Origin of the sequence: Paraburkholderia sp. SIMBA_054 (assembly GCF_046534875.1) — a bacterium.
Classification (GTDB): Bacteria; Pseudomonadota; Gammaproteobacteria; order Burkholderiales; family Burkholderiaceae; genus Paraburkholderia; species Paraburkholderia hospita.
Genome location: NZ_JAWRXV010000008.1, coordinates 1 through 56,250, shown reverse-complemented (window position 1 = coordinate 56,250; position 56,250 = coordinate 1). Strand labels below are relative to the sequence as shown.

Sequence of the window (56,250 nt, the reverse complement as noted above, 5' to 3'; positions counted from 1 at the left end):
CTGTGTGTAGGTTGTCGCACCGCACAGGTTAGTGTTCTTGCGAGAAACACCAACGTTGCTTCCCGGTCCGGAGTGATGCGTGTATGGCGCGAAAACCTACACACAGTTTGCCACCTGGGCGGCGGCGGACTGTCTGGCGCGGCGTGCTACGACGCGGGTATGTGAAACGGGTGAGGCATCGGTTCGAAGCGTTGGCAACGAACGCGAACAGGTGCGTTAGCGTATGAAGTACGGGGCCGTTGGGGGCCCTCAGGCAACGACTAGCACTGGCGGTGTGAGCCGCTTTCTTTTGCCTACTTTTCTTTGCGGCGGCAAAGAAAAGTAGGTGCCGCCCCGCACAGGGGCGACGCTTGAAGCACGCTAACAAAACGCGGATGCCAGCGCAAAGCCAAACCAAACCCGAGCAACGCTCCCGGCCAGCCACAGCCTTCACACCCTCAACGACGCCGACAACTTCGCGAAGGTGTTCTCGTCCGTACGATCGAAGAAAAGCGGCGTCACCGACACGCGCCCCGACGCGACCACAGCCGTTTCGCTATCGGGCGAGTTCTCCCGCGGGCCACGCTGAAATCGCAGCCAGTGATACTCGAGGCCACGCGGGTCGACCTGCGGCAGCACGTCGATACCTTCCACGAGACCCACGCCCTGCTTCGTCGGCGTCAACGGACCCGCCCCCGACGCATCGACATCAGGGAAATTGACATTCAGGCAAACGGGCGAGTCGTGCTCGATGGCCAGCAACTGGCGGATCGCGCCCGGCGCGAGCGCACGCGCCGTATCCCAGCGCACGTTCTCACGGTCCCGGAAGGTCTGGCTCAATGCAATCGACGGCAGCCCGAGCAGCAGCCCCGTCATCGCCGCGCCGACGGTGCCGGAGAACATCGTCTCGACGCCGAGATTGCCGCCGCGATTGATGCCGGACAGCACGAGCGTCGGCGGCGTGTCGCGCATCAGATGACGTACGGCCATCACAACGCAATCGCCAGGCGTGCCCACCACGCCGAAGCGGCGCTCGCCCTGGCGGCTCACGCGCAGCGGCGAATGCAGGCTGATCGAGTGCGACGTGCCGCTCTGATCATGCTCGGGCGCGACGATCCATACTTCGTCGGCTAGCTCGTTGGCTACGGCTTCGAGTACGGCGAGGCCGGGGGCGTCGATGCCGTCGTCGTTGGTGAGGAGAACGCGGGGGACCTTGCTGAAGGATGCAGACATGACGTGAGATACCGGTAACGGACAGATGCCGTTACGCTACCACAAGCCGAACCGGGTGCACCGGCTCGGCTTTTCGCTTCACATCAGAAGCGATGAATCACACCAAGGCCAAACGCAAACTGACTGGCCGTCGACGAAGGCGTCGAATTGAAGCCATCGCCGATACTCGCGGTCGCGTCGATGATCTGCCCCGCGCCGTTCGTGCCGAGCGTCTTGCCGTTCGCACGTTGATACGCTTCGAGCGCATAAAGGCCCGTACGCTTGGACAGCGAATAGTATTGGGACAGGTTGAACTGCTGATACGACGCGCTATCCGTAATGCCATTCGCGCGAGTCGCACGCGTATAGCTGTAGCCCGCGGCAAAGTCCCACGTCACAGCCGGTTTCCAATGCAGCACAGCGCCCGCCGTGTTGAAGATCGCCGTATCGGTGAACTTCGAATTGATGCCGGGAATGTACTGAACGTTCGAGTACGTCGCCGTCACGTCCCACGCGCTGTTGAACGTATAGCCGCCGCCGACGGCAAAGCGCTGCTGCGCACGCGCCGTCTGGTAGCCGTTCGTCAACGCGGATACGCCGATCTGCGAGCCGCCGTTCGTCGTGGTGGAATCCGCGCCCCACGCACCGCCACCCGAGGTCGAATTGTTGATCCGCGAGAAGCCGACCGCGAGACCGATCGGGCCCAGTGCGTACTGGATCGCGGTCGTCCACGTCGAGCCCTGATTCACGCTGCCCGCCACGCCGCCAAGCGAATACGAGCCGCTCACCGTCAAGCCGTACAGCTTCGGCGACGTGTACTCGAGCGTATTGTTCGCACGATAGATCGTGTCGAGCCCGTCGATATCGCCAGGATGCGCGCCGTAGAAGCCCGTGATCCATGTCGTCGGGCTATACGGCGACAGCAACTGGTAATACGAAGCGTACTGCCGGCCCGCCGTGAACGTACCGTAGGTCGGATTCGTCACGCCGACATACGCAAGACGCCCGAACATCGCATTCGTGTACTGCTGCGCGCCCGTTGCCGAATTAAAGCCCGACTCCAGTTGAAAGATCGCTTTAGTACCGCCGCCGAGATCTTCCCCGCCTTTCAATCCGAAGCGGCTGCCCGCCCACACGCCCGGCGTCATCTTGACGACCGAGTGCCCGCCGCTCGTCGACCCAAGCGATGTCGAACTGCTTTGATAAGCCAGTCCGTTATCGACAATGCCGTACAGTGTCACGCTGCTTTGCGCAAAAGCCGGCGCGCCGCCAACGATTGCCGCCCCAATGACAACCGCCTTGACGCTACTGGTACTCCTCTTCATTCTTGTGACCTCCATCTTCCTGGTTTTTGCTGCTGTTTGAATTCTTTAAACCGCTTCGCTGTTATGTTCTGTATTGGCTCAATTTCCGCTTCACCGTCAAAGCCAGCGGCACGGTAAAGAAGAGGTGAGACATAAATCCGCCAATCACGACATTCGGATTCGTGTAATCGGGGTGGTTATCCGAGACGACAATGATCGCGACGTGCATCACGATCCACGCAAGCACGGCGTAAAAGAGCGCGACAAAAGTCGCTTCGTATCCGCGGCGTTGAAAGTACGGCCAGATCAGTGCGAACAGCACGCCCCACGCAAGCGCAAAGACAAAGTGAATGCCCGTGCCGACGACATACGCCCACACGCCGATCGATTCCTGCACCACCTTGCCAAACACCAGCCCCGTCGCGTTGCGTGGAATGCCCGCGAGCGGCATCAGATGCTGGATGCCGACCCACACCACGGCCTCGTAGATCCAGATGATCACCGCGCCGAGCAAACCGGCCGCAAGTCCCGCGCGAATCATCGCGGCCAGGCTCGGCCAACCCGAAGCATTCAGCGCTGCATTGCCGCCGAGCTCTTTTCCGCTAATGCTGAAGTTGCCAGCCATCTCGTGTCTCCTCATCCCTGTTTAAACGTCGGGTGCTGCGAAAGCCGACGGCGCATCGCCATCGGCGAACTTCACGTATTGACTTCAGACATCGGCGACCGGACTCGTGATGAAGCGCAACGCAACGCGGTTCATCACGATCGCAATGGCGGCGATCACGGCGGGCACGGCGAGCACCGAGAACACGGTCGCAAAGCTGAAGCCCAGCGAGAGCAACGCACCGCCCACCAGCGAACCCAGAATCCCGCCAAGCCGGCCAAAGCCCAGCATCCAGCTGACGCCCGTCGCACGGGCACGTGTCGGGTAGCAGCTCGGCGCGAGCGCGTTGAGGCCCGTTTGCGCGCCGCTCATGAAGAAACCGGCACACGCAACGAGAGCGGGCAAGGTGCCGGATTGGAGCGTGCCCATACCGAGCGCGAAGATGAACACGCCGCCCAGCAGATACGAAAAACCGATGACGGCATTGCGGTCCATCCGATCCATTGCAAAGCCGACGGCCACCGCGCCGATCGTGCCGCCCAGCTGGAACATGCCCGTGATCGCTGCGGCGCGTTCGACAGGCAGGCCCGCGTCCTTGATCAGCGTCGGCAGCCAGCCCGTCAGCAGATAGATGATCAGCAGGCCCATGAAGTACGTGACCCACAGCATCAGCGTGCTCATCGCGTAGCCATCCGCGAACAGCATGCGCACGGGCGCTTTCTCTGCAACGACAGGTTCCGGCGCGGTAAAGCGAACGTCGTCAGCAAACCGGTGTCCGCATACACGTCCCAAGGTGTGCGCAATGCGCTCCGTGACAGCCTTGCGCACAAGCATCAGACGCGCGGACTCGGGAAGCAGCCATAGCAGCAACGGCAGGCTCACAACGGGCAGAATGCCGCCGAACATGAACACCGCGCGCCAGCCGAAATGCGGAATCAGCCACGCGGCGACGAAGCCGCCCGCGCCCGAGCCGAAGTTGAAACCGGTGAACATGATCGTCAGCAGCAGCGAACGGCTGCGCGACGGCACGTATTCGGACAGCAGCGTCGTCGAGTTCGGCATCGCGGCGCCGAGACCGAGTCCCGTCAGAAAGCGCAGGATAACGAGCGCAGTGGGTGTCTCCGCGAAAGCGCAAAGCAGGCTGAAAAACCCGAAGCAGAACACGGAGCCAATCAGTATTTTCTTTCGTCCGATGCGATCCGCCATCGGTCCGGCGACCAGCGCGCCAACCGCGAGGCCCACCATCGCGGCGCTCATCACGGGTCCGAAGGCGGCGCGGCTCACGCTCCAGTCGTGCATGATGACGGGCGCAACGAATCCCATCACGGCCGTATCGAGCCCGTCCATCGTGACGATCCAGAAGCACAGCACAAGCACGAGCCACTGGTACGCGGACATCTTGCGTGCGTCGATGAACGCCTTGATGTCGACTGATTCTGTTGGTTTCATAAATGTCTCCGAAAAAAGGTTCCCCGCCCCGGGCTTCTGTCGAACCTGGGGTCTTGTTGTATCGAAGGAGAAAAGCGACTACGGAAGAGCTAGAGGTGTCGTTCGCTATAACGCTTCAGGTACCCGGCGCGTCATAAGGAATGCTTCGCGTGTTTCGCCTCGCATGCCGGTACATGCCGGGATTTGTGTCGTCACAGTCGGCACGTTCGACGTTCCGATACCACCCATAATCCTTGCCATTTCGATGTCTTCCGTTACTTCACGCTGCGCAGCGCTCGCGCGCCAGTCGGATGGACCGCGGTCTTCGTACTTCTTGGACTTGCGGCTATCTTGGGATACAAAGATATAGAAACGGCATCCATTCCCGGTAGTGCGGGTAAACCACATGAAAGGCCAGTCAGATTCGGTAAGACAAGGCTGAACGCGATGTGCGAGCAAGTCGAACCCGGCTCGATTGCCCGACAGATCAAGCTCTGTGGTATCCCGAATCGTGAATGGCCCCGTTCGCTTCGCTACGGGCAGACGTACACGCCGATAAACAGAACAGATGGCAAGCGAATCAAGTCGCAATGCGTTGTGAAGGCGTTGTTGCGCGATCATGAGCGCCGTTATACTGACCAGCCGATGAGTAGAAACACATGAACGAGACAACCCAGCAAGCGATTGTTCAAACGCTGCGAGAAAAGATCCTCGCGGGCGAACTGGCGCCCGGCCAGCGTCTCGTCGAGGCGCAACTCGCGCAATGGCTCGGCGTATCCCGCACGCCGCTGCGCTATGCGTTGAGTGTATTGGCAAGCGAAGCGCTGCTCGAACGCTCGGGCGCACGTGGTTTCGTGGTGCGGCGCTTCAGCGTGCGCGACGTGCTGAATGCAATCGACGTGCGCGGCGTGCTCGAAGGTCTCGCTGCGCGGATGCTTGCGGAGAGTGGCGTATCGACGGCGCTGGCCGCGTCGCTGGATGCCTGTCTGCGCGAAGGCGATGAGATTTTCAATGCAGGCGCGTTGAAGCATGGCGACGACGTGCGCTATGCAGCGATGAACGGCCGCTTCCATGCGCTGATCGTCGACGCCGCGCAGAACGCCGCAGTCAGCGCCGCATTGAGCCTGAACGACAAGATTCCATTCGTCGCGCCATCAACCATTGCGTTCGACGAATCGGCGCGAGACCGCCAGTTCGCGATGCTCATGTATGCGCACCGGCAGCATCATGCGATCGTCAATGCGCTCGTCAACGGCGAAGGCGCGCGCGTCGACGCGCTCATGAAGGAACACACGCATATATCGAAGGAAAGCCTCAATCTGTCGTTGCCCACGCTGCATCTGATCGCGGGCGCGGCATGATGGCGATTGCGGCTTTTAGTACTTTTTTGTGGCCCATTCCGTGAGCAGCAACGATCTTCTCAACATCGCGCAATTGCGCGCCTTCAAACTCGTCGCGGATACGGGCAGTGCAACGCGCGCGGCTTCCGCGCTGTTTCGCGCGCAATCGGCCGTAACGCGCTCGGTGCAAGAACTCGAAGCAGCGCTTGGCGAACCGCTGTTCGACCGCAAGCCTTCGGGCATGCTGCCGACACCCGTCGGCCGCGCCGTGCTGCATCGCTGTGAGCGGCTTTTCACGGAACTCGAAGAACTCGCGCAATGGTGCGCCGCGCGTCAGGCGCGCCGCCGTCCTGCTGCGGAAGGTTCGTTGCCCGCTTATCTGCTCAATACGCGGCGGCTGCAACTGTTCGCTGCGCTCGCGCGTCATCGGCATATGCCGAGCGCGGCAAAGGCGTTCGGCATCAGTCAGCCGGCCGTGAGCACCGCAATCCGCGTGCTCGAAAGCGGCTCGGGACTGCAACTGTTCCATCGCAATCCGCGCGGTATCCTGTTGACCGATGAAGGCGAAACGTTCCTGCTGCACGTGCGCCGCGCGCTGAACGAGTTGCGCCACGTACCCGACGATATCGCCGCGTTGCACGGCTACATTCAGGGTGCGGTGACGGTGGGCGCGCTGCCGCTCGGACGCACGCTGATCCTGCCGAAAGCGATCGCAAGCATGAGCGCGAAGCATCCCGGCGTGCGCATCATCACCGACGAAAGCGCGTACGAAACGCTGGTCGCGGGACTACGTGCGGGCGACATCGATTTCATTCTCGGCGCGCTGCGCGAGAACGATGCATCGAGCGGGCTGTTGAACGAGCGTTTGATGTCGGATGAAATGGTCGTGCTGGCGCGTCGCGCGCATCCGCTAGCGAACGCGCGCGGCCTGACGCTCGCCGACCTGCAGAACGTGCAATGGATCGTGCCGCGCAGCCACGCGCCCGCACGCGGGCTGTTCGAAGCGCAATTCAAGCGGATCAAACTCAAGCCGCCAATGCCGTCCGTCGAAACGGCGGACCTCGCGGTGATTCGCGGCCTGCTGCTCGGCACGGACATGCTCGCGGCACTGTCCGCGCAGCAATTGCACTACGAGTGTCAATCGGGTGAACTGGTCGTGCTCGACGTGAAGCTGCACAACACACGGCGCGATATCGGCCTCACGATGCGCGGCGCGGGGACACCGTCCCCGGCCGCGCGCGCCTTGATCGACGCGATACGTCTTGCCGTCGTCGACGTCGCGCGCACAATCAGCATGGCAGAAGCGTAAGCCGCGCGATGCTCCGCGCGGCAGTTGCTGGAAGTCAGCGTCTCGCGCGCGAGAAGCGGCACCAGCTATGGTGATCGAGATTCTTCAGCAATTCCGCGCGCGATCGCTCGCGACGGTAGTGCTGCACCACCGACAGCAACGCAATCAACAGCACGGATCCTCCAAGAACAGTCACAATCCATGTTTCGTTCATTGCCATCCCCTGTGACAACTACGCCTGCAGCGTCGCACCATGTTTTCAGAGCGGGCATTGTCCGGCCTTCGGACAATTGCCTGCGTTGATGCACTGCTCGAAAACCAGTTCGCGGTATCGACCCGCATCGCGATCCGCAGGCGTACGCGGCCCAAAAGTCCGGTTCACGACGACGATCTGGTTCGTGCACCGGCATTGATAAAGCTGTTGTTTTGTCTCCACCACTTCTTCCTTGTCGGGCCCTTTCCGCTTTCTGGACTGCGTGGACCCTGTTTTTGTCGATACAGAATCAGTTCATATGCTGGCCGCCGTTCACGGCCAGGTTCGCGCCCGTAATGAAACCCGCATCGTCCGAGCAAAGGAACGCGACCAGCGCGGCCACTTCTTCGGGCTTGCCCAGGCGGCCGACGGGAATCTGCGGCAGGATCTTCGTATCGAGGATTTCCTGCGGGATCGCCGTGACCATCTTCGTGGCGAGATAACCAGGCGAAATCGTGTTGACGGTCACGCCCTTGCGCGCCACTTCGAGCGCGAGCGCCTTCGTGAAACCGTGCATGCCCGCCTTCGCCGCCGCATAGTTGGTCTGCCCAACCGATCCCTTCGAGCCATTCACCGACGAGATATTGATCACCCGTCCCCAACCGCGCTCCATCATCATTTCGCACACCGGCTTCGTCATGTTGAAGACGGAATCGAGATTCGTGCGCATGACGGCGTCCCAGTTCACCTTGTCGAGCTTGCGCAGCGTCATGTCGCGCGTGATGCCCGCATTGTTCACGAGGATGTCGACGGGACCGATCTCCGCCGTGATCTTCGCCACGCCTGCGTAACACGAGTCGTAGTCGGCGACGTCGACGGAATACGCGTAGAACACGCGGCCTGAGGCTTCCATCGCGGCAAGCCATTCGTCCGAGCACGTGTTGCCGGGCGAGCACGTCACGACCACGCGATAGCCGGCATCGTGCAAACGGACACTGATAGCCTCGCCCAGACCACCCATACCGCCCGTTACCACAGCAATTCGATTAGTCATCCTTTACACCTGTCAGTCGTTCATTGCGAAGCTTCCCGATCGTCAACCGGCTGGTTCGCAGATACAGCCGTTGACTGGTCTCCCCGACTGATCCTTTATGGCGCCGCTCACTGCGGCGCGCGCGTTTCGCGAGTCACTGCGACGTCGCGTGTCGGTAGATGGTTCGGCGTATGCCTGTACTTAGGTGATTAATCGACAACCGCTTTGTGGGGAGGCGTGTCGGCCTCAGTACGCGCGGCGCGCGCGATCGCCTCTTCGGCTTGCTGTTGCGCGAGCGCTTCGGGCGTCGGCGCAGTGGAAAGCGCCGTCGCGACAGCCGACGTCATGGCGGACGCTGCCGCTTGCGTGCGGCTCTGGAATGCATCGACGGCGCAGCGCAGATGGATGTCGTTCTTTTTCGCTTGTGTTTGTCCGACTTCCTGAAGCGCTACATTGAGCTGCGAAACGATACGGCCCAGTTCCTGGCCGTAGCCCGCGAATAGCGACATGCCGTTACTGACCGCACTCCATTGGATTGCGGTCCATGCGTCCAGCGTGCGAGCGTTGCTGACCATGCTCATGGTTTTCAGCGCCTCGCCGTTCAACTGGCTAATCGTCTGCAGATTCAGCGCGACGATGGATTGCACTTCGCGAACGAAGGGATTGGCCCAAGCGTGGAGAGCGGACATGCCGGGCTCCCACGCCGAAATGACACCTACGGAATTCCGTGTGTTCATGACGCGACTCCGTTAGTCTTACTAATGAGATCCATGCCACATGCACAGCGGGGCCGCGCTGTTTCATGCGAATAGCATGTGTGTTCGCAATAAACGTTTGTTTGTGCGAAGCACAATTTGAAGCGTCATTCTAAACACATCATTTGACAATCATTAAATGGTCTTTAGTAGGTAGTTACCCTAGTTTTTAACGTTAATTTCCCAAATGTTGATACAAATCATGGCTGATTACGTTTCAGCGGCGCGCTAAAGATGCAACCAGTACATGTCGGGAATCGCACGGTCTTCATCCGACAGGAACGGATTGTCCAGACGAATGATTTTCCGACTCGCCAGATTCGTGCGTTTCAATGCGTTCTGGATATACGGATGCGTGTTAAACAGCTTCAGATACGAGCCATCACGCCAGGCGGCCGTGAAGCCTCGCGCGATCGTCGCCGCGAGCCGCTCCTGATTCGGCGACACATAGAACAGAAAATCCGAGCGATACGCGAGCAGCAAACGGTTCTCGACGGCGAGACTCGGCTCGGTCTCCTTGCGCGACTCGACCTCCGGGTACGCTTCGATCACGCCGCGCGGAAAATAGTCGACGCGCCGGCCTTCGACCATCTTGAAGATCGTTTCGTAACTCGATGTCGTCTGCACGGAGAGACCCGCGTTGCGCATGATCTCGGTATCGATCCAGCCAAGCCCTTGAACACCCGTCATCGAACGCAGATCGTCGAGTGTTTCGATCCGGTCGAAATCGGGCTGCCTGTCCTGTCGGATCAGAAACACCCGATACCCGATCAGCCCGCGATGAATCGGAATATGTACGACGTTCAGGCCGCGCTCGGCCTGCGCGTCCATGCTGGTCCAGTGCAAATTGATGGTCGTGCCGTTTGCGAGTTCGGCGAGCGCACGGCCGCGCTCCATCACGAGTTCGATCTGCCGCGCCGAATAGGACGCATTGGCCGCTTTCATCGCGAGATCGAGCGTCGCGAGCGCAAACGCGGCATGCACATCCCTGCCCGGCCGGATCTGTGGATAGATGATTTCGAAGTGCTCGCCCGGTGCGGACCGTGCTGCGAGCGAGGCGCCCGCAGCACTTGCCGCGGCGAAAAGGAAACGCCTGCGATGCATAAGTACGAGTGACCGATACGGGAACGTGCGGGTCGCACGATATCGAGCCTGCTCAGATCGTGTCACGGAGCATAGCGGCATCGACATTCGGACAAACCCGCTGACATATTGCAAACGCAATACTTACTCGAAGCCTTCAATCGCTCCGAACATGCGAAACCGGCTTTTTAGCGGCTATTCGACGATCAGTCCGTGGCGGATCGCGTAACGGATCACCTCGGCGTTGTTCGCGAGGCCCAGTTTCTGCATCAGCCGCATCTTGTGTGTACTAATCGTCTTTGCGCTGAGCGCGCAGGTGTCGGCGATTTCGTTGATGCTCTTGCCCGCCGCCAGCATCTGCAGCACCTGAAATTCGCGGTCGGACAGGACTTCATGGGGCGGCATGTCGCCGCGATGCGTTTCGAAGACCATCGCATCGACGAGCTTCGGATCGATGAAGCGCCCGCCGTCTGCGAGCTTGCGGATCGCTGCGAGCAGAACATCGGGATCGCTGTCTTTCGTCAGATAACCGGTCGCGCCGGCGCGCAGGGCGCGCGACGCGACCTGCGCCTCGTCGTGGATGCTCAGCACCAGCACCGGTAACGCAGGCTGCTCGGCCCGCACGCGGCGAATCAGATCGACACCGCTGATGCCCGGCATCGTCATGTCGAGCAACAGCAGATCGACCGCGCAACTGCGCAGTTTGTCGACGACTTCGGCGCCGTGCGCCGCTTCCGCCGCGACGATCATGTCGCTCGTCGTCGCGATGATCTGCCTGAGTCCGCCGCGGACGATCGCGTGATCGTCTGCAATGAGTATCCTGATCATAGTTTGGGCCCGCCATCGAGCGGAATGTGAATCGAAACCGTCGTGCCGGCGCCCTGCGCGCTGTCGATCGACAGCGTTGCGCCGATCAGCCGCGCGCGCTCGTTCATGCCGAGCAGGCCATACGAATAGTCGCGGTGCGCCGCCTGCAGGTCGAAGCCGCAGCCGTTGTCGCGCACATGCAGTTCGAGTTTGTCCGCGGTCGAAATCAGCGACACGTGGACACGCGTCGCGTTCGCATGACGCGCCACGTTGGTCAGCGACGCCTGCACGATGCGGAACACGGCCGTTGCGTGTGCGTCCGACAGCGCGGGCTCACCACCTTCGATGCGCAGTTCGCAGGGAATCGCGTTGCGCCGGTTGAATTCGTCGACGAGCCATTCGAGCGCCGACACGATCCCGAAGTTGAGCGCGGCGGGCCGCAAGTGGCTCGCAACATTGCGCACCATCCAGATCGTGCCTTCGACCAGTTCGCGCATATCGTCGGCCTTTTTCAGCGATTCCGGGTCGTGCGCGAGACGCATCTTCAACAGCGAGACGTCCATCTTCAGCGCGGTCAACAACTGGCCGAGTTCGTCGTGAATCTCCATCGCGATGCGCTTTCTCTCCTCTTCGCGGATCGCCTCCATGTAGGCGGAAAGCTCGCGTTGCTGTTCGCGCGACTCGAGCAGTTCCTGTTCCATCTGCTTGCGCCCGGTAATGTCGTTCAGGCCAACATAGATGGCGGGCGAGTCGTCGTAGGTGGCGACGCGCGCGGTCACCATCGCCCAGAACTGCGTGCCGTCCGGACGGCGGAACCGGACCTCGGTATCGCGCAGACTCCCTTCCGTTCGCAGATGGCCGATCAGTCTCTCGCGTTCGACCGGGTCCGCGTAGAAGTCCGCGATGTTAGCGATGTTCAGGGCCATGCTCTCGCCCATGCCGAACAGCGCGCGCAGCGGCGCGTTCGTGTACAGGATGCGTCCATCCGGCATCGACGTGATGCACAAGGGCACTGGGCTCGTTTCGACGATCGCGCGAAAGCGCGCCTCGCTCGCCTGCAAGCGCGCGTCCGCGCGGCGGCGTTCGTCGATCTGCGCCTGCAGGTTCGCATTCGCGCGCGCCAGTTCTTCCGTGCGCAACGCGACGCGCCGTTCGAGATCGTCGCGTACCTGCTCGAGCGCCGCTTTCGTTTCCTTGCGCACGGCGACTTCGGCCAGCAGTTGCCGGTTCTGCGCGACGAGTTGCTTGTGCATCGCGCGCAGTTCGAGATGCACGCCGACGCGCGCGAGCATCTCGTCGACGCGCAGCGGCTTGGTCACATAATCGACACCGCCCGAAGAAAACCCTTCCACGCGATCTTCGTTGCCCGTCAGCGAGGTCATGAAGATCACAGCGATATCGCGCGTGCGTTCATCGCGCTTGAGCCGGCGACAGGTTTCAAAGCCGTCGATGCCGGGCATCTTCACGTCGAGCAGAATCAGATCGGGCTGCGCGAACGCCGCGCGTTCGAGCGCCTCGATGCCGTCGAGCGCAACCAGCACGCGGATGCCGCGCGCCTCGAGACTGTCGACGACCACGCCGACATTGGCGGGCGTATCGTCGACGATCAGGATCGTGCCCGACGGCACGGCGGACGCAGCGAGCTGGCTCATGATGCCGTGTTCCCTTCGAGATACCGCTCCACCAGTTGCAGGATCGCCTTCGACTGCCAGGCGCGCGCCAGTTGATGCAGCCGCGCGGCAAACGCCGCGTGCGACGGATCGCTCGCCGCAATCCGCTCCGCCCATTGCACGATGCCGCTCATGTTGCCGTCGCGCGCGAGCTGATGCAGCTCGCTCATCGCTTCGGCGGGAATGTTGGCGGGAAGGGTGGCCGGCATTGGCGGTCCGGCTTGCTGCTGGACCGCCTCGCGAATCCAGTCGATGCCGAGCAGCGCCGCGATCCGCGCGAGCAGCGCATCGAAATCGACCGGCTTGTTGACGAACGCGTTCGCGCCCGCTTCGAGGCTCCTCGCGCCGTCCACGCCGAACGGCGACGCCGAGATCGCGATGATCGGCGTGTGCGCAAACGCGGGCATCGCGCGGAAGCGGCGCGTCACAGTCAGACCGTCGATGCCGGGCATCACGATGTCCGTGAGTATCAGATCGGGATATTCCGTTTGCGCGAGCGCGATGCCGTCGGCGCCACTGGCGGACTCCACGGTGTCGAAGCCGATCCGCGTCAACAGCTCGACGATGACCGCGCGGTTGATCTGCACGTCGTCGATCACAAGCACCTTGCGGCGCGGACCTTCGTAGCCCGTGATGATCGTGGCGGCACCCATGACACCGCCGGCGCGCGCTGCGCCCGGCTCGATGAGCGCGGCCGGCAACTCGAACCAGAAGACGCTGCCGCCATCAGGTGCGCTTTCGACCTTCACTTCACCGCCCATCGCGCGCACGAATTGCCGGCTGATCGCAAGGCCAAGCCCCGTGCCGCCCGCGCGGCGTTCCGCGCCGCCTGCCTGTTCGAACGGCATGAAGATCTTCTCGTGATACTCGGCGGCAATGCCAATGCCCGTGTCGTGCACCTCGAAGCGGACCGCGTCGCTTTCGCCGCACCCGATGAACAGATGCACGCTGCCCGCGTCGGTGAACTTCACCGCGTTCGACAACAGATTGAGCAGCACCTGGCGCAAGCGGTGTTCGTCTGCTCGCACGCCGCCCGGCGCATCGTCGGCAACCGTGCATTCGAACGCGAGCTTGCGCTGCTCAGCCTTCACGCCGATGATCTCGCGAATCGTATCGACGAGGCCTGCCAGCGGCACGTCGCAAATCTCGATGCGCAGCTTGCCCGCTTCGACCTTCGCGAAATCGAGCGTTTCGTCGATCAGCGACAGCAGGTGCTCGCCGCTCTGCTGGATCACGGCGACGCCGTCGCGCTGACGCAGGCTGAGCGTACTGTCGCGCCGGAGAATCTGCGCATAGCCGAGAATGCCGTTGAGCGGCGTGCGCAATTCATGGCTCAGGTTCGCGAGGAACTCGCCTTTCGCGCGATTGGCCGCTTCCGCCATGTGCCGCGCTTCGCGCTCGACGGCCGCTTCGCGTTCGTCGAGATACGCGCGATGCAGCCGCATCCCCATTGCGTTGAACGCCGACACCACGCGGTCGAGTTCGTCCGGCTCGCGCGGCGGTTTGCGTTGCAGAACGAACGGGTGCTGCGGCTCGTGAAAGTCGTAGTCGCTGACGCTGCGCGCAATCGCCGCGAGGTGCCGCGTGAGAAGCCGCCACAGAATGTAAAACGTGAACAGCGCGACGAGAAACGTATTCGCGCCCTGGCTCACGAGTATCACGAGCGCCGTGCGCGTCAGGTCGTGATAGAGGTTGGCGAGCGTCGCCTCGACATACAGCGTCCCAATTTGTTCGACCTTGTCCTGCACGTGATACATGATCGGGAACTCGCGGGCGACCGTCATGCCGGACATGCGCTGGCCCACGCGCACGACCATCGCGGAGCTGACGGAAGGCAGCTCGCGCACTTCCGCCGCGCGGATATCGGCGAGCCGCAGCATGCCTTCGAGTTCGAGCTGGAGTTGCGGCTCGTCAAGGCGCCAGAGCGCTTCGCCAAGACTGTCGCGATAGCTGCGGTCGATATCGACGAGGCGGTTCTGGATCTGCTCGACGCCGCGCTGATAATCGCGATACAGCTGCACGGCCGTGAGGATCAGCGTGATCGCGCAGCTGAACGCGAGCACCGTCCCGAGCAGCCGCAGCACTACGCTGCGCCGCACATAACGGAGCCCGCTCCACCCTGCGTCGAACCTGTCGAGAGCCATATCCCCCCGCGAGTGCTGCCGTTCTGGTTGTCTTATTCTGCACTCGATGCCAAAGCCCGGTCCATCGGCCCGATCCAGCGGCCAGGCACCTGAAACGTCGGTCCTTCTACCCCGCCGGTTCCGGCAGTTCGCCAAACGCCTTCAGTCTGACCGTGCGCACCGGCCGCCCGACGAGTTCGTCGATCAGATCGGCCATTTCGCAGAGCGCCTGAAAACCGTCTGCGTCGAGCTGGTCCGCGTGATAGCGTCGCAAATCGCACATCGTTTCGCCGAGGCGTCTCAGCGCAGCGGGCGTGCTTTCGATCAAGGGCCAGCAGTGCATCAGATACGCAAGCGCCGTCACGCTGCGCGATTCGCACCATGTGTCGAATAGCTGCAGACAGAGCGAGTTGACCTGCTCCACGACATTCTCACGCTCGGACAGATAGGCAATCATGACGCGTTGGCCCGATGTTGCATTTCGATGGCTCATGATCCGCGACCACTATTTGTGTCACAGTCAGCACGCGCTGTAAAACCCGCGTGCGACATCCTGATTCGCGTGTCAGGAAATCCTTAACGCCGCGCGCGCCCGCAAGCCGGTGCCGATACGTAAAAACCCTTGTACGTCAGCGGCTCGCGTCGCACTTCCCAGGGAAATCCTGACGCTTCAAATCAGCATTTCCTGAATACACAATCCGCCGCTGCCGATTGGTCCTGCATCGCGTTAGCCCTAGCATTGGGTCATCGGGCATGGGGGAGACGCACATGTATGACGACGCTTCGAACGCACTGCCGCTGTATGTGATCGATTTGCGCGCGTGGATCAGCGACTGGTACGACCATGCGTTCAAGGTGGGACTCGTTCACCCGCCCTTTACGCTCGACGAATCGACAGCCGACCGGCTCGAAGGTTATTTCAAGGCGGGACTGACACCGGCCGAGGGCGCGATTGCGTTCTTCGGCGTCGTGCATTGAGGGCTGGGCATGAGATTCGACGAATTCGACGCGCGCCTGTCGCAGCTGCTACGGGCGCTGCCCGACGGGACCATTGCCGAACTGACGGACGGCATGATCGCGTGGTGGAGCGGCGCGCGGACCGTCTACGCGTGGATCGGCGACGGCGGACGCGACCAGCCGGGCGCGGGCGCGCGCGAACTCGACCTGGCCGACGACTGGGGCCAGTTTCACGACTGGCTCGCGGCATGGATCGACGAGCCGCGCTTCAGCACGCGGCCCGAGAAGCTCGGCCGCGATACTGCGCAGACGGACGCGTGACGCGCGTTCTTCACGCGCTTTACCCGCCGCGCCTGCCGCGCCTGCGTTTTCGACCTCACACGAACGGCGCTTCATCCGCCGCATGCTGCGCGGTCTTTGCGACGCGCGACTTCATAGACGCCGGATCGCGCACGATCGTCACCGCGCACGGCGCGTAAGCGAGCACCTGACGCGCGACGGAGCCGATCAGCCAGCGGTCGAACGGCGTATGCCCGCGATGCCCGACGACGAGATGATCGATGCCGTGCTGCTCCGCGTAGAGCACGATCTCTTTCGCCGGCTGGCCGATCACGAGATCGAACTCGGCGTGATCGTTCGATGACGTGAGCTTCGCCTTGATGTCGTCGAGCACTTCGTTCGCGTGACGCAACTCGTAGTCGACCATTTCCTTTCTTTCGAGCTCGATCGCGCCCCAGTCCGGCGCGCGCGCGACGACGAGCACATGCAGGCGCGCATCGAAGCGCTTCGCCAGATCGACTGCGAACGCGACGGCATGCCGCGCGGACGGCGAGCCGTCATAACCTGCCAGGATGTTCTCCATGATTCGCTCCCTTCCGGTTTGAACCGGTGCGAGCCTTGATTGAGCGGCGCCTTCGCTGTTGGTCAGTTGTCGTCGCTTCGGCTCGGAAGATGCTCGTGCGGGACGGGCTCGGCCGCGTCGGCGTCGGGAACGTCGTCTTTCGCGGGCTTGGCCGGCTGGTTGCCGGATGCGTTTTGCGCGGGGTCGAGAGGTTTGACGGTCGGCTCAGCGGACGGATCGGAGGGCATGGTGTGCTCCTGCGCTGATGAATGCTGTACTTTCCATGATAGACCGCATTGCGGCGGCTGTTTGCGCGAACCACTGCCCCGGCAAGATGCGCTTTGCGGCGCTGCGCAAAACGGCGCACACGGGCGTGGACATGAACGGCGTGTGCCTGTCGCAGCAGGATCGTCCTAGCCTTCGCGCCGACGAAATGCCACAGTGACGGGCGTATCCAGCCAGAGGAGCTTTCGTGTCCACGCCCGAACCGCTTTCCGCCCTTTCCAAACTTTCCACCCTTTCCACTGCTACCTTCCGGCCTTTCACGCCCGACGACATCGCCGCCGCGCACGCGCTGTCGCTCGAGGTCAAGTGGCCGCATCGCGCCGACGACTGGCGCCTGGTCGCCGATGCCGGTGGCGGCTTTGTCGCGCTGAGCGGGGATCGCATTGTCGGCACGGCGCTGTGCTGGAAGTACGGCGAGAACGGCGCGTCGCTCGGGATGGTGATCGTCTCGCCGGACCAGCAAGGTCGAGGCATCGGACGCGAGTTGATGGAGCGTCTGCTCGAAATGCTCGGCGGACGGACCACGGTGTTGCATGCAACGCCAGCCGGCCAGCCGCTGTACGAAAAGCTCGGCTTCCACGCAATCGGCACGATCAACCAGCACCAGGCCACCGACTTTCGCGTCCCGCAGATCGTGCTGAAACCGGGCGAGCAACTGCGCCCGCTGCAAGCTGCCGATACGCCCCGTCTGATCGACCTTGCTACGCGCGCGAGCGGCCTTGATCGCAGCGCGCTGCTGCCGGCGCTACTCGATGTTGCGCGCGGCGTTGCGCTGGAGCGGGATGGTGAAATGCTGGGCTTCGCGTTGCTGCGGCCGTTTGGCCGTGGACACGCGATCGGGCCTGTTGTCGTAGAGAACTCCGCCGACGAATCGACGCGCCGTGCGCAAGTGCTGATCGCGCAATGTCTCGCGGCGAACGCGGGCGCATTCACCCGCATCGACACGCCCGGCGACAGCGGCCTTACGCCCTGGCTCGAAGAACTGGGCCTCAAATGCGTCGACACTGTCATCAAGATGTCCCGCAACGGCACGCCCTCAAGCGATCCATCCGTCGTGCAGTTCGCTATCGTCAATCAGGCACTTGGTTAAATCATGACGCTTCTCTACAAGGCCGATCCCGAACGCGGCAAGTTATGGGCGCAGCACTTTGCGCAAAAGGCGCCTGAGATTCCTTTTCGCCTGTGGCCGGACGTCGGCGATCCGGCGGCCGTGCGTTATCTCGCCGCGTGGCAGCCACCTGACGACCCGGCGCGCACGTTGCCGAATCTCGAAGTGATCTTTTCGGTGGGGGCGGGCATCGATCAGTTCGATCTGTCGCGCGTGCCGCCGCATATTGCCGTGGTGCGGATGATCGAGCCGGGGATCGTGGAAGGCATGGTGGAGTATGTGACGCAGGCCGTGCTGACCATTCATCGCGATCTGTTCGACTATGCTTTGCAGCAGCGACAGCGGGTCTGGCGTGAGATGCCCGTGCGGGCGGCTTCGACGCGGCGCGTTGGCGTGCTGGGGCTTGGGATGTTGGGCACGGCCGTGCTGGAGCGTTTACGGGTGTTTGGGTTTCCGTGTGCAGGGTGGAGTCGTTCGGAGCATCGGCTAGAGGGTGTTGAGTGTTTTGCGGGTGTCGAGGCGCTCGATGCGTTTCTTGCTCGGACGGATGTTCTTGTCTGCCTGCTGCCGCTTACCGATGCGACGCGTGGGCTGCTCGATAAGCGTCTGTTCGGCAAGCTGCCCAAAGGGGCGTCGTTCGTTAATGTCGGGCGCGGCCCGCAGGTTAATCAGCAGGATCTGCTCGATGCGCTCGATAGCGGGCAGTTGCAGAATGCCATTCTTGATGTGACGGATCCTGAGCCATTGCCGGAGTCGCATCCGTTTTGGACGCATCCGCGGGTCAGGATTACGCCGCATATTGCTAGTGCTACTCGGCCTGAGAGCGCCGTCGACGTGGTCCTGGAGAATATTCGGCGGCGGCGCGATGGGTTGCCGATGGTCGGGGAGGTTGATCGGAGTCGAGGGTATTAGCGGTTTTTGTCTGCGACGCTGGGGTGGGGTTTTTGCCTTTGCGGCGCAGGCGGTGCCGTTTGGGCTTTTTGTTTTTTCGCTGGTATTCGCGAGGTGGTGTTTGCTGCGCGTGCCTCGCCAACGTGTTTTGGCCTTCGCGCTGGCATCCGTGTCGGCGCCTACGCGGCGCGGCCCGGTTCGCTTTTTTTGCCTTTGCGCTGGCATCCGCGCTATGCCTTCGTGCTTCATGCGTCGCCCCTGTGCGGGGCGGCACCTACTTTTCTTTGCCGCCGCAAAGAAAAGTAGGCAAAAGAAAGCGGCTCACACCGCCAGTTCTTGTGTTTGCCTGAGGGCCCCCAACCGGTCTTACGCTTCACACGGCAATCACGTGACCCATGTTCGTTGCCAACGCTTCGAATGTGCGCCTCACCCGCTTCAGGCACCCACGTTGCAGCATGCCGTGCCAGATATTCCACGGCCGCCCAGGTGGCAAACTGTGTGTAGGCCGTAGAGCGACACACGCCTCACTTCGGACCGATAGCGCACGCGTTCCACCATGTAAGAGCCCCAAGCTATACGACGCGACAACCTACACACAGTTTGCCACCTGGGCGGCACATACCATTCGCTGCCGCTTGCCCGAGTACGGGTATCCGAAGCTGGTGAGGCGTTCATTTCGAAGCGTTGGCAACGAGCACTAACCAGGGCACTGCCGTGTGAAGCATGGGGACGTTGGGGGCCCGTGGATAAGAACACGTGCTGGCGGTGTGAGCCGCTTTCTTTTGCCTACTTTTCTTTGCGGCGGCAAAGAAAAGTAGGTGCCGCCCCGCACAGGGGCGACGCTTGAAGCACGAAGGCATAACGCGGATGCCAGCGCAAAGGCAAACACACCAACCGGCAACGTCCGCGCCGCGAACGCCCAAACCGGATGCCATCGCAAAGTCCAAAGCACCGACCGGCAACGCATACATAGCCAAGTCACAACACGCATACCAGCGCGACCAAACCACTTGCACCGCAAAATCAAAACCCCCACCCCAGCGTCGCAGACAGAAAAAACCCCGATACAGCACAAAATGCTGCCCCCACCCCCAAAAAAACCACATCCACGTTATTCAAAGATTTATTTGGCGAATCACGCGCCAACCCCCTCTCTGTAGTATGAAACGGTCCGCCTCCCACCCGCGAAAGCGAAGAAACGAGACCCACCCCATGCCAAACCCGTCCCTCATCGAATCCGACCGCAAACACCTGATCCACCCTGTAGTCAGCTATCGCGCACACGAAGCGCGCGGCGTCACCGTGCTGGAATCCGCGCAAGGCGTCTACCTCCGCGACATCGATGGCAATGAACTGCTCGACGCCTTCTCAGGCCTCTGGTGCGTGAACACCGGCTACGGCCATCAAAGCATCGTCGACGCAGCGACAAAACAGATGGCCCGTCTGCCCTACGCGACAGGCTACTTCCACTTCGGCTCTGAGCCCGCCATCGAACTCGCCGCCAAGCTCGTCGAACTCGCGCCCGCGTCGCTGCAGCACGTGTACTTCACGCTCGGCGGGTCCGATGCCGTCGACTCCGCGCTGCGCTTCATCACGCACTACTTCAACGCGACAGGCCGTCCGTCGAAAAAGCACATCATCGCGCTGCAACGCGGCTATCACGGCTCGTCGTCGGTCGGCGCAGGCCTCACCGCGCTGCCCGCGTTCCATCGCAACTTCGATGTGCCCCTGCCCACGCAACACCACATCCCGTCGCCCTACGCGTACCGCAATGATTTCGCCGACGACGCCGCCCTGATCGCCGCCTCCGTCGCCGCGCTCGAAGCGAAAGTCGAAGCCCTCGGCGCGGACAACGTCGCCGCCTTCTTCTGCGAACCGATCCAGGGCTCGGGCGGCGTGATCGTGCCGCCCGTCGGCTGGCTGAAGGCGATGCGCGAAGCCTGCCGCAAGCTCGGCATCCTGTTCGTCGCCGATGAAGTCATTACGGGCTTCGGCCGCACCGGCCCGCTGTTCGCGTGCGAAGCGGAAGGCGTCGAGCCGGACCTGATGACGGTCGCCAAGGGCCTCACGGCCGGCTATGCGCCGATGGGCGCGGTGCTGATGTCCGATGCCATCTATCAGGGCATCGCCGACGGCGGCGACGTCGCGGCGGCGATCGGCCACGGGCACACGTACTCGGCGCACCCCGTGAGCGCCGCGATCGGCCTCGAAGTGATGCGCCTCTATCACGAAGGCGGCCTGCTCGCGAACGGCATCGCGCGTGCGCCGCGCTTCGCGCAAGGGCTCGATGCGCTGCTCGCGCATCCCCTCGTCGGCGATTCGCGACATCGCGGTTTGTTGGGCGCGCTCGAACTCGTCGCCGACAAGGACACGAAACAGGGTTTCGACGCGGCGCTGAAACTGCCGGACCGCATCGCCACGGCCGCGTATGCGAACGGCCTCGTGTTCCGCGCATTCGGCGACAACATCCTCGGTTTCGCGCCCGCGCTGTGCTACACGGAAAGCGAGTTCGACCTGCTGTTCGAGCGCCTCGAAAAGACGCTCGACGACGTGCTCGCGCAAGCCGACGTGCGCGCCGCACTGAAGGGTTCGATCGAATTTAAACGCCGCGCGGCTGCGTGATAACATCGACCGACCCTTCGACATGCGGGACCGACCGACTCACGATGAGCACCGACTGCAAGCTGGACCGAATCGATCTGCGCATCCTCTCGCAGTTGCAAAAGCGAGGGCGAATCACGAACGTCGAGCTGGCCGACGCAGTCGGGCTGTCGCCGAGTCCTTGTCTGATCCGCGTGAAGCGTCTGGAGAAGGCGGGTTACATCATCGGGTACGGTGCACAGATCCAGCTGGAAAAGCTCGGCGACGTGCAGATCGTGTTCACCGAGGTCACGCTCGCCGACCATCGCCGGGAAGACTTCATCAAGTTCGTCAACGCAATCAGGGATGTCGACGAGATCGTCGAATGCCATCTGGCGAGCGGCGGCTACGACTATCTGCTCAAGTTCATCACGCGCAGCGTCAGTCACTATCAGAGCATCATCGAAGGGCTGCTGGAGCGCAATATCGGCATCGAAAAGTACTTCAGCTACGTGATCATCAAGACGCCGTTCGTCAAGACACACTATCCGCTCGAAACACTCTTCTCACAGAACCATCACTGAGGTGCGTCCGGCGGGGCGAGACGGCCGAACTCGTCCGACAGAAAATCGACGCACACGCGCACCTTCGCCGACGACGCCAGCCGCGCCGGATACACCGCCCACACGTTAGCGGGCTGCGTGACGCCGGGCAGCACCTGCACGAGCACGCCGGAATCCAGCAGCGCGCGCACATCCCACATCGAACGCAAGACGATGCCGCGCGCCGCGAGCGCCCATTGCACGGCGACTTCGCCGTGATTGGTCGACAGCGGCCCCGTCACCTTGACGGAAACGGTCTCGCCGCGCTCCGTCAAACGCCAGATGCCGAACGGATGGTCGCGCTCCTTGATCGCGAGGCAATGATGCGTGCCGAGGTCCGCAAGCTGACGCGGCGTGCCGTGACGCTTCAGGTATTCCGGCGACGCGCACAGCACGCGATGGTTCTCCGCAAGGCGCTTCGCGATCAGATGCGGCGCGATGTCGTCGCCGATACGAATGTCGAGATCGAAGCCTTCGCCCGCCACATCGACGATGCGGTCGAACAGGTCGAGCCGCACGCTCAGTTGCGGATAGCGCTCGGTGAGCCGCGCCAGCGCCGGCGCCACGACATGGCGCCCGAAGCCGAAGCTGCTGGAGATGCGCAACGTGCCGCGCGGCACGCGGCGCGTGGTCGACACGTCTTCGACCAGCCGGTCGACGTCGTCGAGAATCTTTTCGGCCCACGCGTACACGCGCTCGCCCGCTTCCGTGATCGCGACGCGGCGCGTCGAGCGATGAAAGAGGCGCGTGCCCAGATCCGCTTCGAGCATGTTCACGCGCTTGCTGACATACGCCGCCGACACCGACAGCGCATCCGCCGCCGCGCTGAAGCTGGCTTTGCGGGCGACGGTGCAGAACACGCGCAGGTCGTCGAGGTTCGGCGATTTATTCACAGTTCGTGCATAGTGGCTTAACCGAAAGCGCGATTTTATGACGGTTAATCAGGAATAGACTAGTCGTTAGTGAACGCTGGGCCTGAATGACCCGAACCCTTTCCGACATTTTCCCGACGAGGAGACCCGTATGACCCGCAACTATCGCATCGCAGTGATTCCCGGCGACGGCATCGGCAAGGAAGTGATGCCCGAAGCGCTGCGTGCGCTCGACGCCGTCAGCAAGCGCTACGGCATCGGCATCGACTATCAGCACATCGAGTGGGCGAGCTGCGACTACTACGCGCAGCACGGCCAGATGATGCCCGACGACTGGAAGCAGCAGCTCGAAGGCGTCGATGCCGTGCTGTTCGGCGCGGTCGGCTGGCCCGACACCGTGCCCGATCACATCTCGCTGTGGGGTTCGCTGCTCAAGTTCCGCCGCGAGTTCGACCAGTACATCAACCTGCGTCCCGCGCGCCTGTTCGAAGGCGTGCCGTCGCCGCTCGCGGGCCGCAAGGCGGGCGATATCGACTTCATGATCGTGCGCGAGAACACTGAGGGCGAGTACTCGTCGGTGGGCGGCACGATGTTCGAAGGCACCGAGCGCGAGTTCGTGATGCAGCAATCGATCTTCACGCGCAAAGGCTCCGAGCGCGTGCTGAAGTTCGCGTTCGATCTCGCGCAGCGCCGCGAGAAGAAGATCACCGTTGCGACCAAGAGCAACGGCATTTCGATCAGCATGCCGTGGTGGGACGCACGCGCCGCAGAGATGGCCGCGCGCTATCCGGACGTTACGTGGGACAAGCAGCACATCGATATTCTTTGTGCACGCTTCGTGTTGAATCCGGACCGCTTCGACGTGGTAGTCGCGACCAATCTGTTCGGCGACATCCTCTCCGATCTCGGCCCGGCCTGCACGGGCACGATCGGCATTGCGCCGTCGGCGAACATGAACCCGGACCGCGTATTCCCGTCACTGTTCGAACCCGTTCACGGTTCCGCGCCGGACATCGCGGGCAAAGGCATCGCCAATCCGATCGCGATGATCTGGTCGGCGGCGATGATGCTTGATTTCCTCGGCAACGGCGCGGGCAAGGAACGCGAAGCGCACGACGCGATCCTCGCCGCGATCGAAGCCACGCTCAAGGAAGGCCCGCATACGGGTGACCTGGGCGGCAAGGCGAATACGGCGGAAGTGGGCGCGGCTATCGCGCATCGCCTCGCCTGAATCACAGGAGTCTTTAGATGACCAAGCGATACGAGTTGAGCGAACTGATCCGCAGCGACAATTTCATCGACGGTAAGTGGGTAGCGTCTGCTAAGGGCAAGCGCTTCGACGTGACGAACCCGGCGACGGGCGAAGTGATCGCGCAGATCGCCGACAGCGACGCCGCCGACGCGCGCGCCGCCACCGATGCCGCCGCCCGCGCCTTCCCCGCATGGCGCGACGCCTTGCCGAAAGATCGCGCCGCCGTGCTACACCGCTGGCATGCGCTGATGGTCGAGAACGCCGACGCGCTCGGCCGCCTGATCTCGCTCGAACAGGGCAAGCCGTTTGCCGAAGGACGCGGCGAGGTGATGTACGGCGCGTCGTATGTCGCGTGGTTCGCGGACGAAGCGACGCGCATCTATGGCGACATCATTCCGCAGCAGCAGCGCGGCAAGCGCATGAGCGCGGTGAAGGAGCCTGTCGGCATCGTCGCCGCGATCACACCGTGGAATTTCCCGCTCGCGATGATCGCGCGCAAGATCGCGCCCGCGCTCGCGGCAGGCTGCACGGTCGTCGGCAAGCCGGCTGAAGACACGCCCCTCACTGCCCTCGCGCTTGTAATGCTCGCGCATGAAGCGGGCGTGCCGGCAGGCGTGCTGAACCTGATTGCGTCGTCGCGCGAGAACGCTGTGGGCGCGGTCGCCGACTGGCTCGCCGACAGCCGCGTGCGCAAGATCACGTTCACGGGCTCGACGCCCGTCGGCAAATATCTGGCGCGTGAATCGGCGGGGACGCTGAAGAAGCTGTCGCTGGAACTGGGCGGCAATGCGCCCTTCATCGTGTTCGACGACGCCGATCTCGATGCCGCCGTCACGGGCCTGCTGGCCGCGAAATTCCGCAACGGCGGTCAGACCTGTGTGTGCCCGAACCGCGTGTACGTGCAGTCCGGCGTGTACGAGCGTTTCGCGGACCTGCTGGCGACGCGCGTCGCAGCGCTGAAGGTCGCGCCCGCCACCGATCCCGCTGCGCAGATCGGCCCGATGATCAACGCGCGCGCAATCGACAAGATCGCGCGTCACGTCGACGACGCCGTGGCTCGCGGTGCGCGCGTGCTGACGGGCGGCAAGCGCCTGCCGGAACTCGGTCCGAACTACTACGCGCCGACCGTGCTCGCCGATGCAACGCCCGACATGAACCTGAGTTGCGAAGAGACCTTCGGCCCAGTCGCGCCGCTGTTCCGTTTCGACGACGAAGCCGAGGCGATCCGCGCGTCCAACGACACGCCGTTCGGCCTCGCATCGTACTTCTATAGCCAGGACGTGCGGCGCATCGACCGCGTCGCGCGGCAACTGGAAGCGGGCATCGTCGGCATCAACGAAGGCGCGCTCGCGAGCGAAGCCGCGCCGTTCGGCGGCGTGAAGGAATCGGGCTACGGCCGCGAAGGCTCGAAATACGGCCTCGACGATTACCTGTCGATCAAATACCTCTGCCAGGGCGGACTCGAATGAACGCGCACGCCTATCCAATCGAAGTCGCATTCCCCGACATCGCCGTGCACGAGCACAGCGACACGGGCATCGCGTACGTGCATACCTTCGATTCGGGCGTCGCCGGTCCGCACGTGATGATCAACGCGCTCACGCACGGCAACGAGGTGTGCGGCGCGATCGTCGTCGATGCGCTGCTGCGCGCGAAGCTGCGCCCACGGCGCGGCAAGCTGACGCTCGCGTTCGCGAACGTCGACGCGTATGCGCGTTTCGATCCGTCGAAGCCGGACGCGGCGCGCTTCGTCGATCAGGACTTCAACCGCGTGTGGACGGCGCAAACGCTCGACAACAGCGCGCTCGATTCGAGCGAGTTGCGCCGCGCACGCGCGATGCGGCCCGTGATCGATACCGTCGATCTGCTGCTCGACCTGCATTCGATGCATGAGAAGAGCAAGCCGTTGATCGTCGCCGGGCCGCTCGACAAGGGTATCGCGCTGTCGGAAAAGCTCGGCACGCCCGCCACGGTGATCTGCGACGAAGGCCATCCAGAAGGCCGCCGCATGCGCGACTATGAAGGCTTTGGTAATCCGCAAAGTGCGAAGAACGCGTTACTGATCGAATGCGGACAGCATTGGGAAGCGGGCGCTGTAGCCGTTGCGCGCGATGTGACGGCGCGCTTTCTGGTGCTGTCCGGCGTGGTCGATGAAGCCGACTTGCCCGAAGGCTGGACCCTGCCGCTGCCCGACGAAATGCTGATCGTGCGCGTGACGGAGCCTGTCGTCGCGAAGAGCCTCGACTTTCGCTTCGCAGGCGACTACACGGGCTTAGAGGTGTTTCCCGAAGCGGGCAGCGTGATTGGCTGGTCGGACGGTGAAGCCGTGCCCACGCCCTATCCCGACTGCATGCTCGTGATGCCTTCGCTCAGGCAGTTGCGCGCGGGCGTGACGGTCGTGCGGCTCGGCAAGATCGAGAAGCGTATCGCAAGAACCCAATAGCTTTTGCCGTCATTCCAACCATCGTCAACGAAAACACGAGATGAAAGTCCAGCAGATCAAACAAAGCATTGCATTGCAGGGGCTGGAGGCCTGGGGCACGGCCGGGCTTCCAGGCACGCCGGAGATCCAGGTATCGGGCGTGCAGAAAGTGATTCGCGGCAGTGAGGCGATCGATACGGGCATCTTCGAATGCACGCCCGGCACGTATCGGCGCTCGGTCAAGCAGGCCGAAGTGATGCACTTCCTCAGCGGCCGTGGCCGCTTCACGCCCGACGGCGAAGACACGGTTCACTTCTCGGGCGGCGACACTCTGTTCTTCGAGGCCCACACGGAAGGCACATGGGAAGTCGAAGAGACGATGCGCAAGGTCTACGTGATCTTCTGACGGCATGCGATCGGTGAGAGCCCTGGTGACGTGCACATCAAGCGTCTGACATAACACTACGTCATGGGGACTCCAACAATTCCGGCGTTGCTCCGCCGAAATTGACTCACTATATTTTCAATCAATCCCGCGTTGTTCTGCTTCCTGCGTCACGCCGGAAGCGCGACAGCACGACCTGGAAGATGTCTTTCGCTTCAACCGTGTCGAGGAAAAAGTCGTGATCAATAAAACGAAGTTGCGCCCACTAGTTATGACGCTCGCGTTGAGCATCGCGGGTATGGCGCCCGCGTTCGCGGCGGGGAAAATCACTTTCGTCTCACAAGGCGGCACGTATCAGGAAGCGCAGACCAAGGCGATCCTCGATCCTGCTGCGAAGGAGCTGGGCATCACGATCGCCCAGGACAGCATTCCCGACGCCTGGCCACAGATCAAGGCGCAAGGCGCGACGGGCAAGCCAATCTGGGACGTGGTCGATACACCGACATCGAACTGTCTGCGCGGTGGCCGCGAAGGTCTGCTGGAAAAGCTGGACTTCTCGAAGATCCCGAACGCAGCGGCCGTGCCGGAAAAATATCGCACGCCGTATTCGGTTGCGTACGAGTTCTATTCGACCGTGATCGGCTACAACAAGAAGAACCTCAAGAAGGTGCCGCAAAGCTGGAAAGACTTCTGGGACGTGAAGAACTTCCCCGGCACGCGTGCGCTGCGCAACGATCCGCAGACGGTGCTCGAAGCGGCGCTGCTCGCCGACGGCGTGCCGCGCGACAAGCTCTATCCGCTGGATGTGGATCGCGCGTTTAAAAAGCTGCAGCAGATCAAGCCCGACATTACCGTGTGGTGGACTTCGGGCGGCCAGTCGGCGCAATTGCTGCACGACGGCGAAGTGGACATGACGATGATCTGGAACGGCCGCGCCAGCGCCGTGAAGAAGGATGATCCCGATGTCGACTTCACGTTCAATGACGGCATTCTGCAGAACACGCAGTTGTGTGTGCTGAAGAACGCGCCGAATCTGCCCGACGCGATCAAGTTCGTCAACGCTGCGTTGTCGCCGGATTTGCAGGCGAATCTGCCGCTCTATATCGACTACGGTCCGGGCAACCCCGCGGCGTTCAAGACGGGCAAGATCACCGCGAAGCGCGCGAGCGAACTGCCTAGCTCGCCGGATAACGCGTCGAAGCAGGCGCTGATGTCGGAAGAATGGTGGGCCTCCGACGCAGGGATTCAGGCCAAGGCGCGCTGGCTGAAGTTCATGCAATAACGTAGTCGCGCATTGCCAATCAGGCGCCCGCAGGAACGTCGTTCGTTGCGGGCGTTTTTCATTTGATCGCTTTTCACGCACTGTCGGCGACACGCGCCGCACAACATTCGACGTGATCGACTATCTGATTCTGGGCGGTGGATCGGCAGGTTGCGTGCTGGCTGCGCGGCTGTCCGAAGATACGGGCAAGAGCGTGTGTCTGATCGAAGCGGGCCGCGATATCTCGCAAGCGACTATGCCCGATGCGATCCGCAGCCGCTATCCGGGCCGCGCGTATCTCGACACGCGCAACATCTGGCAGCAACTGAAAGCGCGCATGAGCGCGCCAGCGGCGCTGCGCCGCTATGAACAGGCGAAGCTGCTGGGCGGCGGCTCGGCGATCAACGCGCTGATGGCCAACCGCGGCGCACCCGCCGATTACGACGAATGGGAAGCGCTCGGCGCGCGCGGATGGAACTGGCAAGCGTGTCTGCCCTATTTCCGCAAGCTCGAAACCGATTGCGACTTCGGCGGCGAGCTGCATGGCGCGGGCGGGCCTGTGCGCATTCAGCGCACCCGCTGGCCGCGTATCTCGCCGTTCGTACAGGCCGTGCTCGGCACGCTGCAACAGCGCGGACATGTGCTGCGCGACGATCAGAACGGTCCGTGGGAAGACGGCACGTTCGTCGGCTCGATCGCCGTGAGCGCAGCGGGCGAGCGCATTCCGACTTCCATCTGTTATCTCGACGATACCGTGCGTGCGCGCACGAATCTGTCGCTACGCACGGGTCTCGTCGTCGAGCGGATATTGTTCGACGGGCAGCGTGCAACGGGTGCGCGGGTTTTGCATGCGGACGGCACGCATGAAGACGTGCACGCGGGGCGTGTGATCGTCAGTGCTGGCGCGATTCATAGTCCTGCGCTGCTGCTCAGAAGCGGCATCGGTCCCGCCAGCGATCTCGCCGCGCTCGGCATCGAGGTGCGCGCAGACCGCGCGGGCGTGGGGCGCAATCTGATGGAGCATCCGTCGATTGCCGTGTCGGCCTTTCTGCCGAGCGCCGCGCGAACGCCGTTTCCCGACGAGCATCATGAACAGGCGATCGTGCGGTTTTCTTCTGGGTTGCCCGATACCGTGCCTGGCGACATGCACGGCGCGATCCTGTCGCGCTCGGGCTGGCATTCGGTCGGTTATCGGCTCGGGACGATTTTCTTCTGGGTCAACAAGTCGTATTCGCGCGGGTCTTTGAAGCTTGCATCGGCGAGTCCTTTCGACGAGCCGCTGGTCGATTTCGCGATGTTGTCGGACCTGCGCGATCTCGAACGGTTGAAGCTCGCGTTGCGCTTTGGTGCGCAGACGCTGGCAGCGCCTTCGATGGCGGCGCACCGCGATGCCATTTTTCCATCGAGCTATTCGCCACGCGTCGCGGCCGTGGCCGTGCCGGGCGTGTGGAATGCGTTTCAGCGTGGGGCGTTGAGCGCGCTGCTCGATATTGCCGGGCCGTTGCGTGGGTCGCTGATCCGGCGCGTGGTGACGCAGGGTGTTTCGATCGATGAACTGCTAGCCGATGACGCTGCGATGACTGAGTTTGTCACGCGATCGGTTGGTGGGACGTGGCATCCGTCGGGGACATGCAGGATGGGGGCGCCCGGCGATCCGTTGGCCGTGACCGACGCGGACGGCGCCGTGTATGGCGTGGAAGGACTGCATGTGTGCGATGCGTCGCTAATGCCGTCTATCCCGTGCGCGAATACCAATGTGCCGACGATTATGGTGGCGGAGAGGGTGGCGGAGATGATAAGAGCATCCGGAGGAGTCCGAGCCGGGTCCTATGCCCCAATTTGTCTCTGAGAAAAAATACAACAATTTTGTTGCAAATATCCACTTATAAATACAACATTTATGTTGTAAGTTTCTCCCTTCATAACAACATAGGGAGAACATGAAATACAGCGAGTTCAGGACGTGGCTGAAGCAGCAAGGCGCGACGTTCGAAAAGCGCCGAAGCGGCGCAAGTCACTACCGGGTGACGCTCAATGGCAGGACCACCATCTTCCCCGATCACGGTGCGAAGGAAATGGGTAAAGGACTGACTGGTGGAAGCCATCAGGAAGCAACTCGGTATCTGGTGAAGCAGAGAGCCCTACGCAGGCTCTCTCACTCGCGTATCACGTCCATGTTCTTTGAAAGAATGGCAAACCACGACACACGTATGCTCAGCTACCCGATCAGCCTGACACCCGACGACAACGGAACGTTGCTCGTCACGTTTCCGGATGTTCCCGAAGCCATCACCGTCGGCGACAACGAAGAAGACGCGAAAGTGCAAGCCCTGGATGCGCTTGAGGCCGCGTTCGAAATCTACTTCGCGGAGAAGCGAAGCATCCCGATGCCTTCGAAGGCCAAACGCGGGCAATCCGTCGTCACGTTGCCGGCGCTTGTGACCGCAAAAGTGCTGCTCGCCGACGAGATGCTGCGTCAGAACGTACGAAAGGCTGAACTCGCGCGGCGGCTCAGCGTCAATCAGGTGCAGGTGGATCGACTTCTGAACTTCGGCCATTCATCGAAGATCGAGATGGTCGAGTCGGCGTTTGCGGTATTAGGCAAGCGTCTTGATGTTCGGGCGGTCTAAGACGCGCCGCAATTCCCGGAATGGAAGCCCCGCGTCAACGGAGCTTTCCATTCCGCCTCTTATCCCCCAAACCCCACCACCCCCTTCACCTCCAGAAACGCCTCCAGCCCCCACTCGCCATACTCGCGGCCGTTCCCCGATTGCTTGTACCCGCCGAAAGGCGACCCCGCGTCCCACGCCGGATAGTTCAGATACACGCTGCCCGCGCGCATCCTGAACCCGACCCGCCGTGCCCGCTCGATGTCCGCCGATTGCACATAAGCCGCCAGCCCAAACGGCGTATCGTTGGCGATCGCGATCGCGTCTTCTTCATCGCGATACGGCATGATCGCCAGCACGGGACCGAATATCTCGTCGCGGGCGATCGTCATCGACGGGTCCACGTTCGCGAACACAGTCGGCTTCACGTAGTAGCCGCGCGTCAGCCCATCGGGACGTCCAGTGCCGCCCGCCACCAGTTGCGCGCCTTCGTCGATCCCGATACCGATCAAGCGCTGCACACGCCCGAACTGCACGTCGCTGACCACCGGGCCCATCGTCGTATCCGCGGCATCGGCCGGACCGACACGATGGGCATCGGCCGCGCGCCGCGCGATGTCGACCGCTTCGTCGTGCCGCGACGCGGGCACGAGCATGCGCGTCGGCGCGTTGCACGACTGGCCGCTATTGCCGAAGCACGAATTGACGCCAGCCGTCACAGCCGTTTCGAAATCGGCGTCGTCGAGCAGGATGTTCGCCGACTTGCCGCCCAGTTCCTGGTGAACGCGCTTGACGGTCGGCGCAGCGAGCTTCGCGATCTCGATGCCGGCGCGCGTGGAGCCCGTGAACGACACCATGTCGACATCGGGATGACTGCACAGCGCCGCGCCCACGGTCGGCCCATCGCCATTGATCAGATTGAAGACACCAGCGGGGACGCCAGCGGCATCGATGATCTCGGCGAACAGCACGGCATTGAGCGGCGACACCTCGCTGGGCTTCAACACCATCGTGCAGCCCGCGGCGATCGCCGGCGCGACCTTGCAGACGATCTGATTGATCGGCCAGTTCCAAGGCGTAATCAACGCGACGACACCGACGGGCTCATGATTGATCAGCGTCGTGCCCTTCTTGCGCTGCCATTCGAAGGTCTCGCACGTGCGCAGCACTTCTTCCAGATGCCGCTTGCCAAGACCCGCCTGCCACGCATGCGCGAGCTTAGCGGGCGCGCCGATCTCGCGCATGATCGTCTCGGCCATCTCGTCATAACGTTCGAGATACACATCGAGAATGCGCCGGATCAACGCAACGCGTTCTTCAGGCTGCGTCCTGGAAAACGACGCAAACGCGCGCTTCGCCGCCGCCACAGCGCGATCGACATCCTGCGCATTGCCGAGCGCCACTTCGGCAAACGGCTCTTCGGTGCAGGGATCGATGACTGGCAGACGCGCGGAGCTGGACGGCTCGACCCAATCGCCGTCGATATAGAACTTCAGTGAATTGGACATCCGGTTTCCGTAGAAAGAAATCAGGCCCGCGCGACGGCCGACGAACGGCGGCTCACGACGACGATCATCACGAGGCACAGCGTCAGCGCCGTCAGCATCGTGCTGATCGCGGCGATGGTCGGATCGATTTCATCACGCAACGTGACGAACATGCGCCGCGTCAGCGTCTGGTTCGAACCGCCCGAAATGAACAGCGCGACGACCGTTTCATCCAGCGCCTGAATGAACACGAAGACCGAGCCGGAGATGACACTCGCCTTGATCTGCGGCAGCGTCACTGCCATGAAGCTGCGAAAGCGGTTCATGCCGAGGCTGCGCGCGACCATTTCCTGCGTGCGATCGAAGGTCCGCAAATCGGCGCCCACCGAGATCAGCACATACGGCAGGCCGAGCATCGTATCGGCGATGATCAGCCCGGTGAGCGTATTCACATACCCAGCCTGTGTGAACACAAAGAACACGCCCACGGCGACGATGATGATGGGGACCATCAACGGCAGCATCAGCAGCGTGCGCAGATAGCGCATCGACCAGTGCGAGCCGTGCTGGATACCATACGCAGCCGCAATGCCGAGCGGCGTCGCGATCAGCGCGGCGCACACGGATGCCGTCAGCGTCACGCGCGCCGCGTCGATCCATGCAGGGTTGTCGAAGAACGAGTGATACCAGCGTAGCGAATATGCAGGCGGTGGAAACGTCATGAAGCGCGTATCGGAGAACGACAGCGGCACGACGATCACCACGGGCAGCATCAGAAACACGAGGATCAGCACGACGCCCGCACCGAGCGTCAGCCTTCCAAATGAGAGCTTGTTCATTTCGCGCCCAGGGTCTTTTCGAGTGGAATCACGCGGCTCGCCGCATAGAAGATCGCGAACACGCAGACCAGCAACACGACGCTGACCGCACTCGCCGCGCCCCAACTGTTGTAGATCTCGACATTGCGGCTCACCACCATCGACACCATGATCGACTTGCCGCCGCCCATCAGCTCAGGCGTGATGTAGAAGCCGAGGCACAGCACGAACACGAGCGTCACGCCTGCGACGACGCCGCTCATCGATAGCGGCAGGAACACGCGCCAGAACACATGCAACGGCGAACCACCCAGGCTCGCGCCCGCCTGCGACAGATTGCCGGGGATCTTCTGCATCGCGGAGTAAAGCGGCAGCACCATGAACGGCAACAGGATGTGCACCATCGCGACAATCGTGCCGAACTGGTTATACGAAAGCTGCAACGGCCTGTCGATCAAACCCATCGACAGCAGCGCCTTGTTCACGAGCCCCGTGCGTTGCAGCAGCACGAGCCACGCATACGTGCGCACGAGCACGCTGGTCCAGAACGGCAGGATCACCATGCCGAGTATCAGCGCGCTCCATTTCGGCGGCACGGATGCCGCGAAATACGCCACGGGATATCCGAGCAGCAACGTAATGCCCGTCACGATGATGCTCAGCTTGAACGTCATCAGAAACGTGTCCAGATACGTGCCAGTGAAAACCCGCTGATAGTTGACGAGCGTGAATGCGCCGTCGTGATAGATCGACTGCCACGAAAGCCACGCCAGCGGCACCACCAGCAACACCACGACGACGAGCAGCGCGGGCGCCATCAGCAGCAGCATCGCGCGGTCTTCGCGCTGCTGGTGACGTACCGACGGATCGATCGTAGTGGCCTGCATCACAGTCTGTTCCTGCAAAACGTGTTTGGCTGTCGTCATCATGCACCCACTGCGTCGAGAAACTGATACCACGCGGCAACGAGCCTGACGCCCGGCGCACGCAGTGAATGAAACGGCACGGGCCGCAAGCCTTCCTGCGCCAGCAGCGCCAGCTCCGGCTTCTCGCCGAGCGCCAGCGCAGCAGCGTGTTGCCCGATCAGGCTCGCCATCGCGACACCTGCTCCGTTATACCCGAGACAGAATGTCGTGACGTCGTCACTGCGCCCGACATGCGGCAACGCGTTGAACGTCATGCCCACATACCCCGACCAGCCGTACTCGACACGCACGCCCGCAAGATCGGGAAAGAGCGCGGCCATCGCGCGCTGCAACGCATCGAAGCCCGTTGCCTGCTCTTCCTTGCCGAACGCATCGCGGCCGCCGAACAGCATACGGCCATCCACCTTGCGAAACCACTTCATCATGCGACGCGTTTCGGTATAGCTGCGCCCGTTGACCATCAGCTTCGCGTCGAGTTCCGCCGACAATCTTTCCGTGGCTATCATTGCGCTGCGAAACGGCACGAGTTCGCGCTGATACTGCGATGTGGCCTGCGTGAGATTCGAGTAGGCATTGGTTGCTACGATCACCTGCTTCGCGCGCACGCTGCCGCCGGGCGCGCGCAGCATCACGCCATCCTGCACACGCGTCATGTCGAGAATCGGCGTCGATTCGTAGATGGGCACGCCGCGTGCCGTCAGCGCGCGCGCAATGCCGCATACGTATTCGAGCGGCAGGATCGTGCCTGCATCGGCGCTCAGCACGCCGCCGACAAAGCCGTTCGAACCTGTTTCGTGCGTGATTTCCTCGCGCGACAGCACGCTCATCGATCCATCGCCAAGCTGCGTTCGCACCCAGTCGGCTTCCGCCCGAATCGACGCGAACGCGCGCTCGGTGTGCGCGCAACGCAGACTGCCCGTATGTTCGAAGCGCGCACGCTCCAGCTTGAACTCATCGACGAACTGCTCGACCACGCGCACGCCTTCATGCGCGAGCCGATGCATGCGCCTTGCGGTGTCGAGGTCGTACGCGCTTGCAATCGACGGAAACGACAGCCGGAACTTCGACGACACCACGCCGCCATTGCGCCCGCTCGCGCCCCAGCCAACAGGATTCGCGTCGAACACCGCGCAATCGACACCGCGCTTTTGCAATGCATACGCGGCCGCGAGGCCCGAGTACCCCGCGCCGATGATCGCCACGTCGACGATCAGATCGCGCGTAAGCGGCGCGCCCGTGCTGACGGGCGCTTCCGTGACGGGCGAGCGCGCGGCCATCGCCCGCCAGAGGGAGTCCGGCTGCGGATTGTGCGGTGTCGTCGGCGCGAGCATGATCAGGCGGCGCGCGCTTCGGCTTCGACGGCGTCCGCGAGTGCCGCGAGCGTCGCGAACTTGAACGTCGGCTCGGTGACGGCTTCGGGAACGGGCGTCGCGCCGAAGCCCTTCAAGCCCTGGCGACGCTCGATCCAGCAGGTCGCGTAGCCGAGCTTCGTCGCGATGCCGATGTCGTGATACTGGCTTTGCGCGGTATGCAGGATTTCGCCGAACTTGTAGCCGAATGCCGCCTGACGTCCGCGGTTGTACGCGAAGAACTGCGGATCGGGTTTCGCGACGCCTGTTTCGTCGCAGCAGACGGTGTCGTCGAACGGGTCGCCGAGCGTGTGCGCATACGCCGACAGCGCGACGCGGTCCGCGTTCGTCATCGCGACGAGGCGATAGTGCTTGCGCAGGCGCTTCAGCGCCGCGACGGAATCTTCGAATGCGGGCCAGTCGAGCACGTCGCGCTGGAATGCAGCGGCCGATTGTGCGTCGTCGGGCAAGCCGAGTTCTTTCGCGACGTACAGATAGACGTTGGCCATCTCATGGCTCGAGCGGCCCGGATAGGTTGCGCGGCCGCGCATGTACGGCTCGAAGATCGCTTCGTCGGTCAGGTCTTTCGCTTTCGCGCCGCCCAGACGCCGCATGGACGCGAGCACGCCCTTTTCGAAGTTGATCAGCGTGCCGACGACATCGAACGTCAGAACCTTGAAATCGGTGAGCTTCATTGCATCATCCCTTTGCAGTTTGCGTGAATCGCGTAAGAAGGCATGCCCGTGCACAGGCGGTGAGTGAAATCAGGCGGGCACGACGATCGTGTCCTGAGGATCGAGCGTGACAGTCATCTGCGCGCCCGGCGATGGAATGCGCCGGCGCGCTTCGTGGCTGCCGGGTTGTCGAAGGCTGATGGCCGTGCCGTCGGCGAGCGCGGCGAACACGCGCAGGCTCTCGCCCTGATACAGCACTTCGGTGACGCGGCACGACAGACGGTTGGCGTGCGCGGCGCCCGGCGCATCCGCGACGTCGATCACGAGCTTTTCCGTCTGCACCGCGAGCAACAGCTTGTCGCCGCGCGGCAATGGATGCGCAGTGCGCAAGACGGCATCGCCGAGACGCACGGCGTCGTCGCCGGCGCGGCTCACGTTGAGCAGCGTCGCTTCGCCAATGAAGCTCGCGACGAACGCATCGCACGGACGGTCATAGAGACGCTCCGGCGTATCGATCTGCACGAGCTTGCCGTCCTTCAGCACGGCGACGCGGTCACTCATCGTCAGCGCTTCGCGCTGGTCATGCGTGACGTTGACGATGGTTGCGCCGAGCTTGCGATGCAGCCGGCGCAATTCGATCTGCATGGTTTCGCGCAGTTGCTTGTCGAGCGCGGAGAGCGGCTCGTCCATCAGGATCAGTTGCGGCTCGAACACCATGGCGCGCGCGAGCGCCACGCGCTGACGCTGGCCGCCCGATAGCTGGTTGATGTTGCGCGATTCGTAGCCGTTCAGTTCGACCATCGCGAGCGCGTCGGCGACTTTCTTCGCCCAGCCCGATTTGGGCTCGCGGCGCGCGCGAAGCGGAAAGGCGACGTTCTCGCCGACTGTCATATGAGGAAACAGCGCGTAGTTCTGGAACACGATACCGATGTTGCGCTTGTGCGGTGGCGCAAATGTAATGTCGCGCTCGCCGACCCAGACCGTGCCCGAACTCGGCTGCACGAAGCCGCCGAGGATGCCGAGCAAGGTCGTCTTGCCCGACCCGGACGGCCCGAGCAGCGACACGAATTCACCCGGTGCGATATCGAGCGATACGTCGTCCAGCGCGACCACCGGACCATAACGCTTCGCTGCCGACCTGATGGATACTCCCGTTTTCGCTCGTGCGTCCATGGCGTGTGTCTCGTTGGAAATGGGTGCGTTGAGAAAAATATAAGTCCGGTTCTTTTTGACAGCAATTCCCAAATTGTTGGATCGGGCATAACATCAGGTCATGCCCAATCTTCGCAAGAAACTGCCGAGCGCGAATGCGCTGTTCGTGTTCGAAGCGGCCGCCCGCTGCGGCAACTTCACGCGCGCCGCGCAGGAGCTCTATGTGAGCCAGCCTGCCGTGAGCCGCATGCTTGCGCGCATGGAGGACCATATTGGCGTGCGCCTGTTCGAGCGGGTGCGCGGCGGTATCGAGCTCACTGAAAGCGGCAGGATTTTGTATCGCGCGATCTCTGAAGGTTTCAATGGCGTTGAAAATGCAATCAGGGAAATCGAGGCCCGCGCGACGGGGGTCGAGTCGGTGACGTTATCGGTTTCCACCGGTTTCACCACGCATTGGCTGATGCCGCGCATGAGCCGGCTGAATCAGGCTTTCCCTAATATCGATTTGCGCTTTCAGCTGATATCGGGGCGGATTGGTGGACCGCTTCATGATGTCGATCTCGGGATGCGGTTTTTGCACGATGGTGAGATTGATGAGCATGCGGTGCTTGTTATGCCTGAAACGCTTTTACCTGTTTGTAATGAGCGGTATCGGGAGACTGCTCTAAGCGATGCGGGGCGTGCGCATGGGGACACGGTTATCGTCATGGATGACGAGGAGCGCGGCTGGCATGAGCGATTCGGCGCGTTCGTCGGGCATGGGCGGCATGTTGCCGGGATGCTGAGCTTTAATGATTATGCGATTGTGGTGCAGGCTGCGCTGCTTGGGCAGGGGATCGCGCTGGGGTGGTTGAATGTGGTTTCGCATTGGCTTGCGCAAGGGGCGCTTTTGCCCGCTGAGCAGGAAGTTATTGTTACGAACCGGCGGTGCTGTTTGGTGCGGCCTGCTAATAAGCCCTTACGGCCTATTGTGGACGATGTCCGCGACTGGCTCATCGAGGAGACTCGCAATGATATGCGGATCATTGAGAAGAAGTATCCTGGGCTGGGGTTGAGGGATGCTATGAAGCAGACTGGGTTGAAGTTTGGGTAGATTTTTTGTCTGCGACGCTGGGTGGTTTTGCTAGTGTTTGCGCGGGCTTTCGCGTTGGGGTGGTTTGCTTTGGGTTTGCGCTGGCATCCGCGTTATGCCTTCGTGCTTCAAGCGTCGCCCCTGTGCGGGGCGGCACCTACTTTTCTTTGCCGCCGCAAAGAAAAGTAGGCAAAAGAAAGCGGCTAACACCGCCAACTCTAGTTCCTGCCTGAGGGCCCCCAACCGGTCCCACACTTCACACGGCAACCACGTGACTCATGTTCGTTGCCAACGCTTCGAATTGAAGCCTCACCCGCTTCACGCATCCGCGTCGACGCACGCCATGCCAGATATTCCACCGCCGCCCAGGTGGCAAACTGTGTGTAGGCCGTAGTACCTCACACGCCCCACTTCGGACCCGATAGCGCACGCGTTCCACCTTGTAAGAGCGCTAACGTGTACGCCGCGACAACCTACACACAGTTTGCCACCTGGGCGGCACAAACCATTCGCTGCCGCCAGCCCTTGCGTGAGTGTTTGAAGTGGGTGAGGCGCTCATTCAGCGCGTTGGCAACGCACGCAGATAAGGATGTTGCCGTGTGAAGCGTAGGACCATTTGGGGGCCCTCAGGCAGGAAGAAGTGTTGGCGGCGTTAGCCGCTTTCTTTTGCCTACTTTTCTTTGCGGCGGCAAAGAAAAGTAGGTGCCGCCCCGCACAGGGGCGACGCTTGAAGTACGAAGGCAAAACGCGGATGCCAGCGCAAACCCAAAGAAAACCACCCCAACGCGAAAGCCAGCGCAAACACAATCAACCCACCCAGCGTCGCAGACAACAAAAAACCCCTACCCCATTCCCTTCGCATTCGACAAAAACCGACTCGGCGTCACGCCACAAAACCGTTTGAAATGCCTGGCCAGATGGCTCTGATCAAAGAACCCAACTTCAGTAGCCACAACAGCCCCTGGCACCCCTGCCAGCAACAACGTTTGCGCGCGCCGCACGCGGACTCCACACAAATACCTATAAGGCGAAAGCCCAACCTGCTGCCTGAACACAGTAGCAAACCGCGAAACACTAAGCGCTGACAGTTCAGCCAATTCAGCAAGACTCACAGTCTTATCGAAATTCGCATCAATATAAGCAAGCGCATCCCGCAGCATAAAAGAAGACGATTGACCGGCACTCATGAAGAAGCCTCAAACGAAGCAGAAGCAGGTGCAGCCTGCAAAGACATACCATTCCCAAACCGCCCAATCGAAAACGCATCCAACGCAATCGGCGTGCTGCCCGTACCGATCAGTTCGGCAAGCGTCTCACCTACCCCCGGCCCAATCTGAAACCCCGATCCACAAAAACCAAACGCATAGAAAAGACCATTGGTCGTAGAACTCGCCCCAATCACCGGCTCAGAATCCGGCAAATAGCTTTCGACGCCACTCCACACCCGTATCACATGCAACGCCGCGAGCGCAGGCACGAGCCGACGAAACTGCGCCATCTGCTGCACCGTGTGCTCCGGCAACACCGAAGCGCGGCACGTCACAGCATCGGCGGGACCGGCAGGGCCGCCACCCAACACGATATTGCCGCGCGGAATCTGGCGGAAATAGACGCTCTCTTCCTTGATCGACGTATAAACACCCATCGACGCCCCGAACACATACGGAACCGGCTCCGTAACAGCCATTTGCGGCCCGCGCGCGACGAGCGGCACCGGCTCGCCGAATTGCATCGACAGCGCATTCGCCCAAGCGCCCGCGCCGATCAACACCTGTTCCGCTCGATACACATCGCCCGCCGCGCTCTCGACGCGAAAGCCGCCCGCCTCTTTCTCGACACGCACAATCTCCGTGTTCTCCACGATCCGCGCGCCAAGACGCGCCGCCGCACGCCCGAACGCGGGCGCCGCAAGACGCGGATTCGCATGCCCATCGAGCGGCGATATGGACGCCGCCAATACTTCGCGGCCCAAAAACGGAAAGCGCCGAAACATCGCCGAGCCGTCCAGCACTTCGAGATCGAGTCCGTACGGGCGCGCCTCGGCCGCATAGCGATGAAAGTACTCAGCGTCGTGCGCGTGATAGCAGACTCGCGTATGCCCGGACGGCAGAAACTCGACGTCTTCGCCAAGCAGCTCTTTCGAACGCCGCCACGTATCGAGCGCGCGATTGGACATCCCGAGTTGGGTCAGCGCGCGCCCCTGACGTCGCACGCCGCCGAAGTTGACGCCGCTCGCCTGTTGCCCCGTTAATCCGCGTTCAAGGAGAATCACCGAACGCTGTCTGCGCCGCAGAAAAAACGCCGTCGACGTCCCGACGATCCCGCCACCGATCACGATCACATCGGCACGATCACTCATTCGTTGAACTCCTGTGCGCATGTGTCGGCTTCTTCTGCATCACGCGAGACCGCACACGTCGATACCAGCGCCATCGGCAGCGGCTTGACGGGCGCCTGCCCGCGCAAACGTCCGACGGCTTCGAGCGGCACGCGCGCCTCGGCTGCAATCACTTCCGCGCCGGCATGCGCGCAGAAACGCCCCTGGCAACGGCCCATGCCGACGCGCGAAAACGCCTTCGCACGGTTCGCTTCTTTGGCACCCATCTCGCGTACTACGCGCCGCAATTCGCCCGCCGTGATCGCTTCGCAGCGACACACGATGGTCTCGTCGGGCAGCACGGCCGCGAAGCGCGCAGGCCACGGAAACGCCGCCCGCAAGCCCGCCGCGAAACGCGTATAGCGCGCGAGTTCGGCGCGCAATCCTTCAGTGCCTTCGCGCTCGATGCCCGCGTCACGCAACGCCGCCAGCGCAGCAAGCCGCCCCGCGCGTTCCGCTGCATCGGCGCCGCGCACGCGCGCACCATCGCCCGCCAGATAGACCCCCGCGACGCTGCTGCGGCCATCCGCGTCGATATGTGGAAGCCACGTTTGCGTCGCGTGATCGAAACGGAATTCGCAGCCGGCGAGATCGGCAAGCTGGGTTTCGGCGCGCAAGTGATAGCCGAGCGCGACGGCGTCGCATTGCACATCGAGCGTCGCGCCGTTGGCAAGTTTCACGCGCACGCCCGTCACGCCATGCTCGGGTGAACCGTCGATTGCAACGGGCGTCACGCCGCGATGAACAGGCACGCGCGCCTTACGCAGCACGCTCATCAGCGCCATGCCCTTTCGCAGCGTCGCAGGTATCGCGAGCAGTTGGGGCAACGCGCGCACGCGCTGCGCTAACGTCGATGTATCGAGCACGGCGCTCACTGTCGCACCCGCCTTCACGTATTGCCCGGCCACCAGATAAAGCAGCGGCCCCGTGCCCATCACCACGGTCCGCGCGCCCACCGCGCAGCCCTGCGATTTCAACGCGACCTGCGCGCCGCCAAGGCTGAACGTGCCCGCATGATGCCAGCCCGGCACGGGCATCAGCCGGTCGGTCGCGCCGCTGCAAATGATCAGCGAATCGAATGCGAGTTCGTCATGGCGCGTACCGCTGACGACATGCACCGCCTTCGCCCCGATATTCCACACGAGCGTGTCGGGCAGATAGTCGATCTGCGCACGCAACGCATCGAAGTCGCGATGCAGCGACGCGGCCCGCGCCGCCTCCGTCCCATACAGCGTTTCATAAGCACGCGAGAAACCTTCCGGCTGACGCCGATAAATCTGCCCGCCGTCACGACGCCCTTCATCGATAACCAAAGGACGCAGCCCCGCTTCGACGAGCGCCTGCGCGGCGCGCACGCCCGCCGGCCCCGCGCCGATCACGATCACCTTCGGTTGCTTCACGTCCCGATGCGCGGCCATACGCCCTCCCCGGCAAGCGCGATGCGCGTCACAATCGACATGCCCGGCGCAGCGGGCGTCGTGCAGGCGCGCACGCGCTCGCCTTGCGCGGTCCAGACCCAGCAGTCCTGGCACGCGCCCATCAGGCAGAAGCCCGCGCGGCGGCCGTCGCCGAATTCCGAATCGCGCAGCGTGTCGTGCGCGGTCAGCAACGCGACCATCAGCGTGTCGCCCTCGGCCGCTTGGGTGACGATGCCGTCGACGGTGATGTCGAAGGTCTTGCGCCCCGTCTCCGCCACTCTCACGAAGCGCGCATTCATGCCGCCACCGTATCGGCCGTCTGCATGCGGGTCAGGTCAGCAGCCGTGTGATGGCAGCGAATCTCCGCGCCCGATGGCAGCTTCTTCATCGAAGGTGGCGTGACATTGCACTTGCCGTCGATGCGCGCCGTACACCGTGCGCGGAAACTGCACAGCTCGTGCGAATCACCGGCGGGCCCCATTGCGGGCAATGCGCCCGCTGTGAGCGCGCGCCGCGAGTCGAGCCAGCCTGGCCGCAACGCAGGCACAGAATCGATCAACAAGCCCGTGTACGGGTGATACGGCGGCGCCGACAACGCATCGCGCTGGCCCGCTTCGACGCATTGCCCGGCATACAGCACGATCACTTCGTCGCAGATCGCGCGCACCGTCGAAATGTCGTGGCTGATGAACATGTACGACACGCCCAGTTCGCGCCGCAATTCGCCGAGCAGATCGAGGATCGCCGCGCCGACCACGGTATCGAGCGCGGACGTCACTTCGTCGCAGAGAATCAGTGCCGGGTTCGCGGCCAGCGCGCGCGCCAGATTCACGCGCTGTTTCTGTCCGCCCGACAGGCCGCCCGGCTGACGCTTCGCCACCGATGCCGGCAGCTTCACCAGATCGAGCAGTTCGAGCATGCGCTTCTGCGCGGCAGCACCGCGCAAGCCGTGATAGAAGTTCATCGGCCGCGCGAGAATGTCGGCGATCGTGCGGCTCGGATTGAGCGCCGTGTCCGCGTTCTGGAACACGATCTGCACGCGCCGGTATTGATCGAGCGTGCGTTCGGAAAGCTTTGCCGGCAGCGGCTTGCCGTCGAGCAATACATCGCCGCGCGCCCGATCCACCAGTCCCGCCACCACGCGCGCAAGCGTCGTCTTGCCCGAGCCCGACTCGCCGATCACGCCGAGCGTGCTGCCGCGTACGATCTTCAAACTCACGTCGTCGAGGACACGCACGGCGGGCACGCCGTTCGCATCGATACGTCCATAGCCCGCGCTCAGATTGCGGATTTCGAGCAGCGGCGGCGGATCGTTCGCGATGTTCGAGGCAAGCTCGGGCTCCGGACGCATTGTCGCCGCGAGCAGTTGCCGAGTGTATTCATCCGCGGGCGCATCGAGCACTTGCACCGTCGTGCCGTTCTCGCGCACTGTGCCGCCGTTGAGCACGACGATGCGGTCCGCCATCTGCGCGACCACGGCCAGATCGTGCGATACGTACACGGCTGTTGTGCCCAGTTCGCGAATCACCTTCTTGAACGCAGCGAGCACTTCGATCTGCGTGGTGACATCGAGCGCCGTGGTGGGTTCGTCGAACACGACGACGGCAGGATCGGTAATCAACGCCATGGCCGCCATCAAGCGCTGCAACTGCCCGCCCGACACCTGGTGCGGATAGCGCGCGCCGATCGTCTCCGGCGCGGGCAGCGCGAGCGCGCGGAACAGATCGACGGCCTTCGTGCGCGCGGCGGCGGGCGTCATCAGCTTGTGCAGCAGCGCGGGTTCCGTCACCTGATCCATGATCGTGCGCGCCGGATTGAAGCCTGCCGACGCACTCTGCGCGACATAAGCCACCGTGCGCGAGCGCAACGCGCGGCGGCCTTTCTCGTCGAGCGACAGCACATCCACGCCGCCGATCTTCACCGAGCCGCCGGCAATCGAGCATCCGCCGCGCGCGTGACCGAGCAGCGACAGCGCGATCGTCGTCTTGCCCGAGCCCGACTCGCCGATCAGCGCGAGCACTTCGCCTTTCTTCACGGTGAAGTCGACGCCCTTCACGATTTCGACGACAGGGTCGGGCGCCGTGCCCGCGACCACGCGCAGGCCTTTCACTTCGATCATGTTCATTTAGCGCCTCCGTGAGCACGCGCGCCATGACGGCGCAGGCTGTCGATCAGCAGATTCACGCCAACCGTCAGCGTCGCAATCGCGACGGCGGGCATCAGCACGGCGGGCGCACCTTCCGAGAGACCGCCGATGTTTTCGCGCACCAGCGAACCCCAGTCGGCGTTCGGCGGCTGCACGCCGAGGCCGAGAAAGCTCAAGCCGCTCAGCAACAGCACGATGAACACGAAGCGCAAGCCGAAGTCCGCGAGCATCGGATGAATCATGTTCGGCAGCACTTCGACGCGCGCGATGTAGAACAGCCCTTCGCCACGTGCCTTCGCGACCTGCACGTATTCGAGCGTCATCAGATTGACGGCGAGCGAGCGCGAGATGCGAAACGCGCCGGGAATGTAGGCGAGCGCGGCGACCATGATCAGCATCGGCACCGACGAACCGAACGCGGCGATCACGACGAGCGCGAGCACCTTGCTCGGAATCGAAATCAGCGCATCGAACAGACGGCTCAAGGTTTCATCGACCCAGCGCCCGGACACGGCCGCGACGAGGCCGAAGAACGTGCCGATGCAACTGGCGAGCAACGTCGATGCGAGCGCCAGCCCGACCGTGTATTGCGTGCCGTACAGCACGCGGCTCAGCATGTCGCGGCCCAGGTAATCGGTGCCGAGCGGATGCGCCGCGCTATACAGGCCGAAGATTTCCGTCGACGTCACCGCGCCGCCCTTGTACGGCGCAACGAGCGGCCCGAAGAACGCGACGCAGAGCCAGAACACGACGATCGCAAGACCGATCAGGCCGAGCACCGAAGAGCGCTTCACGAAGCGGCGCAGCGGGCCGCACGTGGCGATTTGCGTTTCAACGGGCGTTTCCTGCACGGCGTCGGCGCAAAGCTTGCCGTCTTCGTCGGGCACCGCGTAAAGAACGGTCGTTGCATGAGGTGTGGCGGGTCGGTTCATCGTTGACGCAGCCTCGGGTTGGAGATGATTTGACACAGGTCGGCGATCAGCACGAGCGCGAGATACGCCGCACAGAACACCATCACGCAGCCCTGCACGAGTGGCATGTCGCGATTCGTGACGGCGTCGACCATCAGGCTCGCAAGACCCGGATAGTTGAAGATCGACTCGACGATCACCACGCCGCCGAACAGATACGACAGGCTCAACGCAACGGCGTTGGCGATCGGGCCGATCGTGTTGGGCAGCACATGGCGCAACACGATGCGCATCGGCGACGCGCCCTTGAGTAACGCCATCTCGACATATGAAGCATTCAACTGATCGAGCACCGCGGCACGCGTCATGCGAGCCATCTGCGCGACGATCACGCAGCACAGTGTCATCACGGGCATCGCGTAGATCCGCAGCAGCGCGCCGAACGACGTCACCTCGGACAGATACGACAGCGCCGGCAGCCAGCGCAGCTTCACCGCGAAAATCAGCACGGCGATGGTCGCGATCAGGAACTCGGGCACGGCCACCGTCGACAGCGTCAGCACGTTGAGCGCGCGGTCGAGCAGCGAGCCGCGATACATCGCCGACAGAATGCCTATGAAAAGCGCGACGGGCACCGATACCAGCGTCGTCAATCCCGCCAGCACCAGCGAGTTGGGCAGGCGCGTCGAGATCAGTTCGCTGACGGGCAGATTGTTCGACAACGACGTGCCGAAGTTGCCGCTCACGACATGCATGAGCCATTGAAAGTAACGCTGCAGCGCGGGCTGATCGAGGCCGAACTGATGGCGCAGGGCCGCGACCTGTTCGGGCGTCGCCGCCTGGCCGAGCGCCTGTTGCGCCGCATCGCCCGGCAGCAGGCCCGTGATCGCGAACACGATCGCCGACACCAGCAGCAGCGTGAGCAGCGCGAGACCGAGGCGCGCGGCGATGAGTCGTTGCGCGTGGGCTTTCATCGGATATCGCCTCCTTCGTTGAAACCGCGCGCCGCCTTTCGGCGGCGCGCGCAGTTGCAAGGCATGCTCACGCTTCGAGCCAGACGTTCTCCGCGAACATGAAGCCCATCAGGCCCGCGAGCGGAATCGAGCCCAGACCCTTGAGCTTCGACGAGTGTGCGTCGAGCGAACTCTGGAACATCGGAATGCCGATGCCGCCGTCATCGTGCACGAGTTGCTGCATGTCGCCGTAGATCTGCTTGCGCTTCGCGTCGTCCGGCTCGCCGCGCGCGGCGACCAGCATCTGGTCGAACTTCGGGTTCTTCCAGTTTGCTTCGTTCCACGGCGCATCCGACTTGAAGAACTGCGTGAACAGCACGTCGGCGCTCGGGCGCGCGTTGATGTTGCCGTAGCCGAGCGGGTGCTTCATCCAATGGTTCGACCAGTAGCCGTCGGACGGCACGCGCACTACCTGCAGGTTCAGGCCCGCTTGCGGCGCGACCTGTTGCAGCAGCATCGCCATTTCGACGGAACCTTCGGCGGCGGGCGATGCGTAGAGCTGCACGGGCGCGTTGCCGAGCTTCGCCTTCTGGAAGTAGAACTTCGCTTTCTCCGGATCGAACGGGCGTTGCGGCAGGCCCTTCAGGTAGTACTTGTTGGTCGGGTCGATAGGCTGGTCGTTGCCGATCGATCCATAGCCGAGGAACACTGCGCGGCGAATCTGCTCGCGGTCCATCAGGTGCGTCAGGCCACGGCGGAAGTCCGCGGTGCCCGTGATGCCGCCTTCGTCGCGCATGATCAGGTCCGTGTACTGGCCTGTCTTCGTCTCGAGCACCGAGAAGCCGGGCGTGCCCTTGATACGCGCCGTCGAACGCGGGCTGACGGCATTGATCAGTTGCACATCGCCGGAAAGCAGCGCATTCACACGCGCCGATTCGTCGCCGATGCCAATCAGCTCCACTTCGTCGAGATGCGGCATGCCGGGCTTCCAGTACTTCTCGTTGCGCACGCCGACTGTGCGCACGCCCGGCGCAAACTCCTTGAGCTTGAACGGCCCCGTACCGACGGCCGTCTTGAAGTCGGTCGTACCGTCCTTGACGATCAGGAAGTGCGATGTTGCGAGAATCACAGGCAGGTCCGCGTTGGCGCCTTCGAGCGTGATCGTCACTTCATTCGGGCCCGTCGCCTTCGCTTCCTTGATCTGGTCGGCGAGCGTCTTCGCTTTCGAGGCAACGGCCGGGTCCTTGTGACGCATCAGCGAATAGACCACGTCGTTCGGCGTGAGCGACTTGCCGTCGTGAAACTGCACGCCGCTGCGCAGCTTGACGACCCACACCGTCGCGTCCTTCGTTTCCAGCGACTCCGCGAGCGCCATCTTCGCGCCGAGGTGCGGATCGAGTTCCGTCAGGCCGTTGTAGAACATGTTGGCGCGCACGTAGTCGGTGCCGAGCGCGCCCTTCGCGGGGTCGAGCGTATCGGCCGATGACGACGACTGCGTCGCCACGCGAATCTTGCCGCCCTGCTTCGGCTTGGCCTGCTGCTGCGCGAATGCGGCGCCGCTGGACGCGAGCAGGCCTGCGCCCGTCAACGACATCAGTCCGCCCGCCGCCATCGCGCGCAGGACCTCGCGCCGCGATGCGCCGCGCCGCGTCAACTCTTCGAGCCGGATGCCGGCATGGGCGACTGCTTCAGGCGATTTATCGATGCTCATGAAACTCTCCGCGTGAGATGGCTTGTGGGAAATCAATCGGCAGCTTCGGGCTGTCTGTGTGCGTGACGTCAGAAAGCAACGTCAATAGAAAACGTCTTTGATCTGGTAGTACGCGCCGACGAGCGGCAGGAACCACGGCTTGCCCGTATGTCCCGGAATCGCGGGCCAGTCGAAATCGCGCCACGGGTTCGCCGCCGCATTGCCGCCGATCACCTCGGCCATCACCTGGCCCATGTGCGTCGACATCTGCGTGCCGTGGCCGCTGTAGCCCATCGAAAAGTACAGGCCGTCGTGCTGCCCGGCGCGCGGCAGACGGTCCGCCGTGATATCGACGAGTCCGCCCCAGCAATAGTCGATGCGCGCGTTGGAGAGGCTCGGGAACGTCGCCGCGAGATTGGCTTGCAGGATGCGGCCGCTCTTTGCGTCGGACGGCTGCTCGGAAGCGGTGAAGCGCGCGCGTCCGCCGAACAGCAAACGTGAATCGGGCGTGACGCGGAAGTAGTTGTGCATCAGGCGGCTGGTCGTGTACGAGCGGCGCTGCGGCAGCAGGCGCGCAAGGTGCTCCGCGGGCAGCGGCTCCGTCACGACGATGAACGAGCCGACGGGCGCGAGCCTGCGCCGATACCAGCCGAACGGCCCATTCCGCGAAGGCCCCGTCGCGATCAACACCTGCTGCGCGCGCAATGTGCCGCGCGACGAATCGATGCGATACGCGCCGCGATCTTTCGCGATCGACGTCACGGCTGCGTGCTCGAATAGCCGCGCGCCATTCCGTGTTGCCGCGTTCGCCAACCCGGCGGCGAACTTGCCCATATGCATCTGACCGCCACGCTTTTGCAGCAGGCCGCCGAAAAAACTGTCCGAATCGACTTCGCTGCGAATCCCGTCACGCGTGATGATCTCGACGTGGGGATCGACTTCACGCTGGATCAATTCAGCCGTCTGTTCGAGATGCTCGAGATGGTGCGGCTTCGCGGCGAGCTTCAGCTTGCCCGACGCGAGATAGTCGCAATCGATCTGCTCGTCGCGAATCAGGCGCTCGACGGTATCGACGGCGGCCGCATACGCGCGATAACAACCCTGCGCGCGCTCGACACCCAGCTGCGCGCGCAGCGCCGCATAGTCCTGCGCGACGCCCGTGTTGCACTGGCCGCCGTTGCGTCCCGATGCGCCGCCGCCGATGCGCCCAGCGTCGAGCACCGCCACCGACGCGCCGCGCTTGCCGAGCGCCAACGCAGCGGACAACCCGGTGAAGCCGCCGCCGATCACGGCGACGTCGACATGGCCTTCGACAGGCCCCTCGCTCACCTGAATGCCGGCGGGCGCGGTGTCGAGCCAGTAGGAGTCGAGTTTCATCGGGTGCCTTTGCGCGGATGCGTGGATCAGAGGCCGAGCTGCGCCGCGAGGTCGCCGATCGTGTCGACTTCGTAGTACTCGTAGTACGGCGTGCTGGGCTCGTGGCCGCGCTTGACGAATGCCTTGTGCTTGATGCCCATGTCGTGCGCCGTCATCAGGTCGTAGCGCAGGCTCGACGACACATGCAGCACGTCTTGCGGATTGCAGTTCAACTGGTCGAACATGTATTCGAAGCCCTGCATGCGCGGCTTGTACGATTGCGCCTGCTGCGCGGTGAAGACGCGATGGAACGGCGCGCCGAGCTTGTCGACGTTGCTCTGGATCTGATCGTTCGAAGCATTCGACAGGATCACGAGCTTGTACTTCTTCGCCAGACGCGACAGACCTTCCGGCACGTCCGGGTGCGGGCCCCACGTCGGCACGGCGAGGTAGAACTTTTCAGCTTCCGCTTCATTGAACTCGATGTTCATGCGCTTGCAGGCGCGGCGCACCGAGTTGACGATCACGTCGCGATACGGCTTCCATGCGCCGAGCACTTCATCGCGGCGATAACCCGCGAAGAACGCGACGAATTGCTCCAGTTCCGCGCCGTGCAGGCGGTCGGCGTACATCTCGCGAGCCATGTCGGCCATGCGGAATTTCGTCAGCGTGCCGTAGCAGTCGAACGTGATGTACTTCGGCTCGAAATCGATCATGGTGTCAGTCCTATCGTGTTGTGAACCCATACGGAGTTCAGTGGCGAAAACAGGAAACGCATCCCTGTGGAAAATTTAAACAGTGCAAAAACTTCGGTGGTCGCTGATTCGAATGCCTCCGACGATACAAACCACGCGTTTTGAGGGGCGTCGGCAGCAGACTATGCGGCGGCTTTTCTGGCGTTATCGCGTCGTAGGTAGTTGCCCTGATTCGTCAGGCGCGAACGTCGATCAGCACGCTCTTGAAACGCAGATTCGCTTCGTACGCCTGCCGCCCGAGATCCTTGCCCAGGCCCGAGCGCTTGTAGCCGCCCGTCGGGATCATGAAATCGCTGGTACGGCCGTAACGGTTCACCCATACCGTGCCGGCTTCGATGCCGCGCATCATCCGTAGCGCGCGACCCAGATCCGCTGTATGCACGCCCGCCGCGAGGCCGTAGTCGGGATGGGCGGCGAGTTCGAGCGCTTCGTCTTCGCTGTCGAAGGTTTGTAAGGTCAGCACGGGACCGAAGATCTCGTCGCGCACGGCGTCCGTTTGCGGCGTGACGTTGGTGAGCAGCGTCGGCGTGTAGAAGGCTCCCGGCGTGGCTGCGTCCGCGCGTTGGCCGCCGCAACGCAAGGCCGCGCCGCTCGCAATGCTGCGCTCCACGATGGCTTCGATGCGCGCCGCTTGCGGCTCGGAAATGATCGGCGGCAGCGTTGTACCTGGCGTCCATGTCGCGCCTGCCTTCAGTTCGCTGAAGATGCGCTGGATGCGCTCGGCCAGTGCGTCTGCGATCGACCGTTCGACCAGCAGCCGCGAGCCCGCGACGCATACCTGTCCCGCGTTGGTTGTGATCGCGCCTGCGATGCGGCGCGCGACATCGTCGATACGCGGTGCGTCGGCGAATACGATCTGCGGACTCTTGCCGCCCAGTTCGAGCGTGACGGGCTTCGTGCCCGTTTCGGCGCAGGCGGCCATGATCGCCGCGCCCGTGCGCGTGGAACCGGTGAACGTCACCTTCGCGATGCGCGGATGACGCACGAGTGCGTCGCCTGTCGTGCGTCCGTCGCCCTGCACGATGTTGAAGATGCCGGGCGGCACGCCCGCTTCGATGGCCAGCTCGGCTAGCCGCAGCACGGAAAAGGGCGTCATCTCCGAGGGTTTCAGCACGACCGCGTTGCCCGCTGCGAGCGCGGGCGCGATCTTCCACGATGCCATCACGAGCGGGAAATTCCACGGCGCGATGGCGGCGATCACGCCGTACGGTTCGGCGATCGTCATGCCGAGATGATCGTGATCAGTCGCGACAACGTCGCCGCCGATCTTGTCGGCGAACTCCGCGTAGAAGCGGATGCCTTCCGCGGTGAACGGCACGTCCCAGTTGAACGCGTCGCGAATGGGCCGCGTCGAGCCGAGCGCTTCGAGCGGCGCGAGCGTTTCTGCATCCGCGGCGACGAGGTCGGCGAAACGCCGCAGCACGCGCGCACGTTCGCGCGGCGCGATGCGCGCCCAGCCGCTCGTGCACCATGCCGTCCACGCGTTCTGCACGGCGCGGTCGATCATGGCGGCGTCGGCGATGGGCACCGATGCGTAGACCACGCCATCGGATGGGCGTGCGACGTCGATTCGCGGGCCATGTTCATCGACATATGATCCGCCGATGAAATGTCCGCTGCGCACGTCGATCGTTGCGGGATCGAAACGGTCCATTTGCGTGAGTCCTAGATTGCCTTCGATGCTGGAAATCGTAGGCTCACGGACGCGGCATATTGCACCGACAAAAAAGCGCCCACAGCACAATTGACGCGTTATCGTCGCCTGAACCCCGCGTTTTGCGTTGCATCATCTGCCGCGCGTTTGCGACGCGCGCGGCAAAAGGATCGTCCTAGTCAGGCGCGCAATACAGTGAGAGAGTCACGGTATGTGTCTTCAGAACGAGGAGGCCGGCGTGTCCGACCCAAACAGGAACGATGTGATCGACTATCGCCCTTTCACCTCCGACGACATCGCGGCAGCGCATGCGCTATCCAGCGCCGTCCGATGGCGGCATCGTCCCGACGACTGGCGCTTCGCGGCGCGTATCGGCCAGGGCTTCGTCGCCGAAGACGCGAGCGGCGTGATCGGCACCGCGCTTGCGTGGCGCTTCGGAGGCGAGGCTGCGACGCTCGGCATGATGATCGTCGCGCCTGAGCGGCAGCGAAGCGGCGTTGGACGCAAGCTGATCGAACTGTTGATGAACGAACTCGGCCCGCGCACGCTGCTGATTCATGCGAGCCCGGCTGGCCTGTCGCTATGCGAGAAACTGGGCTTTCAGCGCATCGGCACGATCAACCAGCATCAGGGCGCGGCGTTTCAGCCGCCGCTCGTTTCGCTGCCACCGGGTGAGCGGCTGCGCCCGCTCGGCGTCAACGACGCGCCGCGGCTCGTCGAACTCGCTTCGCGCGCAAGCGGACTGGACCGGCGCGATCTGCTGCCGGCACTGCTCGATATCGCGAGCGGCATCGCGCTCGATCGCGATGGCGAACTGATCGGCTTTGCACTGTTCAGGCGTTTTGGCGACGGGCATGTGATCGGTCCCGTCGTTGCACCCGACTCGCCGGATTCCAGTCGCGCGAAGGCGCTGATCAGTCACTGGCTCGCGCTCCACGCGGGTATGTTCGTGCGGATCGATACGCCCGTCGAGTTCGGGCTTTCGTCGTGGCTCGAAGGACTTGGGCTGCCGCATGTGGATAGCATCGAGAAGATGATGCGCAATGGACCGCTGCCTGTCGATGCGCAGTTGCAACAGTTCGCGATTACGAGTCAGGCGGTGTGGTGAAATGCGGCGGCGTAAAAAAGCCCGCTACGCTCGATACGGCAATCGGGCAGAGCGGGCCATGTGGACTCACTTCAATTCAACGCGCTTGATTTCTCCAACGATCACCAGGTAGCTGACGATCGCAACCAGCGCATTGCAGGCGACGAACACCAGCGCGCCGCTAAACGACCCCGTCGCCTTGACGATATAGCCGATGATGATCGGCGTCGTGATGGCGGCGACGTTGCCGAACATGTTGAACATGCCGCCGCTCAGACCCGCGATCTGCTTCGGCGATGTATCCGCAACGACCGCCCAGCCGAGCGCTCCCAGGCCCTTGCCGAAGAACGCAAACGCCATGATCGCAACGACGACGGCCGAAGAATCCACGTAGTTGCAAGCGATCATGCTGGTCGACAGCAACATGCCCACGACGATCGGCACCTTGCGCGCGACGGTCAGCGAGCAGCCCTTGCGGATCAGGAAGTCGGAGAAGATGCCGCCGAGCACGCCGCCGACGAATCCGCACACGGCCGGCAATGCGGCGACAAAGCCCGCATTGAGAATAGACATGCCACGCTCTTTGACGAGATAGACGGGGAACCACGTCAGGAAGAAATACGTGAGCGTGGTAATGCAATACTGGCTGATGTACACGCCAAGCAGCATCCGGTTGCTGAGCAGTTGCTTGACGTACGACCCTTTCGGCGCTTCGTTCGCGCTTTGCGTCGGAGCACCGGCGAGCGTTGCGGCCTGATTCGCGGCCCGGCTCTTCTTCGGCCGGTCCATGTCGATGAGCGCGCCGCCTTCCTGGATATAGTCGAGTTCTGCGCGGCTGATGCGAGGATGGTCCTTCGGGCTGTAGACCGTTTTCATCCAGACGAGGCTCACGACGATGCCCACTGCCCCCATGAAATAGAACACATACGGCCAGCCAAAACGGTGCGTGACCCAGCCCATGATCGGCGCGAACAGCACCGTCGCGAAGTACTGCGCGGAATTGAAAATGGCCGATGCCGTGCCGCGCTCCGCAGCGGGAAACCACGAAGCGACGATGCGGCCATTGGCAGGAAATGACGGCGCTTCGGCGAGGCCCACCAGAAAGCGCAGCGCGAACAGCGTGGTGACGGCGAGCGAGACGCTCAGAAAGGTCACCGTGCCCTGCATGACCGTGAACAGCGACCAGATGAAAATGCTGGCCGCGTAGACTCGCTTCGAGCCGAAGCGGTCGAGCAGCCAGCCGCCCGGCAACTGGCCGATCACATACGACCAGCCAAACGCGGAGAAGATGAAGCCCATGGCCACCGCATCCAGACCGAGGTCTTTCGACATCGACGTGCCCGCCATCGAAAGCGTTGCACGGTCTGCATAGTTGACGGCCGTGACGAAGAACAGCATCGCGACAATCCCGTAGCGGATGCGGGTTCGCCGCTCAGCGGTCACGCCTTGCACAACGTTGGCCATGTAATGTCTCCTCCTTGCGCACCAGCGTTCAGCCGGCAAGATTGCGCAACCGGCGAGTGCAACGAATGTGGGAACACATTCTCCGCCTCATAGGTTGTCTGATGACAGATTGAAGCGCTGCACCATTTTTGGCAATCCGGCGTTTACCCTGGCGATCCTTTGCGGGGTTGAGCAGTGCTGCGCTGAAAGGGCCATTCCGCATTCACTTTGTTTGCCCGCGGCGACTGAGAAACGTATTCTTAGATGAATGTTGTACGACGACGTATTTCAATCAACGATTCGAGCCAGTGAAGCCATCACCACCGCCCGTACCTTAAAATCGCGCGATGGAATCAGCCAGCCCGATCATCCGCCCCTTATGCGCCAGCGACGCCGCCGCCTACGCGTCGCTGCGTCTGTGCGCGATCGACGAAGCCCCGGAGACTTTTTTGTCGACACGTGAGGAAGAAGAAAAACGAACGATCGATGAAATCGAGGCGCGCATCTGCGCGACGGCGAATCAGGTGGTATTCGGCGCTTTCGCCGGCGAGACGCTCGTGGCCGTTACGGGATTGCGGCGTTATCCGCTGCGTCCCGCGCAGCAAAAGGGCTTTCTGTGGGGGCTGTTCGTCGTGCACACGCATCGAAGGAGCGGCATCGCGCGGCGACTGATCGCGACTGCCGTCGATCAGGCGCGCGCGATGGGCCTGACCCAGATCGCGCTCAATACAGGCGTGGAGAACGTCAGCGCGATCGCGCTGTACCGGTCGACGGGCTTTGAAGCCGTGGAAGACGAGCCGTGCGAAGCAGCGATCGACGACGACACGGATCGCGAAGTCGAGATGGTTCTGCGGCTCGGTTGAGCGGGTTTTAGTGCGCGTCAGTAGTCGATGAACGAACTCAGCATTCTGTTGAACGCGGCTGGATTCGCGACGTTCATACCGTGCGAAGCGCCCGCTATCGTGCCTCGTTCCGCGAGATAGATCCAGCCTTCCAGGCTTTCGACGTTATTGCGGAACATGCGCGGACTCTTCTGGCCGTCGATCAGCAGTGTCCGGCATGTCACCTGGGACGCCGTATCGCGCGAATAGGCGGGCAGCGGATCGAGAAACTGCTTGGGCAGCGTGCTGGCGTTGTCGATCGCCATCATACGGAACGCGTCGGTGCTCTTTCTCCATGCGCCCGGCGCACTGACGGAATCGACGAACAGTTCGAGGCCGGGCTCCACGACGCCCTCCTCGATCATGCCGGCTACCTTGGCGCGCAATGCATTCATCGCCGAGGGCAACGACGCTTCGCGCATGCCGTCCAGTTGCAACGGGCCGCCCGGGTCGGCGAGCGTCAAGGTTTTGACGAGACGCGGATAGTCACGCGCAAGCTGGAATGCGATGCAGCCGCCGCGCGAATGCCCCACCAGATGGACGGGTGCGAGATCCATCGCAACGATGAACTCAGCCAACTCGCCGACGTGTTCCTGCCAGCCGAACTCGTTCTGGATGCACGCTTCGGCGGCAGGCCAATAGTGACTGAGGCTCGGCGCGATACAGCGAAACTGCGCGGACAAAGGCGCGATCTGCGCGTCCCAATAGCGGTAGTCGCAGAGCGAGCCGTGCACGAACACGACGGGCTCGCCCGCGCCCCGTTCGACATAGGGAATGCAGATGCCCGATGCGACGGTCGCAAAACTCAGTTGGGGATCGGCGAGCAATGCGGGGTCGGTTCGCATGTTCATGGCAGTCGTTACCTCGCGTGTATCGTGGTGTGTCTACTATGCAGGATTCGCCGGTGTAAGAAAAACGCGTAATTTGGATCGAAGCGATCAGGTTTTCTGATGGCGTTTGAGCCTTCGCGGCGCGGGCGTTGCCTGTCGGTGTTTTGGCTTTTTTGCTGGCAGCGACGTTTTGTCTTCGTGCTTCAGGCGGCGCCGTTCGGTGTGTTTGCCTTTGAGCTGGCATCCGCGTTACGGTGTTTGCCCTTCACGCGTCGCCCCTGTGCGGGGCGGCACCTACTTTTCTTTGCCGCCCTCCATGTCAGGCTAGTTGTCGCCTCACCCGAACCGATTGGTGTAAAGATGGGGGGCGGACAGCGAATGGAAGAT

The 56,250-nt window shown here is 62.8% G+C and carries 55 protein-coding genes; 19 read left to right on the top strand and 36 right to left on the bottom strand.

Features of this window, described 5'->3' with window-relative positions; genetic code table 11:
• Positions 1-429: 429 nt before the first annotated feature.
• The 5 genes from surE to SB822_RS11790 form a co-directional block, all read right to left on the bottom strand.
• On the bottom strand, positions 430-1,212 hold the full coding sequence (gene surE, locus SB822_RS11810) for a 5'/3'-nucleotidase SurE (RefSeq protein WP_410854731.1): 783 nt from the start codon (positions 1,210-1,212) through the stop codon (positions 430-432).
• A gap of 83 nt (positions 1,213-1,295) precedes the next feature.
• Entirely contained in the window at positions 1,296-2,516 is a 1,221-nt protein-coding gene (locus SB822_RS11805) for a porin (RefSeq protein ID WP_007583198.1), read from the bottom strand.
• A 61-nt stretch (positions 2,517-2,577) separates the two neighbouring features.
• Positions 2,578-3,120 (bottom strand): hypothetical protein, encoded by a 543-nt coding sequence (locus SB822_RS11800; protein ID WP_007745503.1) that lies wholly within the window; start codon positions 3,118-3,120, stop codon positions 2,578-2,580.
• An 84-nt stretch (positions 3,121-3,204) separates the two neighbouring features.
• Positions 3,205-4,548 (bottom strand): MFS transporter, encoded by a 1,344-nt coding sequence (locus SB822_RS11795; RefSeq protein WP_007745501.1) that lies wholly within the window; start codon positions 4,546-4,548, stop codon positions 3,205-3,207.
• Positions 4,549-4,653: 105 nt separating this feature from the next.
• Positions 4,654-5,148 carry a hypothetical protein gene (locus tag SB822_RS11790; protein ID WP_410854730.1) on the bottom strand — a complete coding sequence of 165 codons (495 nt, stop codon included), beginning with the start codon at positions 5,146-5,148 and terminating at the stop codon, positions 4,654-4,656.
• A 38-nt stretch (positions 5,149-5,186) separates the two neighbouring features.
• Between SB822_RS11790 and SB822_RS11785 the strand changes: the two genes are divergently transcribed.
• Together SB822_RS11785 and SB822_RS11780 are read left to right on the top strand one after the other, a co-directional pair.
• The gene (locus SB822_RS11785; protein WP_410854729.1) at positions 5,187-5,888 is read left to right on the top strand and encodes a GntR family transcriptional regulator; all 702 of its coding nucleotides are present in this window, start codon (positions 5,187-5,189) and stop codon (positions 5,886-5,888) included.
• Between the two features lie 40 nt (positions 5,889-5,928).
• On the top strand, positions 5,929-7,176 hold the full coding sequence (locus SB822_RS11780) for a LysR family transcriptional regulator (protein ID WP_007583205.1): 1,248 nt from the start codon (positions 5,929-5,931) through the stop codon (positions 7,174-7,176).
• A 34-nt stretch (positions 7,177-7,210) separates the two neighbouring features.
• On the opposite strand, the gene SB822_RS11775 is transcribed toward SB822_RS11780, so the two are convergent.
• The 9 genes from SB822_RS11775 to SB822_RS11735 form a co-directional block, all read right to left on the bottom strand.
• Complete coding sequence (locus SB822_RS11775; protein WP_007583207.1) at positions 7,211-7,369, bottom strand: hypothetical protein; 159 nt, start codon at positions 7,367-7,369, stop codon at positions 7,211-7,213.
• Positions 7,370-7,414: 45 nt separating this feature from the next.
• Positions 7,415-7,591, bottom strand: coding sequence for a hypothetical protein (locus SB822_RS11770; protein WP_156132270.1), 177 nt, complete (start codon positions 7,589-7,591; stop codon positions 7,415-7,417).
• Positions 7,592-7,658: 67 nt separating this feature from the next.
• Positions 7,659-8,402 carry an acetoacetyl-CoA reductase gene (gene phbB, locus SB822_RS11765; protein ID WP_007583208.1) on the bottom strand — a complete coding sequence of 248 codons (744 nt, stop codon included), beginning with the start codon at positions 8,400-8,402 and terminating at the stop codon, positions 7,659-7,661.
• A gap of 188 nt (positions 8,403-8,590) precedes the next feature.
• Positions 8,591-9,118, bottom strand: a complete 528-nt coding sequence (locus tag SB822_RS11760) for a phasin family protein (protein ID WP_410854728.1) — start codon at positions 9,116-9,118, stop codon at positions 8,591-8,593.
• 246 nt (positions 9,119-9,364) lie between these two features.
• Positions 9,365-10,240, bottom strand: a complete 876-nt coding sequence (locus SB822_RS11755) for a hypothetical protein (RefSeq protein ID WP_007583212.1) — start codon at positions 10,238-10,240, stop codon at positions 9,365-9,367.
• 174 nt (positions 10,241-10,414) lie between these two features.
• Complete coding sequence (locus tag SB822_RS11750; protein ID WP_007583214.1) at positions 10,415-11,047, bottom strand: response regulator transcription factor; 633 nt, start codon at positions 11,045-11,047, stop codon at positions 10,415-10,417.
• Positions 11,044-12,678 carry a response regulator gene (locus SB822_RS11745; RefSeq protein WP_410854727.1) on the bottom strand — a complete coding sequence of 545 codons (1,635 nt, stop codon included), beginning with the start codon at positions 12,676-12,678 and terminating at the stop codon, positions 11,044-11,046. Before SB822_RS11745 ends, SB822_RS11750 begins: the two co-directional genes overlap by 4 nt.
• The gene (locus SB822_RS11740) at positions 12,675-14,840 is read right to left on the bottom strand and encodes an ATP-binding protein (protein WP_410854726.1); all 2,166 of its coding nucleotides are present in this window, start codon (positions 14,838-14,840) and stop codon (positions 12,675-12,677) included. The genes SB822_RS11745 and SB822_RS11740 overlap by 4 nt, the downstream gene beginning before the upstream one ends.
• 106 nt (positions 14,841-14,946) lie before the next feature.
• Positions 14,947-15,276, bottom strand: coding sequence for a hypothetical protein (locus SB822_RS11735; protein WP_114223119.1), 330 nt, complete (start codon positions 15,274-15,276; stop codon positions 14,947-14,949).
• A 311-nt stretch (positions 15,277-15,587) separates the two neighbouring features.
• Here SB822_RS11735 and SB822_RS11730 point away from each other — a divergent pair, with 311 nt between their 5' ends.
• Positions 15,588-15,797, top strand: coding sequence for a hypothetical protein (locus SB822_RS11730; RefSeq protein WP_007583220.1), 210 nt, complete (start codon positions 15,588-15,590; stop codon positions 15,795-15,797).
• Between the two features lie 9 nt (positions 15,798-15,806).
• Positions 15,807-16,097 (top strand): hypothetical protein, encoded by a 291-nt coding sequence (locus SB822_RS11725; protein ID WP_410854725.1) that lies wholly within the window; start codon positions 15,807-15,809, stop codon positions 16,095-16,097.
• A 55-nt stretch (positions 16,098-16,152) separates the two neighbouring features.
• Here SB822_RS11725 and SB822_RS11720 read toward each other — a convergent pair whose 3' ends face one another.
• On the bottom strand, positions 16,153-16,638 hold the full coding sequence (locus SB822_RS11720; protein WP_007583224.1) for a universal stress protein: 486 nt from the start codon (positions 16,636-16,638) through the stop codon (positions 16,153-16,155).
• Between the two features lie 62 nt (positions 16,639-16,700).
• A complete protein-coding gene (locus SB822_RS11715; protein WP_007583227.1) occupies positions 16,701-16,865 on the bottom strand; it encodes a hypothetical protein in 165 nt (54 codons plus the stop codon).
• Between the two features lie 35 nt (positions 16,866-16,900).
• Between SB822_RS11715 and SB822_RS11710 the strand changes: the two genes are divergently transcribed.
• The 5 genes from SB822_RS11710 to SB822_RS11690 all read left to right on the top strand — a co-directional run bounded on the left by SB822_RS11710 (position 16,901) and on the right by SB822_RS11690 (position 22,065).
• Entirely contained in the window at positions 16,901-17,062 is a 162-nt protein-coding gene (locus tag SB822_RS11710) for a hypothetical protein (RefSeq protein WP_207633980.1), read from the top strand.
• A gap of 27 nt (positions 17,063-17,089) precedes the next feature.
• Positions 17,090-17,992: a GNAT family N-acetyltransferase gene (locus SB822_RS11705; protein WP_410854724.1), complete on the top strand. Its 903-nt coding sequence runs from the start codon at positions 17,090-17,092 to the stop codon at positions 17,990-17,992.
• A 3-nt stretch (positions 17,993-17,995) separates the two neighbouring features.
• Complete coding sequence (locus SB822_RS11700) at positions 17,996-18,922, top strand: 2-hydroxyacid dehydrogenase (protein WP_007583232.1); 927 nt, start codon at positions 17,996-17,998, stop codon at positions 18,920-18,922.
• Between the two features lie 1,191 nt (positions 18,923-20,113).
• Positions 20,114-21,523: an aspartate aminotransferase family protein gene (locus SB822_RS11695; protein ID WP_410854723.1), complete on the top strand. Its 1,410-nt coding sequence runs from the start codon at positions 20,114-20,116 to the stop codon at positions 21,521-21,523.
• 44 nt (positions 21,524-21,567) lie between these two features.
• Positions 21,568-22,065 (top strand): Lrp/AsnC family transcriptional regulator, encoded by a 498-nt coding sequence (locus tag SB822_RS11690; protein ID WP_007583236.1) that lies wholly within the window; start codon positions 21,568-21,570, stop codon positions 22,063-22,065.
• Here the strand turns inward: SB822_RS11690 and SB822_RS11685 are convergent.
• Positions 22,059-22,976, bottom strand: a complete 918-nt coding sequence (locus SB822_RS11685; RefSeq protein WP_007583238.1) for a LysR substrate-binding domain-containing protein — start codon at positions 22,974-22,976, stop codon at positions 22,059-22,061. The genes SB822_RS11690 and SB822_RS11685 overlap by 7 nt on opposite strands.
• 130 nt (positions 22,977-23,106) lie before the next feature.
• Between SB822_RS11685 and SB822_RS11680 the strand changes: the two genes are divergently transcribed.
• The 7 genes from SB822_RS11680 to SB822_RS11650 all read left to right on the top strand — a co-directional run bounded on the left by SB822_RS11680 (position 23,107) and on the right by SB822_RS11650 (position 30,905).
• The gene (locus SB822_RS11680; protein WP_007583241.1) at positions 23,107-24,186 is read left to right on the top strand and encodes a tartrate dehydrogenase; all 1,080 of its coding nucleotides are present in this window, start codon (positions 23,107-23,109) and stop codon (positions 24,184-24,186) included.
• A gap of 17 nt (positions 24,187-24,203) precedes the next feature.
• Positions 24,204-25,676 carry an NAD-dependent succinate-semialdehyde dehydrogenase gene (locus SB822_RS11675; RefSeq protein ID WP_410854722.1) on the top strand — a complete coding sequence of 491 codons (1,473 nt, stop codon included), beginning with the start codon at positions 24,204-24,206 and terminating at the stop codon, positions 25,674-25,676.
• Positions 25,673-26,650 (top strand): M14 family metallopeptidase, encoded by a 978-nt coding sequence (locus tag SB822_RS11670; RefSeq protein WP_410854721.1) that lies wholly within the window; start codon positions 25,673-25,675, stop codon positions 26,648-26,650. Before SB822_RS11675 ends, SB822_RS11670 begins: the two co-directional genes overlap by 4 nt.
• 40 nt (positions 26,651-26,690) lie before the next feature.
• Positions 26,691-27,035, top strand: coding sequence for a cupin domain-containing protein (locus SB822_RS11665; protein ID WP_007583246.1), 345 nt, complete (start codon positions 26,691-26,693; stop codon positions 27,033-27,035).
• A gap of 250 nt (positions 27,036-27,285) precedes the next feature.
• Positions 27,286-28,296 carry an ABC transporter substrate-binding protein gene (locus SB822_RS11660; RefSeq protein ID WP_007583249.1) on the top strand — a complete coding sequence of 337 codons (1,011 nt, stop codon included), beginning with the start codon at positions 27,286-27,288 and terminating at the stop codon, positions 28,294-28,296.
• A 112-nt stretch (positions 28,297-28,408) separates the two neighbouring features.
• Entirely contained in the window at positions 28,409-30,124 is a 1,716-nt protein-coding gene (locus tag SB822_RS11655) for a GMC family oxidoreductase (RefSeq protein ID WP_410854720.1), read from the top strand.
• Between the two features lie 361 nt (positions 30,125-30,485).
• Positions 30,486-30,905: a type II toxin-antitoxin system HicB family antitoxin gene (locus SB822_RS11650; protein ID WP_079503172.1), complete on the top strand. Its 420-nt coding sequence runs from the start codon at positions 30,486-30,488 to the stop codon at positions 30,903-30,905.
• A gap of 59 nt (positions 30,906-30,964) precedes the next feature.
• Here the strand turns inward: SB822_RS11650 and SB822_RS11645 are convergent, their stop codons facing one another.
• The 6 genes from SB822_RS11645 to SB822_RS11620 all read right to left on the bottom strand — a co-directional run bounded on the left by SB822_RS11645 (position 30,965) and on the right by SB822_RS11620 (position 37,311).
• Complete coding sequence (locus SB822_RS11645; protein ID WP_410854719.1) at positions 30,965-32,392, bottom strand: aldehyde dehydrogenase family protein; 1,428 nt, start codon at positions 32,390-32,392, stop codon at positions 30,965-30,967.
• Positions 32,393-32,412: 20 nt separating this feature from the next.
• Positions 32,413-33,210 (bottom strand): ABC transporter permease, encoded by a 798-nt coding sequence (locus SB822_RS11640; protein ID WP_410854718.1) that lies wholly within the window; start codon positions 33,208-33,210, stop codon positions 32,413-32,415.
• Positions 33,207-34,118 carry an ABC transporter permease gene (locus SB822_RS11635; protein WP_007583258.1) on the bottom strand — a complete coding sequence of 304 codons (912 nt, stop codon included), beginning with the start codon at positions 34,116-34,118 and terminating at the stop codon, positions 33,207-33,209. Before SB822_RS11635 ends, SB822_RS11640 begins: the two co-directional genes overlap by 4 nt.
• Positions 34,115-35,446: an NAD(P)/FAD-dependent oxidoreductase gene (locus SB822_RS11630; RefSeq protein WP_410854717.1), complete on the bottom strand. Its 1,332-nt coding sequence runs from the start codon at positions 35,444-35,446 to the stop codon at positions 34,115-34,117. Before SB822_RS11630 ends, SB822_RS11635 begins: the two co-directional genes overlap by 4 nt.
• A gap of 2 nt (positions 35,447-35,448) precedes the next feature.
• On the bottom strand, positions 35,449-36,159 hold the full coding sequence (locus SB822_RS11625; protein ID WP_007583261.1) for an HAD-IA family hydrolase: 711 nt from the start codon (positions 36,157-36,159) through the stop codon (positions 35,449-35,451).
• A 69-nt stretch (positions 36,160-36,228) separates the two neighbouring features.
• A complete protein-coding gene (locus tag SB822_RS11620; RefSeq protein WP_007583263.1) occupies positions 36,229-37,311 on the bottom strand; it encodes an ABC transporter ATP-binding protein in 1,083 nt (360 codons plus the stop codon).
• 100 nt (positions 37,312-37,411) lie between these two features.
• Between SB822_RS11620 and SB822_RS11615 the strand changes: the two genes are divergently transcribed.
• Positions 37,412-38,383 (top strand): LysR family transcriptional regulator, encoded by a 972-nt coding sequence (locus SB822_RS11615; protein ID WP_007583266.1) that lies wholly within the window; start codon positions 37,412-37,414, stop codon positions 38,381-38,383.
• An 821-nt stretch (positions 38,384-39,204) separates the two neighbouring features.
• Here the strand turns inward: SB822_RS11615 and SB822_RS11610 are convergent.
• The 11 genes from SB822_RS11610 to SB822_RS11560 form a co-directional block, all read right to left on the bottom strand.
• Positions 39,205-39,522 (bottom strand): helix-turn-helix domain-containing protein, encoded by a 318-nt coding sequence (locus SB822_RS11610; RefSeq protein WP_238554742.1) that lies wholly within the window; start codon positions 39,520-39,522, stop codon positions 39,205-39,207.
• Between the two features lie 23 nt (positions 39,523-39,545).
• Positions 39,546-40,721, bottom strand: coding sequence for an NAD(P)/FAD-dependent oxidoreductase (locus SB822_RS11605; RefSeq protein WP_410854716.1), 1,176 nt, complete (start codon positions 40,719-40,721; stop codon positions 39,546-39,548).
• Positions 40,718-42,157 carry an FAD-dependent oxidoreductase gene (locus tag SB822_RS11600; protein WP_410854715.1) on the bottom strand — a complete coding sequence of 480 codons (1,440 nt, stop codon included), beginning with the start codon at positions 42,155-42,157 and terminating at the stop codon, positions 40,718-40,720. The genes SB822_RS11605 and SB822_RS11600 overlap by 4 nt, the downstream gene beginning before the upstream one ends.
• Positions 42,136-42,456 carry a (2Fe-2S)-binding protein gene (locus SB822_RS11595; protein ID WP_007586915.1) on the bottom strand — a complete coding sequence of 107 codons (321 nt, stop codon included), beginning with the start codon at positions 42,454-42,456 and terminating at the stop codon, positions 42,136-42,138. Before SB822_RS11595 ends, SB822_RS11600 begins: the two co-directional genes overlap by 22 nt.
• Complete coding sequence (locus SB822_RS11590) at positions 42,453-44,282, bottom strand: ABC transporter ATP-binding protein (protein WP_410854714.1); 1,830 nt, start codon at positions 44,280-44,282, stop codon at positions 42,453-42,455. Before SB822_RS11590 ends, SB822_RS11595 begins: the two co-directional genes overlap by 4 nt.
• Positions 44,279-45,235, bottom strand: a complete 957-nt coding sequence (locus SB822_RS11585; protein ID WP_079492351.1) for an ABC transporter permease — start codon at positions 45,233-45,235, stop codon at positions 44,279-44,281. Before SB822_RS11585 ends, SB822_RS11590 begins: the two co-directional genes overlap by 4 nt.
• On the bottom strand, positions 45,232-46,188 hold the full coding sequence (locus tag SB822_RS11580; RefSeq protein ID WP_007586921.1) for an ABC transporter permease: 957 nt from the start codon (positions 46,186-46,188) through the stop codon (positions 45,232-45,234). Before SB822_RS11580 ends, SB822_RS11585 begins: the two co-directional genes overlap by 4 nt.
• A 67-nt stretch (positions 46,189-46,255) precedes the next feature.
• Positions 46,256-47,878, bottom strand: a complete 1,623-nt coding sequence (locus SB822_RS11575; protein ID WP_007586923.1) for an ABC transporter substrate-binding protein — start codon at positions 47,876-47,878, stop codon at positions 46,256-46,258.
• A gap of 81 nt (positions 47,879-47,959) precedes the next feature.
• Positions 47,960-49,234, bottom strand: coding sequence for an NAD(P)/FAD-dependent oxidoreductase (locus SB822_RS11570; RefSeq protein WP_410854713.1), 1,275 nt, complete (start codon positions 49,232-49,234; stop codon positions 47,960-47,962).
• 26 nt (positions 49,235-49,260) lie between these two features.
• On the bottom strand, positions 49,261-49,929 hold the full coding sequence (locus tag SB822_RS11565) for a haloacid dehalogenase type II (protein ID WP_007586929.1): 669 nt from the start codon (positions 49,927-49,929) through the stop codon (positions 49,261-49,263).
• Between the two features lie 214 nt (positions 49,930-50,143).
• The gene (locus tag SB822_RS11560) at positions 50,144-51,622 is read right to left on the bottom strand and encodes an aldehyde dehydrogenase family protein (RefSeq protein WP_410854712.1); all 1,479 of its coding nucleotides are present in this window, start codon (positions 51,620-51,622) and stop codon (positions 50,144-50,146) included.
• A gap of 211 nt (positions 51,623-51,833) precedes the next feature.
• Between SB822_RS11560 and SB822_RS11555 the strand changes: the two genes are divergently transcribed.
• The gene (locus SB822_RS11555) at positions 51,834-52,730 is read left to right on the top strand and encodes a GNAT family N-acetyltransferase (protein WP_410854711.1); all 897 of its coding nucleotides are present in this window, start codon (positions 51,834-51,836) and stop codon (positions 52,728-52,730) included.
• 66 nt (positions 52,731-52,796) lie between these two features.
• Here the strand turns inward: SB822_RS11555 and SB822_RS11550 are convergent, their stop codons facing one another.
• Complete coding sequence (locus SB822_RS11550) at positions 52,797-54,173, bottom strand: MFS transporter (RefSeq protein ID WP_007745847.1); 1,377 nt, start codon at positions 54,171-54,173, stop codon at positions 52,797-52,799.
• A gap of 326 nt (positions 54,174-54,499) precedes the next feature.
• Here SB822_RS11550 and SB822_RS11545 point away from each other — a divergent pair, with 326 nt between their 5' ends.
• Positions 54,500-55,015 carry a GNAT family N-acetyltransferase gene (locus SB822_RS11545; protein ID WP_007586934.1) on the top strand — a complete coding sequence of 172 codons (516 nt, stop codon included), beginning with the start codon at positions 54,500-54,502 and terminating at the stop codon, positions 55,013-55,015.
• 17 nt (positions 55,016-55,032) lie between these two features.
• Here the strand turns inward: SB822_RS11545 and SB822_RS11540 are convergent, their stop codons facing one another.
• Positions 55,033-55,884, bottom strand: a complete 852-nt coding sequence (locus tag SB822_RS11540) for an alpha/beta fold hydrolase (RefSeq protein WP_410854710.1) — start codon at positions 55,882-55,884, stop codon at positions 55,033-55,035.
• Positions 55,885-56,250: the final 366 nt, after the last annotated feature.

What these genes read in the sequence shown, in the direction of transcription:
- surE (WP_410854731.1), bottom strand. Translation starts at nt 1,212, where the DNA reads ATGTCTGCATCCTTCAGCAAGGTCCCCCGCGTTCTCCTCACCAACGAC.
- SB822_RS11805 (WP_007583198.1), bottom strand. Translation starts at nt 2,516, where the DNA reads ATGAAGAGGAGTACCAGTAGCGTCAAGGCGGTTGTCATTGGGGCGGCA.
- SB822_RS11800 (WP_007745503.1), bottom strand. Translation starts at nt 3,120, where the DNA reads ATGGCTGGCAACTTCAGCATTAGCGGAAAAGAGCTCGGCGGCAATGCA.
- SB822_RS11795 (WP_007745501.1), bottom strand. Translation starts at nt 4,548, where the DNA reads ATGAAACCAACAGAATCAGTCGACATCAAGGCGTTCATCGACGCACGC.
- SB822_RS11790 (WP_410854730.1), bottom strand. Translation starts at nt 5,148, where the DNA reads ATGATCGCGCAACAACGCCTTCACAACGCATTGCGACTTGATTCGCTT.
- SB822_RS11785 (WP_410854729.1), top strand. Translation starts at nt 5,187, where the DNA reads ATGAACGAGACAACCCAGCAAGCGATTGTTCAAACGCTGCGAGAAAAG.
- SB822_RS11775 (WP_007583207.1), bottom strand. Translation starts at nt 7,369, where the DNA reads ATGAACGAAACATGGATTGTGACTGTTCTTGGAGGATCCGTGCTGTTG.
- phbB (WP_007583208.1), bottom strand. Translation starts at nt 8,402, where the DNA reads ATGACTAATCGAATTGCTGTGGTAACGGGCGGTATGGGTGGTCTGGGC.
- SB822_RS11760 (WP_410854728.1), bottom strand. Translation starts at nt 9,118, where the DNA reads ATGAACACACGGAATTCCGTAGGTGTCATTTCGGCGTGGGAGCCCGGC.
- SB822_RS11755 (WP_007583212.1), bottom strand. Translation starts at nt 10,240, where the DNA reads ATGCATCGCAGGCGTTTCCTTTTCGCCGCGGCAAGTGCTGCGGGCGCC.
- SB822_RS11750 (WP_007583214.1), bottom strand. Translation starts at nt 11,047, where the DNA reads ATGATCAGGATACTCATTGCAGACGATCACGCGATCGTCCGCGGCGGA.
- SB822_RS11745 (WP_410854727.1), bottom strand. Translation starts at nt 12,678, where the DNA reads ATGAGCCAGCTCGCTGCGTCCGCCGTGCCGTCGGGCACGATCCTGATC.
- SB822_RS11740 (WP_410854726.1), bottom strand. Translation starts at nt 14,840, where the DNA reads ATGGCTCTCGACAGGTTCGACGCAGGGTGGAGCGGGCTCCGTTATGTG.
- SB822_RS11735 (WP_114223119.1), bottom strand. Translation starts at nt 15,276, where the DNA reads ATGATTGCCTATCTGTCCGAGCGTGAGAATGTCGTGGAGCAGGTCAAC.
- SB822_RS11730 (WP_007583220.1), top strand. Translation starts at nt 15,588, where the DNA reads ATGTATGACGACGCTTCGAACGCACTGCCGCTGTATGTGATCGATTTG.
- SB822_RS11725 (WP_410854725.1), top strand. Translation starts at nt 15,807, where the DNA reads ATGAGATTCGACGAATTCGACGCGCGCCTGTCGCAGCTGCTACGGGCG.
- SB822_RS11720 (WP_007583224.1), bottom strand. Translation starts at nt 16,638, where the DNA reads ATGGAGAACATCCTGGCAGGTTATGACGGCTCGCCGTCCGCGCGGCAT.
- SB822_RS11715 (WP_007583227.1), bottom strand. Translation starts at nt 16,865, where the DNA reads ATGCCCTCCGATCCGTCCGCTGAGCCGACCGTCAAACCTCTCGACCCC.
- SB822_RS11710 (WP_207633980.1), top strand. Translation starts at nt 16,901, where the DNA reads ATGATAGACCGCATTGCGGCGGCTGTTTGCGCGAACCACTGCCCCGGC.
- SB822_RS11700 (WP_007583232.1), top strand. Translation starts at nt 17,996, where the DNA reads ATGACGCTTCTCTACAAGGCCGATCCCGAACGCGGCAAGTTATGGGCG.
- SB822_RS11695 (WP_410854723.1), top strand. Translation starts at nt 20,114, where the DNA reads ATGCCAAACCCGTCCCTCATCGAATCCGACCGCAAACACCTGATCCAC.
- SB822_RS11690 (WP_007583236.1), top strand. Translation starts at nt 21,568, where the DNA reads ATGAGCACCGACTGCAAGCTGGACCGAATCGATCTGCGCATCCTCTCG.
- SB822_RS11680 (WP_007583241.1), top strand. Translation starts at nt 23,107, where the DNA reads ATGACCCGCAACTATCGCATCGCAGTGATTCCCGGCGACGGCATCGGC.
- SB822_RS11675 (WP_410854722.1), top strand. Translation starts at nt 24,204, where the DNA reads ATGACCAAGCGATACGAGTTGAGCGAACTGATCCGCAGCGACAATTTC.
- SB822_RS11670 (WP_410854721.1), top strand. Translation starts at nt 25,673, where the DNA reads ATGAACGCGCACGCCTATCCAATCGAAGTCGCATTCCCCGACATCGCC.
- SB822_RS11665 (WP_007583246.1), top strand. Translation starts at nt 26,691, where the DNA reads ATGAAAGTCCAGCAGATCAAACAAAGCATTGCATTGCAGGGGCTGGAG.
- SB822_RS11660 (WP_007583249.1), top strand. Translation starts at nt 27,286, where the DNA reads ATGACGCTCGCGTTGAGCATCGCGGGTATGGCGCCCGCGTTCGCGGCG.
- SB822_RS11650 (WP_079503172.1), top strand. Translation starts at nt 30,486, where the DNA reads ATGCTCAGCTACCCGATCAGCCTGACACCCGACGACAACGGAACGTTG.
- SB822_RS11645 (WP_410854719.1), bottom strand. Translation starts at nt 32,392, where the DNA reads ATGTCCAATTCACTGAAGTTCTATATCGACGGCGATTGGGTCGAGCCG.
- SB822_RS11640 (WP_410854718.1), bottom strand. Translation starts at nt 33,210, where the DNA reads ATGAACAAGCTCTCATTTGGAAGGCTGACGCTCGGTGCGGGCGTCGTG.
- SB822_RS11635 (WP_007583258.1), bottom strand. Translation starts at nt 34,118, where the DNA reads ATGATGACGACAGCCAAACACGTTTTGCAGGAACAGACTGTGATGCAG.
- SB822_RS11630 (WP_410854717.1), bottom strand. Translation starts at nt 35,446, where the DNA reads ATGCTCGCGCCGACGACACCGCACAATCCGCAGCCGGACTCCCTCTGG.
- SB822_RS11625 (WP_007583261.1), bottom strand. Translation starts at nt 36,159, where the DNA reads ATGAAGCTCACCGATTTCAAGGTTCTGACGTTCGATGTCGTCGGCACG.
- SB822_RS11620 (WP_007583263.1), bottom strand. Translation starts at nt 37,311, where the DNA reads ATGGACGCACGAGCGAAAACGGGAGTATCCATCAGGTCGGCAGCGAAG.
- SB822_RS11615 (WP_007583266.1), top strand. Translation starts at nt 37,412, where the DNA reads ATGCCCAATCTTCGCAAGAAACTGCCGAGCGCGAATGCGCTGTTCGTG.
- SB822_RS11610 (WP_238554742.1), bottom strand. Translation starts at nt 39,522, where the DNA reads ATGCTGCGGGATGCGCTTGCTTATATTGATGCGAATTTCGATAAGACT.
- SB822_RS11605 (WP_410854716.1), bottom strand. Translation starts at nt 40,721, where the DNA reads ATGAGTGATCGTGCCGATGTGATCGTGATCGGTGGCGGGATCGTCGGG.
- SB822_RS11600 (WP_410854715.1), bottom strand. Translation starts at nt 42,157, where the DNA reads ATGGCCGCGCATCGGGACGTGAAGCAACCGAAGGTGATCGTGATCGGC.
- SB822_RS11595 (WP_007586915.1), bottom strand. Translation starts at nt 42,456, where the DNA reads ATGAATGCGCGCTTCGTGAGAGTGGCGGAGACGGGGCGCAAGACCTTC.
- SB822_RS11590 (WP_410854714.1), bottom strand. Translation starts at nt 44,282, where the DNA reads ATGAACATGATCGAAGTGAAAGGCCTGCGCGTGGTCGCGGGCACGGCG.
- SB822_RS11585 (WP_079492351.1), bottom strand. Translation starts at nt 45,235, where the DNA reads ATGAACCGACCCGCCACACCTCATGCAACGACCGTTCTTTACGCGGTG.
- SB822_RS11580 (WP_007586921.1), bottom strand. Translation starts at nt 46,188, where the DNA reads ATGAAAGCCCACGCGCAACGACTCATCGCCGCGCGCCTCGGTCTCGCG.
- SB822_RS11575 (WP_007586923.1), bottom strand. Translation starts at nt 47,878, where the DNA reads ATGAGCATCGATAAATCGCCTGAAGCAGTCGCCCATGCCGGCATCCGG.
- SB822_RS11570 (WP_410854713.1), bottom strand. Translation starts at nt 49,234, where the DNA reads ATGAAACTCGACTCCTACTGGCTCGACACCGCGCCCGCCGGCATTCAG.
- SB822_RS11565 (WP_007586929.1), bottom strand. Translation starts at nt 49,929, where the DNA reads ATGATCGATTTCGAGCCGAAGTACATCACGTTCGACTGCTACGGCACG.
- SB822_RS11560 (WP_410854712.1), bottom strand. Translation starts at nt 51,622, where the DNA reads ATGGACCGTTTCGATCCCGCAACGATCGACGTGCGCAGCGGACATTTC.
- SB822_RS11555 (WP_410854711.1), top strand. Translation starts at nt 51,834, where the DNA reads ATGTGTCTTCAGAACGAGGAGGCCGGCGTGTCCGACCCAAACAGGAAC.
- SB822_RS11550 (WP_007745847.1), bottom strand. Translation starts at nt 54,173, where the DNA reads ATGGCCAACGTTGTGCAAGGCGTGACCGCTGAGCGGCGAACCCGCATC.
- SB822_RS11545 (WP_007586934.1), top strand. Translation starts at nt 54,500, where the DNA reads ATGGAATCAGCCAGCCCGATCATCCGCCCCTTATGCGCCAGCGACGCC.
- SB822_RS11540 (WP_410854710.1), bottom strand. Translation starts at nt 55,884, where the DNA reads ATGAACATGCGAACCGACCCCGCATTGCTCGCCGATCCCCAACTGAGT.